Annotated in this window: 55 protein-coding genes, 1 tRNA gene, 1 other RNA gene and 2 pseudogenes (2 of these 59 cut by a window edge); 22 read left to right on the forward strand and 37 right to left on the reverse strand. The window is 54.9% G+C overall.

Going from position 1 to position 56093, the window contains the following annotated elements; translation table 11 throughout:
* A protein-coding gene (locus EDF78_RS10240) for a benzoate/H(+) symporter BenE family transporter (RefSeq protein ID WP_133823036.1) crosses the window boundary here: on the reverse strand, positions 1–121 show its 5' end (the start). Its footprint begins 1082 nt before the window's first position; only the first 121 of its 1203 coding nucleotides appear in the window; it begins with the start codon at positions 119–121; its stop codon lies off the left edge, out of view.
* Between the two features lie 137 nt (positions 122–258).
* On the opposite strand from EDF78_RS10240, the gene EDF78_RS10245 reads away from it, so the two are divergent.
* Positions 259–825 (forward strand): XRE family transcriptional regulator, encoded by a 567-nt coding sequence (locus tag EDF78_RS10245; protein ID WP_133823037.1) that lies wholly within the window; start codon positions 259–261, stop codon positions 823–825.
* A gap of 29 nt (positions 826–854) precedes the next feature.
* Positions 855–1307, forward strand: coding sequence for a GNAT family N-acetyltransferase (locus EDF78_RS10250; RefSeq protein WP_133823038.1), 453 nt, complete (start codon positions 855–857; stop codon positions 1305–1307).
* Here EDF78_RS10250 and EDF78_RS10255 read toward each other — a convergent pair.
* Positions 1304–1777: a GNAT family N-acetyltransferase gene (locus tag EDF78_RS10255; protein ID WP_243839442.1), complete on the reverse strand. Its 474-nt coding sequence runs from the start codon at positions 1775–1777 to the stop codon at positions 1304–1306. The two genes, EDF78_RS10250 and EDF78_RS10255, sit on opposite strands and share 4 nt — an antisense overlap.
* 11 nt (positions 1778–1788) lie before the next feature.
* Positions 1789–2328, reverse strand: a complete 540-nt coding sequence (locus tag EDF78_RS10260; RefSeq protein WP_095923973.1) for a hypothetical protein — start codon at positions 2326–2328, stop codon at positions 1789–1791.
* 283 nt (positions 2329–2611) lie between these two features.
* Here EDF78_RS10260 and EDF78_RS25765 point away from each other — a divergent pair.
* Positions 2612–2806: pseudogene (locus tag EDF78_RS25765) on the forward strand (methyl-accepting chemotaxis protein); the annotation flags it as partial.
* A 146-nt stretch (positions 2807–2952) separates the two neighbouring features.
* Positions 2953–3582 carry a glutathione transferase gene (gene yfcF / locus EDF78_RS10270; protein WP_095923972.1) on the forward strand — a complete coding sequence of 210 codons (630 nt, stop codon included), beginning with the start codon at positions 2953–2955 and terminating at the stop codon, positions 3580–3582.
* Here the strand turns inward: yfcF and EDF78_RS10275 are convergent.
* The 3 genes from EDF78_RS10275 to EDF78_RS10285 form a co-directional block, all read right to left on the reverse strand.
* Positions 3574–4020: a GNAT family N-acetyltransferase gene (locus tag EDF78_RS10275; RefSeq protein WP_095923971.1), complete on the reverse strand. Its 447-nt coding sequence runs from the start codon at positions 4018–4020 to the stop codon at positions 3574–3576. The genes yfcF and EDF78_RS10275 overlap by 9 nt on opposite strands.
* Before the next feature lie 19 nt (positions 4021–4039).
* Positions 4040–4675: a LysE family translocator gene (locus EDF78_RS10280; RefSeq protein ID WP_095923970.1), complete on the reverse strand. Its 636-nt coding sequence runs from the start codon at positions 4673–4675 to the stop codon at positions 4040–4042.
* A 156-nt stretch (positions 4676–4831) separates the two neighbouring features.
* The gene (locus EDF78_RS10285) at positions 4832–5089 is read right to left on the reverse strand and encodes a YdgH/BhsA/McbA-like domain containing protein (RefSeq protein ID WP_095923969.1); all 258 of its coding nucleotides are present in this window, start codon (positions 5087–5089) and stop codon (positions 4832–4834) included.
* A gap of 405 nt (positions 5090–5494) precedes the next feature.
* On the opposite strand from EDF78_RS10285, the gene EDF78_RS10290 reads away from it, so the two are divergent.
* On the forward strand, positions 5495–5743 hold the full coding sequence (locus EDF78_RS10290; RefSeq protein WP_013573417.1) for a GlsB/YeaQ/YmgE family stress response membrane protein: 249 nt from the start codon (positions 5495–5497) through the stop codon (positions 5741–5743).
* A 62-nt stretch (positions 5744–5805) separates the two neighbouring features.
* On the opposite strand, the gene EDF78_RS10295 is transcribed toward EDF78_RS10290, so the two are convergent.
* The 11 genes from EDF78_RS10295 to atzF all read right to left on the reverse strand — a co-directional run bounded on the left by EDF78_RS10295 (position 5806) and on the right by atzF (position 18880).
* Positions 5806–6189, reverse strand: coding sequence for a hypothetical protein (locus EDF78_RS10295; RefSeq protein ID WP_133823040.1), 384 nt, complete (start codon positions 6187–6189; stop codon positions 5806–5808).
* A 5-nt stretch (positions 6190–6194) separates the two neighbouring features.
* Positions 6195–6605, reverse strand: coding sequence for a DUF2442 domain-containing protein (locus EDF78_RS10300; RefSeq protein ID WP_133823041.1), 411 nt, complete (start codon positions 6603–6605; stop codon positions 6195–6197).
* Positions 6583–6741, reverse strand: coding sequence for a hypothetical protein (locus EDF78_RS25590; protein WP_166654453.1), 159 nt, complete (start codon positions 6739–6741; stop codon positions 6583–6585). Before EDF78_RS25590 ends, EDF78_RS10300 begins: the two co-directional genes overlap by 23 nt.
* Positions 6742–6922: 181 nt before the next feature.
* Complete coding sequence (gene urtE, locus EDF78_RS10305; RefSeq protein ID WP_014333364.1) at positions 6923–7621, reverse strand: urea ABC transporter ATP-binding subunit UrtE; 699 nt, start codon at positions 7619–7621, stop codon at positions 6923–6925.
* 11 nt (positions 7622–7632) lie between these two features.
* A complete protein-coding gene (urtD, locus tag EDF78_RS10310; RefSeq protein WP_095925240.1) occupies positions 7633–8430 on the reverse strand; it encodes an urea ABC transporter ATP-binding protein UrtD in 798 nt (265 codons plus the stop codon).
* A gap of 8 nt (positions 8431–8438) precedes the next feature.
* Positions 8439–9512, reverse strand: a complete 1074-nt coding sequence (urtC, locus tag EDF78_RS10315; protein WP_133823042.1) for an urea ABC transporter permease subunit UrtC — start codon at positions 9510–9512, stop codon at positions 8439–8441.
* Positions 9512–11080, reverse strand: a complete 1569-nt coding sequence (gene urtB / locus EDF78_RS10320) for an urea ABC transporter permease subunit UrtB (protein WP_133823043.1) — start codon at positions 11078–11080, stop codon at positions 9512–9514. Before urtB ends, urtC begins: the two co-directional genes overlap by 1 nt.
* Before the next feature lie 187 nt (positions 11081–11267).
* Positions 11268–12539, reverse strand: coding sequence for an urea ABC transporter substrate-binding protein (gene urtA, locus EDF78_RS10325; protein WP_119825515.1), 1272 nt, complete (start codon positions 12537–12539; stop codon positions 11268–11270).
* 85 nt (positions 12540–12624) lie between these two features.
* A complete protein-coding gene (locus EDF78_RS10330; RefSeq protein WP_095923964.1) occupies positions 12625–13347 on the reverse strand; it encodes a GntR family transcriptional regulator in 723 nt (240 codons plus the stop codon).
* Between the two features lie 40 nt (positions 13348–13387).
* The gene (uca, locus tag EDF78_RS10335) at positions 13388–17020 is read right to left on the reverse strand and encodes an urea carboxylase (protein WP_133823145.1); all 3633 of its coding nucleotides are present in this window, start codon (positions 17018–17020) and stop codon (positions 13388–13390) included.
* A 12-nt stretch (positions 17021–17032) separates the two neighbouring features.
* On the reverse strand, positions 17033–18880 hold the full coding sequence (gene atzF, locus EDF78_RS10340) for an allophanate hydrolase (protein WP_133823044.1): 1848 nt from the start codon (positions 18878–18880) through the stop codon (positions 17033–17035).
* 285 nt (positions 18881–19165) lie between these two features.
* Here atzF and EDF78_RS10345 point away from each other — a divergent pair, with 285 nt between their 5' ends.
* From EDF78_RS10345 to EDF78_RS10370, 6 genes are all read left to right on the forward strand, one after another.
* On the forward strand, positions 19166–20611 hold the full coding sequence (locus tag EDF78_RS10345) for an alpha/beta hydrolase (RefSeq protein WP_095923962.1): 1446 nt from the start codon (positions 19166–19168) through the stop codon (positions 20609–20611).
* A 72-nt stretch (positions 20612–20683) separates the two neighbouring features.
* On the forward strand, positions 20684–21142 hold the full coding sequence (locus tag EDF78_RS10350; protein WP_133823045.1) for a MarR family transcriptional regulator: 459 nt from the start codon (positions 20684–20686) through the stop codon (positions 21140–21142).
* A 133-nt stretch (positions 21143–21275) separates the two neighbouring features.
* Complete coding sequence (locus EDF78_RS10355) at positions 21276–21698, forward strand: organic hydroperoxide resistance protein (RefSeq protein WP_013573432.1); 423 nt, start codon at positions 21276–21278, stop codon at positions 21696–21698.
* A 284-nt stretch (positions 21699–21982) separates the two neighbouring features.
* Positions 21983–23662 carry a kdo(2)-lipid A phosphoethanolamine 7''-transferase gene (gene eptB, locus EDF78_RS10360; RefSeq protein ID WP_133823046.1) on the forward strand — a complete coding sequence of 560 codons (1680 nt, stop codon included), beginning with the start codon at positions 21983–21985 and terminating at the stop codon, positions 23660–23662.
* 100 nt (positions 23663–23762) lie between these two features.
* Positions 23763–23839, forward strand: a tRNA-Pro gene (locus EDF78_RS10365).
* 33 nt (positions 23840–23872) lie between these two features.
* A non-coding RNA gene (locus tag EDF78_RS10370) (RtT sRNA) lies at positions 23873–24002 on the forward strand.
* 101 nt (positions 24003–24103) lie between these two features.
* Here EDF78_RS10370 and EDF78_RS10375 read toward each other — a convergent pair.
* The 12 genes and pseudogenes from EDF78_RS10375 to EDF78_RS10425 form a co-directional block, all read right to left on the reverse strand.
* A complete protein-coding gene (locus EDF78_RS10375) occupies positions 24104–24580 on the reverse strand; it encodes a type II toxin-antitoxin system YhaV family toxin (RefSeq protein WP_133823047.1) in 477 nt (158 codons plus the stop codon).
* A gap of 6 nt (positions 24581–24586) precedes the next feature.
* Positions 24587–24931, reverse strand: a complete 345-nt coding sequence (locus EDF78_RS10380) for a type II toxin-antitoxin system PrlF family antitoxin (protein WP_014333376.1) — start codon at positions 24929–24931, stop codon at positions 24587–24589.
* 81 nt (positions 24932–25012) lie between these two features.
* Positions 25013–25135, reverse strand: a complete 123-nt coding sequence (locus tag EDF78_RS25770; RefSeq protein WP_243839443.1) for a type II toxin-antitoxin system RelE/ParE family toxin — start codon at positions 25133–25135, stop codon at positions 25013–25015.
* A gap of 29 nt (positions 25136–25164) precedes the next feature.
* Positions 25165–25242, reverse strand: a pseudogene (locus EDF78_RS26005) (hypothetical protein); the annotation flags it as partial.
* Between the two features lie 83 nt (positions 25243–25325).
* A complete protein-coding gene (locus tag EDF78_RS10390) occupies positions 25326–26705 on the reverse strand; it encodes an MmgE/PrpD family protein (RefSeq protein ID WP_133823048.1) in 1380 nt (459 codons plus the stop codon).
* 19 nt (positions 26706–26724) lie between these two features.
* A complete protein-coding gene (locus EDF78_RS10395) occupies positions 26725–27462 on the reverse strand; it encodes an ABC transporter ATP-binding protein (protein ID WP_243839448.1) in 738 nt (245 codons plus the stop codon).
* Between the two features lie 41 nt (positions 27463–27503).
* Entirely contained in the window at positions 27504–28370 is an 867-nt protein-coding gene (locus tag EDF78_RS10400; RefSeq protein ID WP_095923955.1) for an ABC transporter ATP-binding protein, read from the reverse strand.
* Positions 28363–29298, reverse strand: coding sequence for an ABC transporter permease (locus tag EDF78_RS10405; protein ID WP_133823050.1), 936 nt, complete (start codon positions 29296–29298; stop codon positions 28363–28365). Before EDF78_RS10405 ends, EDF78_RS10400 begins: the two co-directional genes overlap by 8 nt.
* Positions 29295–30380: an ABC transporter permease gene (locus EDF78_RS10410; RefSeq protein WP_095923953.1), complete on the reverse strand. Its 1086-nt coding sequence runs from the start codon at positions 30378–30380 to the stop codon at positions 29295–29297. Before EDF78_RS10410 ends, EDF78_RS10405 begins: the two co-directional genes overlap by 4 nt.
* A 28-nt stretch (positions 30381–30408) precedes the next feature.
* Positions 30409–32007 carry an ABC transporter substrate-binding protein gene (locus EDF78_RS10415; RefSeq protein ID WP_133823051.1) on the reverse strand — a complete coding sequence of 533 codons (1599 nt, stop codon included), beginning with the start codon at positions 32005–32007 and terminating at the stop codon, positions 30409–30411.
* Between the two features lie 67 nt (positions 32008–32074).
* A complete protein-coding gene (locus tag EDF78_RS10420; RefSeq protein ID WP_119825494.1) occupies positions 32075–33514 on the reverse strand; it encodes a M20 family metallopeptidase in 1440 nt (479 codons plus the stop codon).
* A gap of 258 nt (positions 33515–33772) precedes the next feature.
* The gene (locus EDF78_RS10425; RefSeq protein ID WP_119825492.1) at positions 33773–34699 is read right to left on the reverse strand and encodes a LysR family transcriptional regulator; all 927 of its coding nucleotides are present in this window, start codon (positions 34697–34699) and stop codon (positions 33773–33775) included.
* 728 nt (positions 34700–35427) lie between these two features.
* On the opposite strand from EDF78_RS10425, the gene dppA reads away from it, so the two are divergent.
* From dppA to EDF78_RS10455, 6 genes are all read left to right on the forward strand, one after another.
* Positions 35428–37035 carry a dipeptide ABC transporter periplasmic-binding protein DppA gene (gene dppA / locus EDF78_RS10430; protein WP_133823052.1) on the forward strand — a complete coding sequence of 536 codons (1608 nt, stop codon included), beginning with the start codon at positions 35428–35430 and terminating at the stop codon, positions 37033–37035.
* Positions 37036–37240: 205 nt separating this feature from the next.
* Complete coding sequence (gene dppB, locus EDF78_RS10435; protein WP_013573445.1) at positions 37241–38260, forward strand: dipeptide ABC transporter permease DppB; 1020 nt, start codon at positions 37241–37243, stop codon at positions 38258–38260.
* Positions 38261–38270: 10 nt separating this feature from the next.
* Positions 38271–39185: a dipeptide ABC transporter permease DppC gene (gene dppC, locus EDF78_RS10440; protein ID WP_095923949.1), complete on the forward strand. Its 915-nt coding sequence runs from the start codon at positions 38271–38273 to the stop codon at positions 39183–39185.
* A 10-nt stretch (positions 39186–39195) separates the two neighbouring features.
* Positions 39196–40221 carry a dipeptide ABC transporter ATP-binding protein gene (dppD, locus tag EDF78_RS10445; protein ID WP_095923948.1) on the forward strand — a complete coding sequence of 342 codons (1026 nt, stop codon included), beginning with the start codon at positions 39196–39198 and terminating at the stop codon, positions 40219–40221.
* A complete protein-coding gene (gene dppF / locus EDF78_RS10450; RefSeq protein WP_095923947.1) occupies positions 40211–41233 on the forward strand; it encodes a dipeptide ABC transporter ATP-binding subunit DppF in 1023 nt (340 codons plus the stop codon). The genes dppD and dppF overlap by 11 nt, the downstream gene beginning before the upstream one ends.
* Before the next feature lie 150 nt (positions 41234–41383).
* A complete protein-coding gene (locus tag EDF78_RS10455) occupies positions 41384–41785 on the forward strand; it encodes a hypothetical protein (protein ID WP_133823053.1) in 402 nt (133 codons plus the stop codon).
* 41 nt (positions 41786–41826) lie between these two features.
* Here EDF78_RS10455 and EDF78_RS10460 read toward each other — a convergent pair whose 3' ends face one another.
* Complete coding sequence (locus EDF78_RS10460) at positions 41827–42306, reverse strand: Hcp family type VI secretion system effector (RefSeq protein WP_119825488.1); 480 nt, start codon at positions 42304–42306, stop codon at positions 41827–41829.
* Positions 42307–42712: 406 nt separating this feature from the next.
* Here EDF78_RS10460 and EDF78_RS10465 point away from each other — a divergent pair, with 406 nt between their 5' ends.
* The 4 genes from EDF78_RS10465 to EDF78_RS10480 all read left to right on the forward strand — a co-directional run bounded on the left by EDF78_RS10465 (position 42713) and on the right by EDF78_RS10480 (position 45111).
* The gene (locus EDF78_RS10465; protein WP_133823054.1) at positions 42713–43612 is read left to right on the forward strand and encodes a DUF3289 family protein; all 900 of its coding nucleotides are present in this window, start codon (positions 42713–42715) and stop codon (positions 43610–43612) included.
* Entirely contained in the window at positions 43609–44049 is a 441-nt protein-coding gene (locus EDF78_RS10470) for a DUF943 family protein (protein WP_133823055.1), read from the forward strand. The genes EDF78_RS10465 and EDF78_RS10470 overlap by 4 nt, the downstream gene beginning before the upstream one ends.
* A 94-nt stretch (positions 44050–44143) precedes the next feature.
* A complete protein-coding gene (locus tag EDF78_RS10475) occupies positions 44144–44620 on the forward strand; it encodes a DUF943 family protein (RefSeq protein ID WP_133823056.1) in 477 nt (158 codons plus the stop codon).
* A 47-nt stretch (positions 44621–44667) separates the two neighbouring features.
* Positions 44668–45111 (forward strand): DUF943 family protein, encoded by a 444-nt coding sequence (locus EDF78_RS10480; protein WP_166654454.1) that lies wholly within the window; start codon positions 44668–44670, stop codon positions 45109–45111.
* A gap of 249 nt (positions 45112–45360) precedes the next feature.
* Here the strand turns inward: EDF78_RS10480 and EDF78_RS10485 are convergent, their stop codons facing one another.
* A complete protein-coding gene (locus tag EDF78_RS10485) occupies positions 45361–46008 on the reverse strand; it encodes an outer membrane beta-barrel protein (RefSeq protein ID WP_095923946.1) in 648 nt (215 codons plus the stop codon).
* A gap of 159 nt (positions 46009–46167) precedes the next feature.
* Positions 46168–46797, reverse strand: coding sequence for a helix-turn-helix domain-containing protein (locus EDF78_RS10490; protein ID WP_133823058.1), 630 nt, complete (start codon positions 46795–46797; stop codon positions 46168–46170).
* 468 nt (positions 46798–47265) lie between these two features.
* Here EDF78_RS10490 and EDF78_RS10495 point away from each other — a divergent pair, with 468 nt between their 5' ends.
* Positions 47266–47718 carry a DUF943 family protein gene (locus EDF78_RS10495; RefSeq protein WP_133823059.1) on the forward strand — a complete coding sequence of 151 codons (453 nt, stop codon included), beginning with the start codon at positions 47266–47268 and terminating at the stop codon, positions 47716–47718.
* Positions 47719–47752: 34 nt separating this feature from the next.
* Here EDF78_RS10495 and EDF78_RS10500 read toward each other — a convergent pair whose 3' ends face one another.
* The 5 genes from EDF78_RS10500 to bcsA form a co-directional block, all read right to left on the reverse strand.
* On the reverse strand, positions 47753–48766 hold the full coding sequence (locus EDF78_RS10500; protein WP_133823060.1) for a glycosyl hydrolase family 8: 1014 nt from the start codon (positions 48764–48766) through the stop codon (positions 47753–47755).
* Between the two features lie 9 nt (positions 48767–48775).
* Positions 48776–49255 carry a cellulose biosynthesis protein BcsD gene (gene bcsD / locus EDF78_RS10505; protein ID WP_119825470.1) on the reverse strand — a complete coding sequence of 160 codons (480 nt, stop codon included), beginning with the start codon at positions 49253–49255 and terminating at the stop codon, positions 48776–48778.
* Positions 49256–49273: 18 nt separating this feature from the next.
* Positions 49274–53236 carry a cellulose biosynthesis protein BcsC gene (locus tag EDF78_RS10510; RefSeq protein WP_095923942.1) on the reverse strand — a complete coding sequence of 1321 codons (3963 nt, stop codon included), beginning with the start codon at positions 53234–53236 and terminating at the stop codon, positions 49274–49276.
* Positions 53237–53318: 82 nt separating this feature from the next.
* Positions 53319–55802 carry a cellulose biosynthesis cyclic di-GMP-binding regulatory protein BcsB gene (bcsB, locus tag EDF78_RS10515; protein WP_133823061.1) on the reverse strand — a complete coding sequence of 828 codons (2484 nt, stop codon included), beginning with the start codon at positions 55800–55802 and terminating at the stop codon, positions 53319–53321.
* A protein-coding gene (gene bcsA, locus EDF78_RS10520; protein ID WP_095923940.1) for a UDP-forming cellulose synthase catalytic subunit crosses the window boundary here: on the reverse strand, positions 55799–56093 show its 3' end. Its footprint extends 1805 nt past the window's final position; only the last 295 of its 2100 coding nucleotides appear in the window; its start codon lies off the right edge, out of view; its stop codon occupies positions 55799–55801. Before bcsA ends, bcsB begins: the two co-directional genes overlap by 4 nt.

A 56093-nucleotide genomic window follows, 5' to 3' on the forward strand; every position in this document is an offset into this window, starting at 1 on the left:
CCGCCGCTTCCGCCGCCTGAAAGATAATCGCCGCCGAGCTGGTATATCCGACTAAAACCGCCACAAATCCGGCGATCACCGCCGAAAAGGTAAGATCCTGCACACTGAAACGCGAAGCCATGGGTGAAAATCCTTCTGGTTACCGGCCACTGGCGGTATGCTGTTGTGCGTTATAGCGCACATTCGATGCGCTCAAGATATCACTGTGCGTTATAACGCACAATCGCGATGAACGATCATCGTCGCAGAGGAGACACAATGCAGGAACTCACCCGCCATATTGGCAGCCAGCTGAAGGCCGTGCGCAGCCAGCGCGGCTGGAGCCTCAGCCAGACGGCTGAACACACCGGTGTCAGCAAGGCGATGCTCGGACAAATTGAGCGTGGCGAATCCAGCCCGACGGTGGCAACGCTGTGGAAAATCGCCAGCGGGCTGAATGTCTCGTTTTCAGAATTTCTCGAAACCCCGCCCGCGCAGTCGGCGGCGTTGCATCGGCATGGCCTGCTGACCACGTTCGACAGCGCGACCTCGGGGATGCGCGTGGTGCCGCTGTTTCCTTATGACGCCACGCTGCGGATGGACATGTTTGTGATCGATCTCGAGCCGGGCGGATGCAGCGAATCCACACCGCATGAAGCGGGCGTGATTGAGCATGTGATTGTGATCGACGGGGAACTGACGCTGACCGTTGATGGCGTGACGCGCCTTCTCCGCGCCGGTGAGGCGCTGCGTTTTGTCGCCGATTGCCCGCACGGATACCGCAACGACAGCGGGCATTCCGTGCGTTTCCACGACCTGATACATTATCCGCAGTCACGCCCGTAACCTTTTCATTTCCTGAGGAGAATGACCCGATGAGCCAGCCGCACGATGTGGTGATCCGTCCGTTAACCCCCGCTGATCGCGACAGCTGGGAAGTGTTATGGCGCGATTATCTGGATTTTTATCAGTCAACGCTCGATCCGGCGCAGTTCGATTACACCTTCCGGCGGTTATCGCAGCCTGATTATGCCGATATGTTTGGCTATGTGGCTGAACATCAGGGAAAACTGGTGGGGCTGGTGAACTGTATCAATCACGATCACGGCTGGCATATGCAGCAGGTGGTGTATTTGCAGGATTTATACGTCGATGACGCCGCGCGAAAACTGGGGATCGGGCAAAAACTGATTGAAGCGGTGTACGCTTACGCCGACGAGAATCAGAAAGCCAATGTGTACTGGACGACGAAAACCACTAACCATACGGCCCGCAAATTGTATGACCGTATTGGTACGCTGACTGACTTTATTAAGTATCAGCGCTAAAGCGGTTTGCGCATATTCATTTTGGTGGTGACGTAACCCAGGCTGGCGTACAACGCCTGCGCACCGGGGTTGCTGGCGAACACATTCAGCTCAATTGCCACACTCCCGAGATCGCGCAGGCGGTCTTCCATCAACCGAAATGCCGCAGCGGCATGGCCCTGACGGCGAAATTGCGGGAAGACCGTCAGCTCATACACAAACGCGCTGCGCACGCCGTAGCGTTCCACGTTCGCGAACCACAGATAGCCTGCCGTTTCGCTGTGTTCTTCTGCGCGGATTTCATAAAGATAATTGTCCGGCGTATCGATGCCCTGTGGCAACGCGCTTTGCGTCGAACTTCGCGCGCGTTCCAGCGCGGTATCCGCCCGCCACAGACCGGCGGTCACGTTCTCTTCGGCATAATCCTTCGCCAGTTGTTCGGCAAATTCTACATAAAATCCGGCACTCATGGGCACTAAAACGGTCATCATTTCCCTCTGATTTACTGACTGGTTTCCGCCTTTTTATACGGCGTGACATAGCATTCGCTGATGGTGGTTGAATGGCTTTCAACCTGCGTGATGATGTAGCCCTTATCGGTCAGCGCGACGGAGCTGTAAGGGGTTTCATTGTGCTTATCGGCGATCACCTCTTCGAAAGACTGAATGATTTTGGCTTTCTCATTCGCCCGCGCCGGATCATCCAGCCCGTCTACCTTGATCATCGCCTGCTTGAACTGATTACTGAACGCGGTTTTCCCCGCCCGGCTTTCGATCACCGCTTTGATGTTAACCGTGATGTCATTGCCGAGCAAAAACAACGTATTGCTCTGGTAAACCAGCACATTTTTACGCTTCGCGACCACAAAGCCGTTCTCAATGACTTTCATCTTGCTGTTGTTGGCGTACGTCACGTCATCAAGGCAGATGGTTTTATCCCCGATCTTAAACTGGCTGAAACGCGCTTTGATTTCTTTCGGTGTGGAAGCAGCCTGCGAACAGAGCGGCGCGAGCAGCAGAAGTGGTAAGAACCATGACTTCATAGGAGTTTCCTGAACAGGTGCTGAATCAGCCGACATAACAGCAGTATAGGGAGAGCGGCGCAGGATGCGAACGTTTATCTTTACGGGACGGTTTTTTACCGTTTTGGCTATAGCTTCTCCGCCTGTTGCCGATAATTCAGACGATAACGGAATTCCCGCTTCTGCCGGGCCAGCATCAGGGACAGATTATCCGCGTTATTTCATCGTGAGTTTTCACTGTACGTTTTTCTGTTCCGGGGTAGTTTTATGAGTCATATGCAGGCGCTTTCACCGGCGGCCAGAGCTGACCGCCAATGCCACCAAAATTGCCGGTAAGGGTGACAGCATCATGACGGATGTTGTCGGTATTATGGGCGATATTGACGACAGTTCGCGGCGTATCTCTGAGATCACGTCCGTGATTAATGGCATTGCATTCCAGACTAACATTCTGGCGCTGAACGCCGCGGTTGAAGCCGCGCGTGCAGGTGAGCAGGGGAGCAGATCGCGTTTTTGCTCCTCCCCCTGCGAAGGGGGAGGTGGGGAGGGGGTATTAAAGCGTTCTCTGAACGAGTTTTTAACGACACCCCCCGCTTTCTGCGCTATGTTTTTCTTCCTTTTGCTTTATTTTTTCAGGAGATTTCCATGAGCCAGCCTTCACTGATTTTGTACTCTGATGCTGATTTTTTCAGTCCATACGTGATGTCTGCTTTTGTGGCGCTGACTGAAAAGGGCATTCCGTTTGAACTGGAAACGGTCAGCCTGGCAGATGCGGAGAACCTGAAAGAAACCTATTCGGCGCTGTCCATGACCCGTCGCGTTCCGACGCTGACCAACGGCACCTTTGTGTTATCCGAATCGTCGGCGATTGATGAGTACGTTGAAGCGCTTTTCCCGGCGCCGACGTTTCCGGCTATCTATCCGGCCGATCCGGAAAATCGCGCTAAAGCGCGTGAAGTGCAGGCGTGGCTGCGCAGTGATCTGATGCCGATCCGTGAGGAGCGTTCGACAGAAGTGGTGTTTGCCGGCGCAAAACGCCCGGCACTCAGTGAAAAAGGGCAGCAGGCAGCCGAAAAACTGTATGCCGCCGCAGAGCGTTTGCTGGGGGATAAAGAACATTTATTTGGCGAATGGAGTATTGCGGATGTCGATCTGGCGCTGATGCTCAACCGTCTGCATCTGAACGGTGATGTGATGCCGGAAAAACTGGCCGCTTACGCAGAAGCGCAATGGCAGCGGCCATCGGTTAAGGAATGGCTGGCGCTTTCAGCCTAAGGTTTTGGTCAGAAAAAACCGGGTATGCGTCGAGGGCGCATCGTCCGGCGCGCGGGTATCGGCGATGTAATCTTCCAGCGCCATCTGCATGTGATAGCCCATACGTTCGTAGAAAGGCCGCGCCTGAAAACTGAATGTATCGACCAGCGAATACCGGCAGCCCCGCGCTTTGGCTTCTTCTTCCGCTTCTGTTATCAGCTGCGTGCCGACATCCTGTCCACGCAGCGATTCATCCACCCACAGCATCTGAATGTACATCCACTTGCCGACCGTTTCCGCCACAATGCCCGCCTGTTTGTTACCCTGTTCATCTTCCACAAAAATACCTAATGCGCGGAATTTCGATTGCGGGACAAAGTTTCTGTTGAAATTACGCAGTGCCGTTTTGATCTCCTCGAGATCGTTTTCGGTCGGGGCATGGCTGAGACGGGTCTTCATGACAGGATTCCTTTTATCGTTAACGTTTTGTCGTGGCGAGTCGTACTGCAAAGGCAAGAAAAACGGTGCCAGTTAAGCGATCAAGCGTTCTGACCACTGCGGGGCGGCGCAACCAGCGCGATAACGGCCGCGTGGCGGAAATCATGGTGATGGACCAGAGTGTGCCGATCACGGCGTGCATGGCGGCGAGCCCAAAAATATAAGGCCCGACCGGATAGCCGGTAGCGACAAACTGCGGCAGGAAAGAAACATAAAATACGCCGACTTTCGGGTTCAGCACATTGCCAAACAATCCCCTTATGAACGGAGAATTGCCGATGCGCAACACTTTCCCGCTGCCCTCCGGCGCGGACATGTTCATTTCGCTCCGCGGTTTGAGCAGCATCTGCAAACCGAGCCAGGCCAGATAAGCTGCGCCGGTCCACTTAAGCAGTGTAAATGCCATTTCAGACGCCGCAAGAACCGCGCCTAAGCCGAGCGCCACCATCGCGCCCCAGATAAGACAGCCGGTACTGATGCCAAATGCTGACAATAATGCTTTTTTGCTGCCCTGACTGGCCGCCGTGCGCAGAACCAATGCGGTATCCAGGCCCGGTGTCAGCGTTAAAATTCCGGCAGCAAGTGCATAAGAAAGGAGAGATTCGGTAACGGTCATGGCTTTTCCTGATGAGCGAAAAAACCAGAATAGTGAACAGGATGGGAGAGTTGCAATCGCGAATTTAAACGAAATTCGGCATAAAAATACTGGCAAATAAAAAAGCCTGTGGAAGTCGGGCTTCCACAGGCTTTTCAGAGGGTTTTTCGCAGGCGATTATTTGTAGATTTCAGCGTCAGCGTGCAGTTTGTTGTTACCGGTCACGGAGATGATGCGGTAAGAAGAGGCACCGGCTTCTTTCGCTTGTTGAGACAGTTTCGCTTCCAGGCCGCCGATTGTGGTGGAGTTGGCTGCGGAAATCACACCGATTTTTTGCATGTCGCCGGAAGGCTGAGTGATCTGCTCTGCCGCGAAGCTACCGAAAGAAATCAGAGAGAGGGTGGCAGCTACAGCAAAAATTTTGACGTTTTTCATGATGATTCATCCATTCAGGTTATGAGAGTGAAAGGTGGTTGCCTTTCGATGAATGTATAATAGGCCTGTCTGGCGGAGATGAAAAACGGATTGATTTGAGTATCTCATTCAAAATATTTGGTCTACTTTTTACGCAGTTTTACGTGCGAATGCGGGTAGCTGACGTAACCGCATTCGTGCTGACACAGCCTGAAATTGCCTTAGATTTCTCTGCGTTTTTCTTCCTTCCTGCTGATTTTGGGCGGTTTTGTAGAATCGGTGCTAGACTTTGATTGCAGTTCAAGAAGAGGGGCGTTCGTGTAAAACACACGTTCTGCTCGCAGAGCGCGAAACGTTCTGCTTTTGTTTGGCTGACTTGGCTGAACAATATTCACGGTAACGGAAATTTATTCGGAGGAGTCGAAAATGGGAATTTTATCCTGGATTATCTTTGGTCTGATTGCAGGTATTCTGGCTAAGTGGATCATGCCTGGCAAAGATGGCGGCGGATTTATTCTGACCGTAGTCCTGGGTGTTGTAGGTGCCGTCGTGGGCGGGTACATCAGTACGTTCTTCGGTTTTGGTCGCGTTGACGGATTCAACTTCGGCAGCTTCGTTGTCGCCGTGATTGGTGCGATCGTCGTACTGTTTATCTACCGTAAAGTCAGAAGCTAAGGTATCGACCTTAGGTTGAGATGTGAAAAGCCGCGCAGGTCGCGGCTTTTTTTGTCTGTGAATCACTCCACCGGCGACGTCGGCAGCCGCACGATGTCCTGATTTTCATTGCCCATCCAGTACACGCCTTCCTTCGCCCAGAACGGTCCTTCGATAAAATCGAGCAGGTCAGAATACTCCTCGTAAAACTGTTTGCCGTCGCGGTTGTAGACACGCATATAGCCGGAATAATGCCCGCCGTCGCCCGGCATGGTCATGCGCGGGATAAATTCAAACGTCTTGTACTCACGCACCACATACTCTTTATTCGGACTCCACTGCTCCGAAACCAGCTTCCCCTGTTTCCACCACTGATGGCCTGCGGCGATCACCGCCATCAGCACCGCCAGCACGACCCAGCGTTTACGCTGACGCACCAGGGCTTCCTGACTTTTGATTTTTGGCATTAACTTCACTCTGCATTTTTACGCGGACGTCCGCCTTTTTTGCCGTTTACCCTGCTGGCATTGGCTTTCGCAGCACTGCGCATCGCGCCATTAACCGATGCCACAATTTTTTGTAAATCACTGGCATCAAAAAGAATTTTTGCCAGCAACCCTGGCAGATAGATATCCACATCGCATGCCGGAACACGCAATGCTTTACTGAAACCATCCACTTCAGCGGTGTTCAGCTGCTCCTGAGTGGCGTGCTGAAGTTCTGCTATCAAATCAATATTAATCAGATAGCCCACGCCATTACCGTGCATGATCATAAAGGCATGTTGCTCCGGACGATAGTCGACAGAAACAGGGCGGGAAGGGTCGCTGGCCGTTTGCTCCCCGCGTTTTAATGCCGCTTCAAATCGTGTCATTGGTGCCATGGATCTTCTCCCATTCAGCATTGAGCGTGACGATATTTGCTTCCAGATAACGGAACAAACCTTTGATCTCCGCGAACGTGCCGACACCATAGATTTCCATGGTATCGAAGTTAAGTGAATGACGGTCAAAAGCCATTTTGATTCTTTGATCTCCGCGCCGGAGATGTACATGACGGGGCAGATGATCATGGCTGTACACCATAATCAGCCATCCTGAAAAACGCAGAATTGTGGGCATGAGTTTATCCATAAACCTAGCAGTTAGGTTTATGGTAGGCCTGACGGGGGGAATAAGCGAGCGTTACTTTATCAGCGGGCTAAATCGCCACCAGACCCCGCACGCCTTCGGCTTCCATTTCGTCGCCACGGCCGCGTTTGACGATGCTGCCGCGTGACATCACCAGATAGCTGTCGGCCAGTTCGGCGGCGAAATCGTAGAATTGTTCGACCAGCAGGATCGCCATGTCACCCCGTGCGGCGAGCTGTTTGATCACCGCGCCGATTTCCTTAATCACCGACGGCTGAATGCCTTCGGTCGGTTCGTCGAGGATCAGCAGGCTGGGTTTACAGGCCAGCGCGCGGCCAATGGCCAGTTGTTGTTGCTGGCCGCCGGACAAGTCCCCGCCCCGGCGATGTTTCATTTCCAGCAGGATCGGGAACAGGTGGTAGATTTCATCCGGCACCTGTTTTGCGTGGCTGCCGGAAAATCGCGACAGACCCATCAGCAGATTTTCTTCGACGGTCAGGCGCGGAAAAATTTCGCGACCCTGCGGGACATAGGCGATGCCCGCCTGCACGCGCTGGTGCGGTTTGCGGCTGTTGATCACCTGATCCTGCCAGCGGATGGTGCCGGATTTGGCCGGGATCAGCCCCATCAGGCATTTCAGCAGCGTGGTTTTTCCCACGCCGTTGCGCCCGAGCAGACAGGTCACTTCACCGATTTTTGCCTCAAAAGACAGGCCGCGCAGAATGTGGCTGCCGCCGTAAAACTGATTCAGTTCATTTACCTGCAACATAATACGATCCCTCAGCGCCCTAAATACACGTCGATAACCTGCTCGTTGGCCTGCACGTCACGCAGCGACCCTTCGGCCAGTACCTGACCCTGATGCAGTACCGTCACGTGGTCGGCGATGGTTTCCACAAAGCCCATATCGTGTTCGACCACCATCAGTGAATGTTTGCCCGCCAGTTGTTTGAACAGCTCGGCGGTGTATTCGGTTTCGGCGTCGGTCATGCCCGCTGCCGGTTCGTCGAGCAGTAATAAATGCGGTTCCTGCACCAGCAACATGCCGATCTCCAGAAACTGTTTCTGCCCATGCGAAAGCAGGCCCGCCGGACGATGCCGTTCCGCCGCCAGACGCAGCGTGCCGAGCATGTCATCAATGCGGTCGCGCTGCTCGCTGTTCATTTTGGCGCGCAGACAGGCCCATACGGATTTATTGGTTTTCTGCGCGATTTCCAGATTCTCGAACACGGTCAGCGCCTCAAACACCGTCGGTTTCTGGAATTTGCGCCCGATGCCGGACTGCGCGATGCGCACCGGATCCAGTTTGGTCAGATCGGTGCGCTGATCGTAAAAAACGCGCCCGCTTTGCGGTTTGGTTTTGCCGGTGATCACGTCCATCAGCGTGGTTTTCCCCGCGCCGTTCGGGCCGATGACGCAGCGTAATTCGCCGACGCCGATGTTCAGCGACAAATTGGTCAGCGCCTTAAATCCGTCAAAGCTGACGTTAATGTTTTCCAGCTGCAAAATCGGATCGGTTTGTTCACGGTGCCTGTCCGCCAGATGTGGCTGGGTAAACAGGTCTTCGGTCATGGTCATCGGACTCATCAGGATTTCCTCTTGCGCAGCAGGCCAATCACGCCTTGCGGCAGGAACAGCGTCACCAGAATAAACATGCCGCCGAGCACAAACTGCCAGTATTCGGGGATGGCGACCGTGAACCAGCTTTTCGCGCCGTTGACTATGCCTGCGCCAATAATCGGGCCGATCAGTGTGCCGCGGCCGCCGAGCGCCACCCAGATGGCGGCTTCGATGGAGTTGGTCGGCGACATTTCGCCCGGGTTGATAATCCCGACCTGCGGCACGTACAACGCGCCCGCCAGGCCGCACAACATGGCGGAAATCGTCCAGACAAACAGCTTGAAACCTTTCGGATCGTAGCCGCAGAAAATCAGCCGGTTTTCAGCGTCGCGCACGGCGGTCAGCACGCGGCCATATTTACTGCGTGCCAGCGCAAAACCGAGCGCCAGACTGGCGACCAGCACCAGAACCGTGGCTAAAAACAGTCCCACGCGGGTGCTGGTGGCGGTGACCGGAAAGCCGAGCAGGGTGGTGAAACCGGTGAAGCCGTTGTTGCCGCCGAACCCGGTTTCATTGCGGAAAAATAGCAACATACCGGCGTAGGTCAGCGCCTGCGTCATGATCGAGAAATAGACGCCTTTGATTTTTGAGCGGAAAGCAAAGTAGCCGAACACAAACGCCAGCGCACCGGGCACCAGCACGATCAGGCACAGCGCCCAGGCAAAATGCTGCGTGCCCGCCCAGAACCACGGCAGTTCAGTCCATGAGAGGAACGACATAAAATCCGGCAGCCCGCTGCCTGCCGCCTGCCGCATTAAATACATGCCCATCGCATAACCGCCGAGGGCGAAAAACAGCCCGTGGCCGAGCGACAGCAAACCGGCGTAGCCCCACACCAGATCGAGTGCGATCGCCACGATCGCATAACAGAGGATCTTACCGATCAATGTCAGCGTGTAGGTGGAGATCGCCAGCGGATTTGTGGCGGGTAATAACGCCAGAAACGGCATCACAATCAGGATGATGAGCACCAGCGTGCCCACCGAAATCGCAATCTTCGGCGCTTTTTGTACGCCGGTAATCGTCAGAGGCTGGCTCATCAGTCAATCACCCTGCCTTTGAAGGCGAAGAGTCCCTGAGGACGTTTCTGGATAAACAGGATAATCAGCGCGAGGATCAGGATTTTCCCCAGTACCGCACCGATTTCCGGCTCAAGAATTTTGTTCACAATGCCCAGACCAAAGGCCGCCACCACGGTGCCCGCCAGTTGTCCGACGCCGCCGAGTACCACCACCAGGAAGGAGTCGATGATGTAACCCTGACCGAGTTCCGGGCCGACATTGCTTAGCTGCGACAGCGCGACGCCGCCCAGACCGGCAATGCCGGAACCGAGGCCGAACGCCAGCATATCGACGCGACCGGTCGGCACGCCGCAACAGGCCGCCATCGCGCGGTTTTGCGTCACGGCACGCACGTTCATGCCAAGGCGCGTTTTATTGAGCAGCAGCCAGGTCAGGCCGAGCACCAGCAGTACGAAGATGATCACCGCGATGCGGTTGTACGGCAGCACCAGATTCGGCAACAGCTGAATGCCGCCGGAGAGCCAGCCGGGGTTCGCCACTTCAACGTTCTGCGCACCAAACAGCACGCGCACGCCCTGGATCAGGATCAGGCTGATGCCCCAGGTTGCCAGCAGGGTTTCCAGCGGACGCCCGTATAAATGGCGGATCACCGTGCGCTCCAGCGCCATGCCGATCCCGGCGGTAATGAAAAAGGCCACCGGCAGCGCGACCAGCGGATACAGCGCCAGCAACCCCGGCGCGTAGTGCTGAAACAGCGACTGCACCATGTAGGTGGAGTAAGAGCCGAGCATGAGCATTTCGCCGTGCGCCATGTTAATCACGCCCAGCAAACCGTAAGTGATCGCCAGCCCCAGCGCGGCCAGCAGCAGAATCGAGCCGAGGGATAAACCGGTAAAAGCCTGTCCGAGCAGATCGCCGATTAACAGGCGATGTTGTATCGCTTTCAGGCTGGCGAGCGCGGCATTGCGCACCGTGGCATCGGCTTCCGTTTGCGGATCAGTCAGACTTTGCAGACGGCCTTGCGTGTCCGGGTCGCCCGACGTGCCGAGCAGTTCAACAGCTTTCAGGCGTACCTGCGGGCTGGCATCGGCCAGCTGTAAATTCGCCAGCGCGATGGAAAGGGCGTCGTGCACTGTGCTGTCTTTTTCCAGTTCAAGACGATGGGTCAGCAGCGGCAACTGATCGGCCTGCGCTTCACGCTGTAAAGCTCTGGCGGCCTGCAAACGGACGGCGCTGTCGGTGCTCACCAGACGGTGCGCGGAAAGCGCATTGGCAATCAGAATGCGCAGGCGGTTGTTCAGCCAGACTTTTTTGGTGTCACCCTGCGGTTTGACGTCGCCTTCCAGCGGCGTCAGCTGATCGCCATTGCGGATGAATGCGTGTTTCGCTTCATCGATGACGACGTTTTCCTGCTTCAGCGCCTCAAGCAGCGGCAACCTTTCCGGCTGCGGATCCGCCGCCCATTGCTGTAATAACGTGGCCTGCTGGCTGCGGCTGGCGGCAGCAAAGTCATTCGCCGCCCCCGCCTCGGCCAGCAACGGAAGGCAACAAAGCAGGAAAAGCAGTGATCGGATGAGGATTCTCATAATGTTCTCGCCGCATAAAGTTGATGCTGGTTTGCTCCTCCCCCTGCGAAGGGGGAGGAGTGAAAGGCGCCGATCTGCTCCCTCCCCTGCGAAGGGGAGGGCTGGGGTGGGGTATGAATGGCGACTCAGTGTCAAAAAACCCACACCCCATCCCAGCCTTCCCCTCGTGAGAGGGGAAGGAGCTTAATCAGTTACTGGCTGTTTTCACCGGGGTATCTGGCTTTTTATCGTTACCCGCGATGTATGGGCTCCACGGCTGGGCGCGGATCGGTTTGTCGGTCTGCCAGACCACGTTGAACTGACCGTTGGATTCGATTTCGCCGATCATTACCGGTTTGTGCAGGTGATGATTGGTTTTATCCATGGTCAGCGTAAAGCCGGACGGCGCAGCGAAGGTCTGCCCGGCCATGGCGGCGCGGACTTTATCCACATCCGTCGTGCCCGCTTTTTCCACCGCCTGCGCCCACATATGGATGCCGACATAGGTCGCTTCCATCGGGTCGTTGGTGACGGCGGTATCGGCATTTGGCAGTTTGTGTGCCTTAGCGTAAGCCTTCCATTCGGCGACGAATTTCTTGTTAGTCGGGTTATCGACAGACTGGAAGTAGTTCCACGCCGCGAGGTCACCGACCAGCGGTTTGGTGTCGATACCGCGCAGTTCTTCTTCGCCGACGGAGAACGCCACCACCGGCACATCCGTCGCTTTCACGCCCTGATTCGCCAGTTCTTTGTAGAACGGCACGTTGGAATCGCCGTTGATGGTGGAGATCACGGCGGTCTTGCCGCCTGCGGAGAATTTCTTAATGTTGGAAACGATGGTCTGATAATCGCTGTAACCGAACGGCGTATAGACTTCTTCGATGTCGCTGTCTTTCACGCCTTTCGAATGCAGGAAGGCGCGCAGGATTTTGTTGGTGGTGCGCGGATAGACGTAGTCAGTGCCGAGCAGGAAGAAGCGTTTGGCCGCGCCACCGTCTTCGCTCATCAGATATTCCACCGCCGGAATGGCCTGCTGGTTAGGCGCGGCACCGGTATAGAACACGTTTGGCGACATCTCTTCGCCTTCGTACTGCACCGGATAGAACAGCAGGCCGTTCAGTTCTTCAAACACCGGCAGCACGGATTTACGCGACACCGACGTCCAGCAGCCGAACACCACCGCGACTTTATCCTGCGTCAGCAACTGACGGGCTTTCTCGGCGAACAGCGGCCAGTTTGAGGCCGGATCGACCACCACCGGCTCCAGCTTTTTACCCAGTACGCCGCCTTTGGCGTTGATGTCGTCAATGGTCATCAGCGCGATGTCTTTCAGCGGGGTTTCCGAAATGGCCATGGTGCCGGAAAGCGAATGCATGATACCGACTTTGATGGTGTCGGCCGCCTGCGCGCTCCAGGCTAAACCCATGCTGACTACGGTGGCGGAAAGAGCAAAGGCTTTAATAAAACGTCGACGTTGCATAGATGAATCCTCTGTAAAATTGCTGTGATGTAAATAGGTTAAGAGAACACTGTTATGGTGAAAGTCGAAAAAACATTTAAAAAAGTCATGACGGGTGGCCCTCGTCACTCTCCGCCCGCGCCCGGTGCAGCATATGCAAAGTAATTTTGCGCACCTCGGCTTTACTGACGGCAATGTGGTCGTGTAACTGGCGCTGCGCCTCCTCAGTGTGTTGTTGGATGATGGCGAGCAAAATGCTCGCGTGTTCTTTATAGGTGGCGTTCACACGCTCACCTTTGGTGAAATCCAGCCGCCGGATGATGCGGATTTTCTCCGTCAGCTCACGGTGGATACGCGCCATTTCGGCGTTTCCGGCTGCCGCCACCAGCGTCATGTGAAACTCTTCGTCATAACGCGACACCAGCTGACCCTCCGCCAGTTGCGGCTGATCGACCCAGAAGGCTTTCAGTTCCGCCAGTTGCAGCGGCTGAGCGGCTGGCGGCAGCGCACACAGACGCTTTACCGCTTCCAGTTCCAGCACGATACGCAGGTCATACAGTTGCTCGAAAAAATCGAAATCGAACGGGCGAACCTGCCAGCCGCTGCGGAAAAACACTTCGACGTAGCCTTCGTGCTCCAGCCAGAACAGCGCCTGACGCACCGGGGTGCGGCTGACGTCCATACGGTCGGCGATGTCGTTTTCGCTGAACCGGTCGCCCGGCAGCAGGCGGAAACTGAAAATGTCGTCTTTCAGTTGCTGATAAATCCGTTCCGCCAGCCCTTCCGGGCGGTTTTTACTGCGTGAAGATTTCGGGTCCGTCAGTTGCATAAAATATTCCCCTGGATGTTTAAAACGGCGCTGACCAGCATTAAACGGCGGTATCCAGCCACAGCAGCGCATCACCTGGCCCGACCGGACGGCCTTGCTGGCAACTGATTTTCAGTACGGTACCGGCGCACGGCGCGTTGACCGACAGCTCCATTTTCATCGCTTCCACCACGATCAGCGGCTGGCCTGCTTCGACCTGCTGACCCGGTGCCACCAGAATTTTCCAGATATTGCCGTTGAGATCGGCGCTGACTAAATGACCATCCTGATCCGCGTCGTCCTCCACTGACGGCACGGCATTGGCGGCGGCTTCCACGGCGGCGCTTTCGGCCTCATGCCAGTGCGCCACCTCGCGGGTAAAGGCTGCGGTTTGTCTGGCGCGGAAATCAGCAATATCGGCGGCGTTGTCGGCAAGAAATTGCGTGTATTGCGTAAAATCGAACTCAGTTTCTTCAATGGTGATCTGCGCGCGCCCTTCGCGGAACGCCTCGCGCTGGATCTCCAGTTCGGCTTCGGTCACTTCATAGAACCGCACCTGATCGAAGAAATGCAGCAGCCACGGCTCGCCGTTTTTAAACTGCTCATTCCTGAGAAACTTGTTCCAGATCGGCAGCGTGCGGCCGACCAGCTGATAGCCGCCCGGCGAATCCATGCCATAAATGCACATGTACATGCCGCCGATGCCGACCGTGCCTTCTGCGGTGAAGGTGCGCGCCGGGTTGTATTTGGAACTCAGCAGGCGATGGCGCGGATCGACCGGCACCGCGCACGGCGCGCCGAGGTAGACATCGCCCAGCCCGAGGATCAGGTAGCTGGCGTCGAAAATGATGTTTTTCACCTCGTCGCGGCTCGCCAGCCCGTTGGTGCGCTGGATGAAATCGACGTTATTTGGCAGCCACGGCGCATCGGCACGCACGGTTTGCTGATAGCGTTCGACCGCGCCAAGCGTGGCGGAATCTTCAAAGGCCATCGGCATATGCACGATGCGCGTCGGGATTTTCAGCTGGCTGACATCGGCCAGATTGTGTTCCAGCGTCAGCAAATGTTGCAGCAGCGCGGTCTGATGCAGCACGCGGCTGTCGTAGCGGATTTGCAGCGAGCGCACGCCCGGCGACAGTTCTTCTATCCCTTGCTGACCGGCGGCCCTGATGGCGTTCATCAGCAGGTAGATGCGCATACGCACCGCCAGATCCAGCACGTTATCGCCGTACTCAATCAGCACGTAGCCGTCACCGGCCTGACGGTATTCCACCGACGGGCGTTCTGCCGTGGCCGGAAGCGCCGCGAGAATGGTGGCGGAAGCCGTGGTGTCCGGCAGCAACGACGGCACCGGCAGCGCCATTGCGTTCACCGGCAGCAGCGAATCGATCGTGCCTTGCTGCGCCCGTTCCAGCGCCTGCGCCTGCTCAAAACTGACCGGATGGAAACGGATTTTATCGCCCGGTTTGACCTGGCCGACTTTCCACAATTCCGCGCTGGCGATGGTGACCGGACAGACGAAACCGCCGAGGCTTGGCCCGTCGCGGGTCAGAATGACCGGGAAGTCACCGGTGAAATTGATCGCGCCAATGGCGTATTCGCAGTCATGCACGTTCGACGGATGCAGACCCGCTTCGCCGCCGTCCTGTCGCGCCCATTGCGGTTTCGGGCCGACCAGCCGCACGCCGAGGCGGTTGGAGTTGTAATGCACCTGCCATTCGGCGGCGAAGAAAGTGTCGATAGATTCCTGAGTAAAGAAATCCGGTGCGCCGTGCGGCCCGTAAAGCACGCCGATATTCCAGATATCGCCATACACCGGCACGAGAGTGTCTGCCGCCGCCTGCGGCACACTGACCGGTGCGGGCGTGGTGCAGGCCGCGAGTTCCGGCTGTGAAATGCTCAGCATGTCGGCGACGCGCAGCGTCCGGCCCGCGTGACCGCCAAACTGCCCGAGCGCGAAGGTCGAACGGCTGCCGAGATACACCGGCACGTCGAAGCCATTACGTACCGCGAGACAGGTGCGGCAGCCCCGGGTGGCGCGGCCAAGCGTCAGCGTCTGACCGGCTTTTACGTTCACCGGCTGCCAGTACGCCACTGTTTCGCCGTCGAGATCGGCCGGACAGCTCGCGCCGGTCAGTGCGATCACCGCGTCGCAATGAAAGCGCAGGGTTGGCCCCTGCAACGTAAATTCCAGACCGGCGGCATCAGGATGATTACCGACAATGCGGTTGGCGAGACGGAAGGCAAAATCGTCCATCGGGCCGGAAGGCGGCACGCCGATATCCCAGTAGCCGAGGCGTCCCGGATAATCCTGCACGCTGCTGTAGGTGCCGGGGGCGATCACTTCGATGGCGTTTGGCGAATAGGCAAAACTGTCGAGCATGCGCGTCCACATTTCGCCGTCGCGGAACACCGGCGTGGCGACCACCTGACGCAGATAATCGATGTTGGTGGCGATGCCGTGCAGACGGGTGGCGGCCAGCGCAGCCGACATTTTCGCCAGTGCGTCCTGACGGTCGGTGCCGTGAACAATCAGTTTGGCGATCATCGGGTCGTAAAACGCCGACACTTCACTGCCGGTAGACACCCAGCCGTCAACGCGCACGTCGTCGGGGAAAAAGACCTCGGTCAGCACGCCCGGACTCGGCTGGAAATTTTTCAGCGGATCTTCGGCGTAAATACGCACTTCCATCGACGCACCCTGCGGGGCTTTTTCCATTGCAGTCCAGTCCAGCGGTTGGTCTGCGGCGACGTTCAGCATGCAGTCAATCAGGTCCAGACCGGTGACCATTTCGGTGACCGGATGCTCAACCTGCAAGCGGGTATTCACTTCGAGGAAATAAAATTCGTCGCGTGCGGCGTCATAGATAAATTCAACGGTACCGGCACTGCGGTAATTCACCGATTCACCGAGCTGCACGGCGGCGCGATGTAACGCCTCGCGGCTGGCCTGCGGCAGATTCGGCGCAGGGGTTTCTTCCACCACTTTCTGATTGCGGCGCTGCAACGAACAGTCGCGTTCGCCCAGCGCCACCACGCGGCCTTTGCCGTCGCCGAAAATCTGCACTTCGACGTGACGGGCGCGATCGACAAAGCGTTCGAGAAACACACCGGCGTCGCTGAAAAACTGTTCGCCGAGACGCTTTACGCTGTCCCACGCGGCGCGCAGTCCCGCTTCGTCGTCGCAGCGTGTCAGCCCGATGCCTCCGCCGCCTGCGGTACTTTTCAGCATCACCGGATAGCCGATGCCGGCCGCCGCCGTGACGGCCTCTTCAATGTTGCCGAGCAAACCGGTGCCCGGCGTCATCGGCACATTCGCGGCACCGGCCAGTTCACGGGCGCGGTGCTTGAGGCCAAACTCGCGGATTTGTCCGGCCGTCGGGCCGATAAACGCTATCCCCGCCGCCTCGCAGGCATCGGCAAACTCTGCGCTTTCGGATAAAAAGCCGTAACCCGGATAAATCGCCTGCGCGCCGGTGACTTTCGCGGCGTCCAGAATTTTGTCGATCATCAGGTAGCTTTCGCTGGCCTTGTCACCGCCCAGCGCGATGGCAATATCGGCCTGCGCGACGTGCGGCGCGTTGCGGTCGGCATCGGAATAGACCGCCACGCTGGTGACGCCCAGACGTTTCAGCGTGCGGATCGCGCGGCAGGCAATTTCGCCACGGTTAGCAATCAATACGGTGTTGAACATCATCGTGGCTCCTCAGAGTTTTACCGGTGCAGACAGGCTGTGGATGTAACTTCTCCAGCCACCAAAGGCGGTGATATCGGTGGCCTCGCTGATCGCCCACGGCTCGCAGATAAAACCTTTCACCGTGCGGCCATCGGCCAGTTCCAGCGTCCCGATCCCAAGCGGCGCCGGGATCTCCGCAACGAACTCACCAAAGCGCGCCAGCGGGATATCCCACAGTTCGACGATAATGGCGCTGCCGCCTTCCGCCCGTACCAGCCCCGGTTTTGGCGGTGTGGTATTGGCAAGGGCATAAAGCTTGTAGGCTGCGGCGGTGGTGGTCTGTTCGACGCGCACCGCATGGCGGCTGGTGAGCTGAACGTTCAGCGGCATGCCGGTCAGATGGGCGCCGACCACGGCGACGCGCACGCTGGCGGCACTGACCGGCGCGGGTGTCATGAATTCTTCGGATTTCACCGGCAGCCCGGTCGCGCCGAGCGGCAGGCTCAGACTGCGCTGCCACTGACGGCCAAAACTGGCCAGCACATCGTCGTGCCACGCGGGCGCAATCAGCGTGATCCCGGCAGGCAGACCATCGGCGCGCAGGCTGGAAGGCAGCGCCAGCGCGGACAAATCCGCCAGATTGGTGAAGTTGGTGTAAATACCGAACTGCGAGTTGTAGAGCACCGGCTCCTGTGCCATCTCCTGCTGCGTGCGGATGGTCGGCGACGTCGGCACCACCAGCGCATCGAACCCTTCCAGCGTCTGATTGATTTTGCGGGCCAGTTCCGCCCGTAAATACTCGGCGCGCCAGGCATCGCAGGCACTGTAATCCAGACCGCTGGCGACAATGCCGCGCACCACCGGATCCATCGCGTCGGGGTTGTCTTCAAAAATTTCGCCGACCGCCACGGTGCGTTCGGCGACCCAAGCGCCGGAATACAGCTGTCCGGCCAGTTCGCGGAACGGCGTGAAATCCACGGGCACAAGGGTGATGCCGCTGCTGTTCAGCCGTTCCAGCGCCTGATCGAACTCAAACTCGGCCAGTGCATCGCCAAAAAATTCCAGACTGTCCGGCACGGCAAAGCGCGGATGCGGAGACATGGCGACGGGCGCGGTAAGCGGATTTTTACGCGAATAGGCGTCGGCGGCGTCATAACCGCCCGCCGCGTGAGCGACGGTCTGAGCATCGGCGACGGTCAGGGCGAAAACCGAGACCGCGTCATTCAGGCGGCAGGCGGGCACCACGCCGGTATTCGACAGCCAGCCTTTGGTCGGTTTCAGCCCGACGACATTGTTAAAGCCTGCCGGAACGCGCCCGGAACCGGCGGTGTCTGTGCCGAGCGAGAACGCCACCAGCCCGCGGGCCAGCACCGAGGCCGATCCGGAGCTGGAGCCGCCGCTGACAAAGTCGGGGTTGAAGGTATTGTTTACCGCGCCGTACGGTGAGCGGGTGCCCACCAGGCCGGTAGCAAACTGATCCAGATTGGTTTTACCGACCAGCACCGCGCCTTTGGCTTTCAGATTGGCGACGACGGTGGCATCCGCTTCCGCGGTATAGGCAAACGCCGGACAGGCCGCCGTGGTCGGCCAGCCTGCGACATCAATATTGTCTTTAACGGCGAACGGCACGCCAAACAGCGGCAGGGCGCTGAGCGATCCCCCTGCCTCTGCGCGCAGGCTTTCCAGATGATGAATTTGTGCTTCAAGCTGTTCCGCCGTGGCGAGATAAAGCCAGGCGTTATCGGTCTCACTCAGACTGCCGCGCACCAGCGAAAGCGTGGTACGAAGGCTTTCCGGCGCGCTGCGATAATGTTGCTGCCACTCCCGCAAGGTAAAACCGCGATAGGGCGATGTGACGGTATCTGAAGTCAAAGCCATAGTGTGAATTCCATCTGGTATACAAGATTGAATTCATCTAAGCAAAGCCTGTGCCAGATTATTATCCCTTGATATTGCTGGGTTTACGGTTGGTTGCATGACCGGCCTGTATAATTGTTGCACCACGCAAGTCATGCAACTGAACAAAAATGGGGCGAAAATTTGCGCTTTGTGCAGCTACCGTTCAAGGTAATTGCATTATGATTATTTCCAATAATGCTCAGGAAGGGCATATCTTTTAAATGCTGTCTTTCTCCGAAACTGTCTTTAGGAAACCCCTATTTAATGCAACTTCGTCATCTCTCTGAACGCCTGAAAAAGCTCTTGCTGGCGCTGATTCTGGTGATTATTACGCTGCTGGCTGTGCGGACTTATGACGCGTTGCAGGGACCGCCGCTTGAGCCATGGCATAAGCTGGTACCGGACGAACTGAGTACGGAGCAGCTGGATAAGAGCGACTGGCCCGCGTATTTGCGTGCCGAGCAGCAGGCGTTTGTGGAAGTGAAGCAGCAGGTGACGGATAAGCTGGATCGCGAGGAGCGGATCCCGCTCAACCGTTATTACGATCGCAGCCCGATTTATCCTGAGCATTTTGCGCAGGACTGGAACCGCTCTTATGAGCTGATGCCCGACGGTAAGCCGGTCGGTGCGGTGGTGCTGTTGCATGGGCTGACGGATTCCCCGTACAGCCTGCGGCATATCGCAGAAGATTACCGTCGCCGTGGGTTTGTGGCGGTCGGTATCCGCCTGCCCGGTCATGGAACGGTACCCGGCGGTCTGACGCGGGTGGACTGGGAACAGTGGCTGGCGGCGACGCGGCTGGCGGTGCGTGAGGCGCGGCGTGTGGCAGGGACGGAGGTGCCGCTGCAACTGGTCGGTTTCTCCAATGGTGGCGCGCTGGCAATGAAATACACGCTGGATTCGCTCGATGATCCTGCACTGGCGCGTCCTTCCCGCGTGGTGCTGATCTCCCCGATGATTGGCGTGACAAGCTTTGCACGCTTCGCCGGATATGCCGGCTGGCCGGCTATTTTTCCGGCCTTCGCCAAAACCGCCTGGCTGAACCTGATGCCGGAATTTAACCCGTTTAAATACAATTCCTTCCCGGTGAAAGCCGCCCGGCAATCTTATCTGCTGACCCATGTTTTGCAGCAGCAGATCAGCCGGGACGCGGCATCCGGCAAGCTGGCACAGTTACCGCCGTTGCTGGCCTTCCAGTCTGTTGTCGATTCCACCGTCAGCGCCCGTGCGGTGGTGACGGCGCTGTTTAATCAGCTCCCCGCCAACGGCAGTCAGCTGGTGTTGTTTGATATTAACCGCAGTGCGTACGTCGGTCCGTTGCTGCGTCCGGCGTCAGAAACCGCCGTGGAGCGTTTGCTGCCTGCACCGCCACGCGCTTATCAGACGACGGTGATCACCAATGCCTCGCCGGATGATGCGGCGGCTGTGGCGAAAACCACGGCGGCGGGGCAGGGTGCGGTCACGGTCAGTCCGCTGGGGCTGAATTACCCGTCTGAATTCTATTCGTTATCGCACGTCGCGCTGCCTTTCCCGACGGACGATTCGCTGTACGGGCGCAATCCGCAGGGGCCTGCGCAGTTTGGTATCCGTCTGGGGACGCTGGCCGCCCGGGGTGAAAATGGCGCGCTGGTGGTGAGTATGGACCAGCTGATGCGGGTTTCGTCCAACCCGTTTTATCCCTATATGTTGCAGCGGATCACGGGCTTCTGATCAAGGCCGCTGAGAGTTTTTTTAAAAGTGCTTGCGATAATATCGCGCGCTATATATATTGGCGACATGAACATGAAAACAGACACCGGCTCCACACAAAACGGCATGCTGCATCTGGATCAACAGATGTGTTTCGCGCTGTACTCCGCGAATCTGGCGCTGCATAAGGTTTACCGTAAATTGCTCGGCCAGCTCGACCTCACGTATCCGCAATATCTGGTGATGCTGGTGCTGTGGCAACGCGATGAAGTCACGGTGTCTGACATCGGCGAAAAACTGTTTCTGGATTCGGCGACGTTAACGCCGTTGCTCAAACGTCTCGAAGCCGCCGGTTTGCTGGTACGTCAGCGCGCCAAAGCCGACGAACGTCAGGTGATCATTTCCCTGACAGAGGCGGGCAAAACGTTACGCGAAAAAGCGCAGGGCATTCCCGAAGCCATTCTGTGTGCCACGGAATGTGATGTCGGCGAAATCGTGGCACTGAAACAGCAGCTGGAAGTCTTACGGGCTAAACTTCAGGATAAAGCCTGAGTCTGAAGACGTTGAATCAGGTAAACAGACGAGTCTGAAAGCATTTTTAGCGTCGTCTGGTAGTATCAAATAAATAGTGTGCGATTAAATCGTTTAAAATTTACTAATCTCTTTCACTGATAAGGAACGAAATATGTCTATTGAAAAAGTTGTGTATCGTGCTCATGCATCCGCTACCGGTGGCCGTGATGGCCGTGCGACTTCCGATGACGGCGTTCTTGACGTCAAACTGGGCGTACCTAAAGAAATGGGCGGCATGGGTGGCGGTACCAACCCTGAGCAGCTGTTTGCTGCCGGTTATTCCGCCTGTTTCCTCGGCGCACTGAAAGCCGTGGCCGCGCAGGAAAAAATTAAAATCCCTGCTGACGCTAAAATCGAAGGCGCGGTAGGTATTGGTGCGATTCCGGGCGGTTACGGTATCGAAGTGCAGCTGGATATCACCCTGCCGGGCTTTGAACGCAGCGAAGCCGAAGCACTGGTGGCAAAAGCGCATCAGGTTTGCCCGTACTCCAACGCGACCCGTGGCAATATCGACGTCACGCTGAACGTGAAATAACGCATCTGAAATAACGTGCTGTTCCGCAACGCCTGCACCAGGGATTGTTGTGACATAAAAAATGCAAAAATGTCAGGGAGGCTTCGGCCTCCTTTTTGCTTTTTAACGCCTTTTCTCATGGAAACGGAAAAGATTCAGAAAGAAAACACGACGCCGCTGTTCATGCGGAACAATTCTGAAAGCCGCATAAAACCTCATTCTCAGCATAATCTGTGAACCAGTCCGGCATAAACATGTCACAATGATTCCAGATTTTTCAAAATACGTTAGGAAAGTGACTTTTCATGAATAGAGTGAATACTCTATCGCAGCAAAATATTTCTTTATTGTTAGCGATTTACATTGGCATCTTCCTGAATGTCTCTGTGTTCCAGCGCCGCTTTGCCGCATTGGTCAATCATTTCACGTCGGCAGAACTGGTTCAGGCTGTCACAGAAGTCTGTGCCATCGTCTTATTTACCTTTTTTGTTCTGCGTTTGCTCTCGCTGGGAGGACGGCTGTTTTTCCGCATTATCGCCAGTTTGCTGGTACTGATTTCCGTGGCGGCCAGCTACTACATGGTGATGTTCAATGTGGTGATCGGCTACGGCATTGTGGTGTCGGTCATGACCACCGACATCGATCTGAGCAAAGAGATCATTGGCTATCACCTGTTTATCTGGATGGCACTGGTCAGCGCGATACCGCTGTTCCTTATCTGGAAAAACAACCTGCGCCTGACGCTGATCGAACAGATAAAAACGCCGGGGCAGCGCCTCATACCGTTAGGCGTATTGCTGGCGGCGGTGCTGCTGGTCTGGCTGCCATTGCGGTCCCTTGATCACGCGCAGAGCGTGAATGAGAAAAAAACCAACGTGGATTTGCCGAGTTATGGCGGTGTGGTCGCGCACTCCTATCTGCCGTCTAACTGGCTGGCCGCGCTGGGTTTGTATGCGTATACGCAGGTGGATGAAAGCCGGGATGCGGGTAATTACTTTGATCCGGCGAAGAACTTCACCTACGTGGCGCCTGCTGACATTGATGACACTTATGTCGTGTTTATCATCGGTGAAACCACCCGCTGGGATCACATGGGCATTTTAGGTTACGAGCGCGATACCACGCCGCGCCTGTCTAAAGAGAAGAATCTGGTGGCGTTTCGCGGGACGTCCTGCGATACGGCCACTAAGCTCTCTCTGCGCTGTATGTTCGTGCGCGAAGGCGGTACGGCAGATAACCCGCAGCGTACCCTGAAAGAGCAGAATATCTTTGCCGTGATGAAGTCGCTGGGATTCACCTCCGAACTGTTCGCCATGCAAAGCGAGTTGTGGTTCTACAACAATGCCGACACCAATAATTTCTCCTTCCGCGAAATTATTGCCTCGGAAAAGCGCAACGACGGTAAGCCGGTCGATGACATGTTGCTGGTCAATGAGTTACAGGAATCCCTGAGAACGCATCCGAAAGGTAAGCATCTGGTGATCCTGCACACCAAAGGCTCGCACTATCTCTATTCCCAGCGTTATCCGCGCAGTTACGCCCGCTATACGCCGGAATGTAAGAGCAACACCTGCACCAAAGCGGAACTGATCAATGCATTCGATAACAGCGTGCTGTACACCGATACCTTTATCGATAACGTGATTGATCAGCTGCGCGATAAGAAAGCGCTGGTGTTTTACGCATCTGACCACGGTGAATCTATTGATGAGAACTCGCATCTGCACGGTACGCCGCGCGAGATGGCGCCGCCGGAGCAGTTCCGCGTGCCGATGATGGTGTGGGCTTCCGACAGTTTCCTCGAGCAGCCGGATCATAAACTGGCGTTTGAGCAATTGCAGGCGCAGCAGCGTATCGGCGCGAAGAAACGCCATGTTGAGTTATTCGACTCGATTCTGGGGTGTCTGGGTTACACCTCGCCAGATGGAGGTATTAATCCGGCGAATAACTGGTGTGCCAAACCTCAGGCAGAACAGAAGCTATAGGTCATTTTGGCAACGCATCGGATAATTTCTGGTCAGTCAGTCCGGATGTTTTAAAAAGCCATTGACGCTCTGAGGGGGTCGCAGTAAGATGCGCCCCATTCGGCGAGTAGCGCAGCTTGGTAGCGCAACTGGTTTGGGACCAGTGGGTCGGAGGTTCGAATCCTCTCTCGCCGACCACATTTGAAAAACCTGCTTTTTAAAGCAGGTTTTTTTTCGTCTGTAGTAAAGAGGATGAGAACCTCCGAAGGAGGTTTGAGCCGAGCGAAGCGAGACCACGTTGCGTTAGCAACGGCCCGCAGGGCAAGCATCGAAGATGCGCGTAATCCTCTCTCGCCGACCACATTTGAAAAACCTGCTTTTAAAGCAGGTTTTTTTTCGCCTGTAAAAAGCCCGCGGCCTTCTGGTTGCGGGCTTTTTGCTTTGTGGCGTGTCTGAGGGAGACTAAGGTACTTGTTCCGCCGCTACCTTCCCTGACGCCTCGCAAAGTGCCTGCCAGTCGTCTGGCGGTTCACCGCTTTTCAACATCTTGCGAAACATCCGGTATGCGTCTGTTTTGCTTTCGTATGCGCGTAATTCTTTATCATCATTCACCCAGGCGTAAATAATGATCCGGCTTTTAAGGTTGTAACGGAAAAACAAACGGTACTGCTGGAAGAATTTTGCCCTGAACCAGTGTGAGAATTCCCCGCCTAACGTATCGCCCTGACGGAATTCAACACGCGCCGGATCCTGCGGGATAACGTCAAACATCAGCTTATTGATCGCAGCCAGCCGTTTGGTGGCATTTTTACTTTTATAGCCCGCCGGATCTTTGCGGCGCAGTAAAACAACCTGATCAGTGAGTGCCTGTATTTGTTGCAGGATCAGAGGATGAGCGAGAAGGGTCCATCCGTTAATCTCCATGGCCTGATTGTGCATAATCCTTTACTCGTCATCGTCAGAAAGCGGGCTCTCAAGATCGATAGCCATCCCGGCGGTCAGTACATTGATTTTTTCATGCAGGGATAATGTTACCGGCTGCATATTTTCCGGGTTATTGAGCATATCTTTTGCCACAAAACCGAGAAAGGCACTGATAACAGGGTCTTCCGCTTCTTCGAGTTGCCTCGAAATAACCACCTGCCCGTCTGGCAAAATCTTGTACTGGATCCGATCATTTTCGGTGAGATTTAATGCCTTACGGATAGTGGCCGGAATGGTGGTCTGGAAGCGGCGGGTGACTTTGGATTCGGCTTCGAATTTTATTCCCCATACTGCCGAGGCTGACATAATGAGACTCCATAATGATGCTTATTTGAGCAATTTTGTCAGCGTAATGCATTTGCATTGCCAATGCAAATGCATTGCTTTTCACTTCATCATCTTCAAATCGCCTTTGCGGTGATTTTTATGATCCTGATAGAAATTCTCATGCGAATCCAGGCTGAGCAGATACAGTTCAATTTTTTCTTCGCGCCAGCAATAACCCAGCAATAACCCAGCAAAGCCTGCTGCTTTTCCAGCGGAAATTTATGCACCCTCAGGTCACTGAGATCGCCTTTCTTGAGTTCCCTGAGCCGCGAGAATAGGCGTTGCCTCACACGTAAGAAAGGGGCATTTTCGCCGGATTTTCATCCCTGCGAGGCATCACGTAAAAATGCCCGGCACGCCGTTTTTCTTGCACTCAACCTTGCGCGCCTTCGCGCAAAGGCTCGTCAAACAACGCGGCTAAAAACTCCAGATCTTCCTGTTCTTCCAGCCGGTTAAGCTGGCGGAAAAGGCCGCTGGCATTGCTCATCGTCGCGCAGCAGTCGGTGAATTTTCGCAGTCTGTCAGCGTCGCTGAACGGCTCGCGGTTGCTGCCTTTCGCCAGCTTGCGGCCCGCCTGTAAGGTGCGGCCATCGCGCAACGTCAGCGTGACCTCATGGGTCAGGCGTTCCTCCGGCGGCAGCCCGGCTTCCTGCTCCGGCGTATAGCAGCGCATGGAAATGCGGGCCAGACGCGCCGGTTCAGCGAGTTCTGCGACCCGCGCAGGGGTGAAATCACTGACGCCCAGCGAGCCGTGGCGCAGCCAGGTATCGACGCAGTACTGCATCGAGAAACGCGCCTGCATTTCGTTGACCGGCTGCGGATACGCCAGATTGCGCAGATTGGCGATGCCGACCAGCGTATCAACGGCCAGCACGTCGTCGTCGCTGAAATCATGCTGCGCACGCAGATCGTCCAGCGCATCGATAATCATGTGCGTCGAGCCGCAGCACGGATGACGTTTCGGCATCACGCCGGTGGTTTCAATGACATGCAGATGAGTGCCCACAATGGCCGGAATATCCCAGCCCGGCGGTGTCAGGCCGCCAAACATTTCCAGAAAGCCTTGTGGCGCTTCCAGAATATCAATGCGCCCCTGCATCTGCTGGCGGGCGAAATTCGCTGCGTCCACCGCATTGCGGGCCGCCCATCCGGCGTGCAGCGGTTTGACCGGCGTGCCGAACTGCCCTTTGGTGCCGGAAGCAAAACTGACGGCATTGCTCAACGCGCGCGCGATACCGGCCTGATCCAACCCCATCAGCCAGGCGACACCGGCTGCGCTGCCGATGCAGCCGACGGTCGAGGTGCCGTGCCAGCCCGCAGTGTAATGCGAAGGCGCGACGCCGGACCCGACAAACGCCTGCGCCTGTAGCCCGATCAGATACGCCTGTACCAGTTGTTCGCCACTGGCGCGGATGTCATCGGCCACCGCCAGCAGCGCCGGAACCAGCACCGCAGACGCGTGGCTCATGCCCGGCGCGAAGTTGTCGTCATAATCGATGGCGTGCGCGGCCGTGCCGTTGACCAGCGCCGCGATGGCCGCCGGGGCACGTCCGCCGCCGGCTAAACGTGAACTGGCGTGCGGGGTGAAATACGTTTCGCTGGCAGCACGCACCGCCCGGCTGGAAAAATCATCCTGTCCGGCGTACAGGCAGGCCAGCGTATCGGTGATCGCCTCGCGGGCTTTGCGGCGGGCTGTCGCGCTGAAATCGGGCTGGCTGCAACACCAGCGGGCAATGGCTTCAATCACATTCATGGTGTTTCCTTCAACGGCGTCAGTGGCGGCTGGCGGCAAGAAATTGTTGGGTATAAGGCTCGCGGGCGTCACCGCTGCGGATTTCACCGGCAGTCAGTTCTTCCAGCAATTTTCCCTGATGCATAATGGCGACGCGGTCGCACAGGTGCGCGACCACGGCCAGATCGTGCGTCACCATCAGGTAAGTCAGGTTGCGTTCACGGCGCAGTTTTTTCAGCAGATTGAGGATCTCCGCCTGCACTGACACGTCCAGCGCCGAAGTCGGTTCGTCGAGCAGCAACACCTGCGGTTCGATGATCAGCGCCCGTGCCAGCGCCACGCGCTGACGCTGGCCGCCGGAAAGCTGATGCGGATAGCGGTAACGGAAGGCGTCGTTCAGGCCGAGGGCATTGAGCACGTCGCTGATGCGTTCTTCACGGCGGTCCATGCCGTGGATCACCAGCGGTTCCAGCAGCGTGTGATACACCATTTTGCGCGGATGCAGCGAGGCATACGGATCCTGAAACACCATCTGCACCTGCCGGTAATAGTCTTTATCGCGCACCGGATGTTGCTCCCGGTTCTGATACAAAATTGCGCCGTTGTACTGCGTATTCTGGCCGGTCAGCGTGCGCAGAATGGTCGATTTTCCGCAGCCGGATTCGCCGATCAGTCCGTAACTTTCACCGCGGGCGATGTGCAGGGTCACGCCATCGACCACCGTTTTGCGGTGATGGCCTTTGCCGAAGGTAATGCTCAAATCGACGGTCTCGATCATCCGGTCGGCGGTGAGCGGTGGCGGGGTGATGAATGTGGTCATCAGCAGGCTTCTCCGTAGCGGTATACCGGGCCGGTCAGCCACGCGGGGTCGCGTGCCGGAATGGCGAGCATGTCTACCGGATGCTGTAAATCCGGCTGGCTGGCGAGCAGGGCGCGGGTGTAAGGATGTCTGGCGTTATGCAGCTGATCGGCTGAGATTTCTTCGAGAATGCGCCCGGCGTACATCACCAGGGCGCGGTCGCAGAAACTCGAGACCAGACTCAGGTCATGAGTGATAAACAGCAGGCCGGTTTTGCGCCGTGCCAGTAAATCATTCAGCACGCTGAGCACCTGCTGACGCACCGTGACATCCAGCGCCGACGTGGGTTCGTCGGCAATAATCAGATCAGGTTCCGGGATCAGCATCATGGCGATCATGATGCGCTGGCCCATGCCGCCGGAAATCTCGTGCGGATAGAGATCAAAGACCCGCTCCGGGTCACGGATATTCACCGCTTCCAGCATCGCCAGCGCTTTCATGCGGGCTTCTTTTTCGCTGACATTGAAGTGAATGCGATACGCCTCGTTAATCTGATGACCGACGCGCATCAGCGGATTCAGCGAGAATTTCGGATCCTGCATAATCATCGAAATGCGTTTGCCGCGGATTTTCCGCATCTGGCGCTCGCCGGTGCTGAGCAGGTCGATATCACCAAACTGCATGCGGTCGGCGCTGACGCTGGCACCCTGCGGCGTCAGTTTCAGCAGCGACCGGCCGGTGAGCGATTTGCCGGAACCGGATTCGCCAACAATCGCCACTTTTTCGCGTCCCACCGAGAAGGAGATCCCGCGCACCGCGTGGTTTTCCTGCCGGTGGCCTTTGAAGCGGATATTCAGGTTTTGTACATCAAGCAATGTCTCAGTCATGGCGTAGATCCAGTACGTCGCGCAGGCCGTCACCGAACAGGTTAAACGCCAGGCTGGTGAAAAGAATCGACAGGCCGGGAATGGCCGCAATCGTCCAGTGAGTCATCATGAACTGACGGCCGGAAGAGAGCATCGCGCCCCATTCCGGGCTGGGTGCCTGTGCGCCGAGGCCGAGAAAACCGAGGCCGGAAGCGGTCAGGATAATCCCCGCCATGTTGAGCGTCAGACGTACCACCACCGACGGCAGACACATCGGAATGATGTGGCGCAGGATGATGCGCATCTGCGACGCACCCTGTAACCGCACGGCGGCGACGTAATCCATTTTGCGGATAGACAAGGCTTCGGCGCGTGCCAGCCGGGCAATCGGCGGCCAGGCGGAAAGCGAAATCGCGATAATCGCATTTTCGATGCCGGGGCCGAGGGCGGCGACAAAACCCAGCGCCAGGATCAGGCTCGGGAACGCCAGAAAGATATCGACGATGCGCATCAGAATGGTGTCCGTCCAGCCGCCGACGGTGCCCGCCAGCGTGCCGACCAGCAAACCGAGCGGACCGACAATCAGCGCCGTCAGGCCGGTGATATAGAGTGTGATGCGTGCGCCATAGATCAGACGGCTGTAAATATCGCGTCCGAGTTCGTCGGTTCCCAGCCAGTATTCCCGGTCCGGCGGTGCCAGCCGCAGGTGCAGGTTTTGGGCATAAATATCGTGCGTCGCCAGCCACGGCGCAAAAATGGCGACCGCGACGATAAACAGGATGACGATCAGCCCGAACAGCGCCGACGTATTCCGGCGAAAGCGCCGCCACTGGCTCAGGCTTTGCTGGACACGCGCCTGCCACGGCGTGGCAGGAACCGGGGCATCGAGCCACGCCCGCAGGGAAAACGCCGGACGGGCAGTGAGATGAGGTTTAGCGGAGTCGGTCATGATTGCTCCTGACGGGTTCGCGGATCAAAGATGCGGTAAAGCAGGTCGCAGATAAGGTTCAGCGCCACAAAAATCACGCCGATCAGTAACGAGCAGCCGACCACGGCGTTCATGTCGCCCGCCAGCATGGCGTTGGTGAGATAGCGGCCAAAACCCGGCCAGGCGAACACGGTTTCGGTCAGCACCGCGCCTTCAAGTAAAAAGGCGTAAGACAGCGCGACGACCGTCACCACCTGCACCGCGACGTTGCGAAAGGCGTGGATCCACACACTGCGCGCCCACGACAGCCCTTTGACGCGCGCGGTGATCACATATTCCTGCCCGAGTTGTTCAATCATAAAACTGCGGGTCATGCGGCTGATGTACGACAGGCCGCTGAGGCCAAGAATTGACGCCGGTAAAATCAGGTGGCTGAAGACGTTGCGAAAGGCTTCCCAGTTGCCGGTCAGCGCGGTGTCGATCAGATAAAACCCGGTGACTTTTTGCACGTCAAATTCATACATAAAGTCGATACGCCCCGGCCCGCCGATCCAGCCGAGTCCGGCGTAAAACAGTACCAGCCCCATCAGCCCCAGCCAGAAATTCGGCGCGGAATGCCCCAGCAGGCCGATAAAGCGGATGCAGTGATCAAACCAGGTATTGCGGTACATCGCCGACAACACGCCCGCCGGAATGCCCAGACAGGTGGCGATCAGCGCCGCCAGCGTCGCCAGCTCCAGCGTGGCCGGAAACACGCGGGCGATATCGGTGGTGACCGGATTGCCGGTGGTCAGCGCGTTTCCGAAATCCAGCATCGCGACGTTTTTCAGGTAGAGAGCAAATTGTTCCCACAGCGGTTTGTCCAGCCCGAGCAGGTGATACATCTTCTGATAGGCTTCCTGACTGGCGTTATCGCCGAGCACTGACACCACCGGATCAATCGGCAGCAGGCGGCCAATAAAAAAGGTCAGCGCCGCCAGCCCCAGTAATGTGCAGAACACGGAAACCAGCAATTTACCCAGCCGGGCGGCGCTTTCGCGCAGCCGCAGCCAGAGAGGTTCAGCGGGTGACATTCCCGCCGCGGTCGGGTCGAGTTGCGACATCGGGCGCTCCCTGGTGAGTGTGTAATGCTTATTTAGACGCCAGCGCGTAATACACGCGGAAGCCGTTCCACGTCCAGTCCTTGACCTTTTTGGTCAGACCGGCGGTGTTGTACATCTGGAACATGATCGCCATCGGGCCTTGCTGCATCTGCTCTTCCTGTAAGGCGTGGTAGAGCGCGATACGTTTTTGCTCGTCCGGTTCGAGCAGGGCTTCGGTGACTTTTTTGTTCATCGCCGGATCGAAATACGAGGCGCGCCAGCTCGGGTACTGGGTTTTCTTGGCTTCCTTGCTGTTGTCCGGGTTGTAGACCAGACGCGAGGCGTTGCCGTGCGCATCCGGCACCGAGGTCTGCCACGCCATCATGGCGCTCTGGAATTCACGTCCGCGCACGCGGCTGAATAACTGGGCATTGGCCATGCTTTCGATGGAGAGTTTTACGCCGATTTTCGAGGCATTTTCCTGCGTACTTTGTGCGATAGGCGCGGAGTGCGGCAGGGTGCCGATGATCAGTTTGGCGGAGAATCCGTCGGGATAACCGGCTTCGGTCAGCAACTGTTTGGCTTTCGCCAGATCCAGTTTGAACGGCTGTCCGGCGTCTTTATCCAGCGCACCAAAAGCGCCGAGCTGGGCGAAACTGGCGCGCGGCACACCGAGATACGGCATCACGGTGGAAGCCAGCCCCTGATAATCAATCAGATAACGCATCGCGAGGCGCACTTTCGGGTTTTTGAAAATCGGGTCTTCACTGTTAAAGGTCCAGAAAAACAGCTGCGGCTTGAGGACTTTCTCCACGTTGACCTGACCGCCTTTATCCAGATCACGTAAATCGTCCGGTGCCAGATCACGGGCGATATCCACATCCCCCTGCGTCAGCAGCAGGCGCTGCGTACCGGTTTCCGCGACGTGGCGGATCAGGATGCGCTGCAGTTTCGGCTTCGCGCCCCAGTAATCTTTATTCGCCTGCAGCACCACGCCTTCACCGGCGTTCCAGCGCATCAGCTGATAGGCTCCGACGCAGGCGGTGTGCGTGGTCAGGTATTTGTTGCCCATGTCGTCACCGACGGCATTTTTCTCCACCAGCGCCTTATCCAGCGTGGTCGAGACGTTGTTAGCGGCGATGGCCTGCAACACCAGATTGGTCGGGTACGGCTGGTCGAAAGTCATCACCAGCGTGTTGTCATCCGGCGCGGTAATGCGCTGTCTGACGTTATCTTTGGTAAAGCCGTATTCGGTCAGGGTGGCGGAGTTACCGAAACCGAGCAGCACCACGCGCTGCAACGACCAGGCGACGTCATTCGCCGTGGCCTTATTGCCGGACGGGAAGGTCATGCCGGTATTGAGGTGGAAGGTGATTTGTTTGCGATCCGGTGAGATATCCCAGCTTTTCGCCAGACGGGGGATCACTTTGGATTCGTCTTGCGGATCAAAATCCACCAGCGTATCGCAGGTGTTTTTGATGATTTCATTGGTCACCACTTCGCCGATCTGCGCCGGGTCAAAGGTGCTGATCGCGTCAATATTCCATGCCATCACCAGCGAATCAGCCGGTGTCGCCGCCTGCGCTGCCGTGCTTCCCAATGTGAGACCAATCAGTGTGGCGAGCATTTTTGTTCTGGTGTTGAGCATAAATCGGGTTCCTTTGATTAAAAAACGAGCCAATTTTTCTCCCCCTTCGCAGGGGGAGGCGCACACATTATTCAGGACGTGGCTGAACCGGAGGTTTGACTTCCGGCGGGATCGGGCACACGTAAGGGGTTTCGGCGGTCAGTTCCTGGTGCGCCTGTTTCGCGGCGGCCATCAGCGTGCTGTCGGTCAGGGTGTCGATGGCGGTGGCGGCCATGATTTTGGCGACGTAAGCCAGCCCTTTGTGCGCGGCGGGCATTTTCCCCTGCGCGGTGAGTTGCCACGAATGGCCCGGTGTCCCGATGGCGTAAGTCGGGACGTGCGCCTGCACGGTGGGCATTTTCCAGCTGATGTCCCCGACGTCGGTCGACCCCAGCATCAGTTCGCCGGAGGTTTCCAGCGGGACAATGAATTCACATAACGGCGAGGCGTCCTGCGGTTTTTTGAGGCCGATGCGGCGGTAGGCGCTTTGCAAATCCTGCGGGCTGAGCGTGGCCTGAATTTCAGCGGCAAAGGCTTTGTCAGCCGCGTCGAATCCCAGCGGGCCGAGCAGTTCAAAGTTACGCTGCATGGCTTCTTCCAGCGGACGGTTGCCCAGCAGATTCGCCACGGCGCTCATGATGCTGATATCGACGGTGGTTTCGGTCATCATCGCCGCACCCTGAGCGACTTTCTTCACGCGCTCGTTGAGTTCAAACATGGCGTGAACGTCGCGTGAACGGATGGCGTAACGCACGGCGGCACGCGCCTGCACCACATTCGGCGCGATGCCGCCGGAATCGAGCATCGCGTAGTGAATACGGGAATCCTGCGGAACGTGTTCGCGCAGATAGTTGACGCCGACGTTCATCAGTTCAACGGCATCCAGCGCACTGCGGCCAAGATGCGGCGACGCGGCGGCGTGTGAGGAGCGGCCATGGAAGACGAAATCCATGCGGGTGTTGGCCAGCGATTCGGCGCGGGCGACTTCAGAAAAGGCATTCGGGTGCCAGGTGATGGCAATATCCACGCCGTCAAACGCCCCGGCGCGGGCCATAAAGGATTTCGCGGCACCGCCTTCTTCCGCCGGACAGCCGTAATAGCGCACGCGCCCCGGTGTACCGGTTTGTGCCAGCCAGTCTTTCAGCGCGGTGGCCGCCAGCATCGCGGCGGAACCCAGCAGGTTATGGCCGCAGCCGTGGCCCTGACCGTTGCCGGGCAGCGGTTCAGGACGGGCAATGCCTGCCACCTGACTCAGCCCCGGCAGCGCATCGTATTCGCCGAGAATCGCAATGATCGGGCCGCCTTCACCGGCTTCGCCCATCACTGCAGTCGGAATGTCAGCGACGTTTTCCGTGACGCGAAAACCCTGCTCTTTCAGCATCGCCGTGTGCTCGGCGACGGAACGGTATTCGGTATAGCAAATTTCCGGCATACCCCAGACGCGATCGCTCAGGGCGGTGAACAGGGCTTTTTTGGCGTCGACCAGGCTCCAGACGGTTTCTTTATTCTGCGCAGATGCGTTATTCAACGGAGACTCCTTGTGCCAGTGGCTACAGTTTCGTGAAGTGAATGTGTCGGAGGAACCTGTTCAGAATGTGTGCAGGGGCGGCAAAGATCCAATGAGTCTTTCATCTGACCCATTCTGAAATTGCATAGATTTTTTCAGGTATGCGAAAACGGCATAGTCAGTGTGACTCTCTGAACAGAAAGGATAATTTACAGGTCGCGGGGAGCTTCCCGCAGGCTGGCAGGCGTGGAGAAGAACATGTTTTGCCGCCTGAAAACGTCAGGCGACGGCGCGGGTCTGATGCAGCAGGCTGGCTTTATTCCACAGCCGTTCGGCCTGCGGGGTACGGAATTTTTCCAGCCGGTAAAGACGGATGCTGGCCTGAATATCCCAGCTGCGTTCCCCGGCACGGAGCAGCGATCCGCTCGCCAGTTCTTCACTAATCAGGCTGGTGGGCAGCCACGATACGCCGCAGCCGGACACGGTCATCGCTTTCAGTCCGCTGCACATCGGATTTTCGTAAATCGGTTTCAGCGGCAGCGGGCGCGAGGCAAACAGGGCGGTCAGCGCGTGGGCGAAGAAGGAACGGTTGCCGTAACTGAGATAAGGCAACGGGGTACGTGTGCCGCTAAAGGTGTGTAAAGGAAACAGCGGTTTGCCTTTATCGTCCGGCGCACACACCGCCAGCGCATTTTCTTTTCCCAGTTCGATATACGGAAAGCGTTCGAGCTGTTTCATCAGCGGAACCGAATCGTGAGCGTACGTCAGCAGAAAATCGGTTTCGCCATCCAGCAGCAGCGAAATATTGCCGCTGAAAGAGGGCTGCTGATCGCACAAGCGGATATAGCCGTACTGATGCGACGGGTCGATCTGGTTAATCCAGTCGGGGAAAAAGGTCAGGGAGAGGGTATTAAGCGCCGCGAAATGCACGATGGCGTGCTTCTGTGCATGACGCTCACGCAGATCGCTGCGCAACTGCGTCATGGAAAACACCAGTTCTGCGGCGGTATGCAGGAAATCCTGGCCTTCCGGAGTCAGTCGTATCGGGTAGGTTTTGCGGTCAAACAGCGGCACGCCTAACCATTCTTCCAGTTGTTTAATCCGGCGGCTCAGCGCGGACTGGGTGATGTTCCTTTCGCTGGCGGCTCGCGTAAAGCTATAGCACTGAGACACACTGAGAAAATCTTCAAACCACTTCAGTTCCATCACAAAACCTCTGGCGGGTGATAAGCCCTTAAGAACTAGCAAGAAGTGCGCCAGAGTTTAAAAACTGATTAACATATTGGTTTCAATCCATTTCGACCCACCCCCTGCCTTATGCTGGAAAAACAGGCAGGATCCGTTCGGATAATCAGCTGCACCACCAGCGTGCAATTGCGCTATTTTGGGGTGTTTTGCGGTGGCGTGCGCAAACGCTTTCGCTGACGACTCCGCGCCGTTTGCTGCACTTCTCAGCATTTTCCGCTGGTTTCCACCCCTATCTCAAAAATAACCGTTCATATATTCATCATTTAGCCAGAAATTTTTAGGGATTTAAAATGGGCGAAACCCCCAGGAATATTCTTTTACAAAGGGGAATGTGTGGTTATTCCCTGCGCAGACTGAACATTCGTCCTGAATTGGTTAACAAAATGTTTTTTTATGTTTGTTTGTTGTAACTCACAGTCTGTGTAAATGCCTGATGGTTATATTGACGTCAAGGAAAGGAGTTGCCAAATTGATAGCCCCAAGGAAGACCAGTGATTATTTCCGGTAAGATTTTGTAAAGCCAGCTTTACACTTCGAAGGAAAAAAATGGCAGTTCACCATGCTCTGGTTGGACTTATTGCAGCGCACGAGCAAACACAGTCACCCGCAAATAAAAATAAAGGGTGACGTGAGCTGTATACACAACACACACATCCACATCACCATTAATCGATGGAGCAGAAGCGATGACAATCTCTTTAGGTAAGTCGGGGCTACTGAAATTCAGTATGGGCCTGATTGCGCTGACCGTTGCGGCCAGTGTCCAGGCAAAAACGTTAGTGTATTGCTCTGAAGGTTCACCTGAAGGCTTTAACCCTCAGCTGTTCACCTCAGGCACCACGTATGACGCAAGCTCCGTGCCTATCTACAACCGTCTGGTTGAGTTCAAGATCGGGACCACTGAAATTCAGCCGGGTCTGGCTGAGAAGTGGGACGTGTCTGCTGATGGCAAAACCTACACCTTCCATCTGCGCAAGGGCGTGAAATGGCAGGACAACAAGGAATTCAAACCGACCCGTGATTTCAACGCGGACGACGTCGTGTATTCCTTCGAACGTCAGCTGGACAAAAATAACCCATACCACGGCGTTTCTGGCGGCAGCTACGAATACTTCGAAGGCATGGGCATGGGCGATCTGATCAACAAGATCGTGAAAGTGGACGACAACACCGTGCAGTTCGTGCTGAACCGTCCGGAGTCTCCATTCCTGGCTGACCTGGCGATGGACTTCGCTTCCATCCTGTCTGCGGAATACGCTGACAACATGCTGAAAGCGAAAACCCCTGAGAAAGTCGACCTGGATCCGATCGGTACCGGTCCGTTCCAGCTTCTGCAATACCAGAAAGATTCACGCATCCTCTACAAAGCCTTCCCGGGCTACTGGGGCACCAAGCCGCAGATCGACCGTTTAGTTTTCTCCATCACGCCTGACGCATCCGTGCGTTACGCGAAACTGCAGAAAAACGAATGCCAGGTCATGCCGTACCCGAACCCGGCAGATATCGCGGCAATGAAGAAAGATAAATCCATCAACCTGATGCAACAGCCAGGTCTGAACGTGGGTTATCTGTCCTTCAACGTTGAGAAGAAACCACTGGATGAAGTGAAAGTGCGTCAGGCACTGACCATGGCTGTGAACAAAAAAGCCATCATCGATGCGGTTTATCAGGGTGCTGGCCAGCCGGCTAAAAACCTGATCCCACCAACAATGTGGGGCTACAACAAAGACGTCGTGGATTACGAATACAATCCTGAGAAAGCCAAAGAGCTGCTGAAAGAAGCAGGTCACGCAGACGGTTTCACTATCGATCTGTGGGCGATGCCGGTACAGCGTCCGTACAACCCGAACGCACGCCGTATGGCTGAAATGATCCAGGCTGACTGGGCGAAAATTGGCGTGAAAGCCAACATCGTGACTTACGAGTGGGGCGAATACCTCAAGCGTGCGAAAAACGGCGAGCACCAGTCTGTGATGATGGGCTGGACCGGCGACAATGGGGATCCGGATAACTTCTTCGCCACCCTGTTCAGCTGTGCGGCAGCGAAAGACGGTTCCAACTACTCCCGCTGGTGTTACAAGCCGTTTGAAGATTTGATCCAGCCAGCCCGTGCTGAATCCGATCACGCCAAACGTGCTGCGCTGTACCAGCAGGCTCAGGTTGTGATGCATGACCAGGCACCTGCGCTGATCATCGCTCACTCCACCGTGTACGAACCTGTTCGTAAAGAAGTTAAAGGGTATGTCGTAGATCCGCTCGGCAAACACCACTTCGAAAACGTCTCAATGGAGTAATTGACTACTGAGCGCACAGGGAGCTGCGTTGTGCGGTGCTCGCAATTTTCGCCTACCTAATGGTATGTCTCAATTGCTCTGCTCCTCCGCCTTGCTCGCTGAGCGCTCACTACGTCTTTTAGTTCAGCGATATAAAGTTTTGTGAGCTATCAATAAGCCCGGCGAGCTACGGTTCTCCGGGCATTTTATACAGAGAGTACGGGATATGTTGCAGTTCATACTCCGACGTCTGGGGTTAGTTATCCCAACGTTTATCGGCATTACTTTGCTGACTTTTGCCTTCGTACACATGATACCAGGCGACCCGGTCACCATCATGGCAGGCGAGCGCGGTGTTTCCCCCGAACGTCACGCCCAGCTGATGGCAGATATGGGGCTCGACAAGCCTCTCTACCAACAATATTTCCACTACGTGAACGGCGTGCTGCATGGCGACCTGGGCACGTCCTTAAAAAGCCGCACCCCTGTCTGGCAGGAATTCGTACCGCGCTTTAAAGCAACACTGGAACTGGGCATCTGCGCGATGATTTTCGCGATCATTGTCGGTATCCCGGTGGGCGTGCTGGCGGCGGTAAAACGGGGATCGATATTCGACCACACGGCGGTGGGGATCTCGCTGACCGGCTATTCGATGCCGATATTCTGGTGGGGGATCATGCTGGTGATGCTGGTCTCGGTGCAGCTTAATCTGACGCCCGTGTCGGGGCGAATAAGCGACACCGTCTTCCTCGATGACAGCCTGCCGCTGACCGGCTTTATGCTGATCGACACGCTGTTCTGGGGCGAACCGGGTGATTTCGTCGATGCCGTGATGCACATGATTTTACCGGCCATCGTGCTGGGCACCATTCCGCTGGCGGTGATTGTGCGTATGACCCGTTCTTCCATGCTGGAAGTCCTGGGCGAAGACTACATCCGTACCGCGCGCGCCAAAGGCGTCAGCCGTATGCGGGTGATCGTCATTCACGCACTGCGCAATGCGCTGCTGCCGGTGGTGACCATCATTGGTTTGCAGGTCGGTACGCTGCTCGGCGGCGCCATCCTGACGGAAACCATCTTCTCCTGGCCGGGACTCGGCCGGTGGCTGATCGATGCACTCCAGCGCCGCGACTATCCGGTCGTGCAGGGCGGGGTGTTGCTGGTCGCTACTCTGATCATCGTGGTTAACCTGCTGGTAGATGTGCTCTACGGCGTGGTCAACCCGCGTATTCGCCACAAGAAATAAGGGGCGCACAATGTCTCAAACCACTGAGCCGGTCGCTAACGAGTTAGTGACGGCTGCGCCAGTGCCGATGCCGCCGATGCGCGAATTCTGGCATTACTTCAAGCGTAACAAAGGGGCCGTTGTCGGCCTGGCTTACATCATTATCATGCTGGTCATTGCGATTGGCGCGAACGTGATCGCTCCTCATCTGCCTGCTGAACAGTTCCGTGACGCACTGCTGCGCCCGCCGGTCTGGATGGAAGGCGGTAGCTGGAAATTTCTGCTGGGTACCGATGACGTGGGCCGCGATATTCTTTCGCGTCTGATGTACGGCGCGCGTTTATCGCTGCTGGTCGGCTGTCTGGTCGTTGTACTTTCGCTGATCCTCGGCGTGGTGTTCGGTCTGTTTGCCGGGTACTACGGCGGTGTGGTGGACGCCATCATCATGCGCGTGGTCGATATCATGCTGGCCCTGCCAAGTCTGTTGCTGGCACTGGTGCTGGTGGCGATTTTCGGTCCGTCGATTGTCAATGCCTCGCTGGCGCTGACCTTCGTGGCCTTACCGCACTATGTCCGCTTAACCCGCGCGGCGGTGCTGGTGGAAGTGAACCGCGACTATGTGACCGCGTCGCGCGTCGCCGGTGCCGGTTCTGCCCGTCAGATGTTCGTCAACATTTTACCTAACTGCTTAGCGCCGCTGATTGTTCAGGCATCGCTCGGCTTCTCCAACGCCATCCTCGATATGGCAGCGTTGGGCTTCCTCGGCATGGGCGCACAGCCGCCAACGCCGGAGTGGGGCACCATGCTGTCGGACGTCTTACAGTTTGCTCAAAGTGCCTGGTGGGTCGTGACCTTCCCGGGTGTGATCATCCTGCTGACGGTACTGGCATTTAACCTGATGGGTGATGGCCTGCGTGATGCCCTCGACCCTAAACTTAAGCAGTAAGGGGTTGGAGATGGAAACAACATTAACGAATGACGTTCAGGTCGGCAAAACGTTGCTGACCGTGGATAAGCTCTCCGTTCACTTTGGTGACGAAGGGACACCGTTCCGCGCGGTAGACCGTATCAGTTACAGCGTGAAACAGGGCGAAGTGGTCGGGATTGTCGGCGAGTCCGGCTCCGGTAAATCCGTCAGTTCACTGGCGCTGATGGGGCTGATCGACTTCCCCGGCAAAGTGATGGCAGAAAAACTGGAGTTCGGTGGCCGTAACCTGCAGGGCATCAGCGAAAAAGAGCGCCGCCAGATTGTCGGTGCCGAAGTCGCGATGATTTTCCAGGATCCGATGACCAGCCTGAACCCGTGTTACACCGTGGGTTTCCAGATTATGGAAGCCATCAAGGTGCATCAGGGCGGCAACAAAAAGACCCGTCGTCAGCGCACCATCGATCTGCTGAATCTGGTCGGTATTCCTGATCCGGCTTCGCGTCTCGATGTCTATCCGCATCAGCTTTCCGGCGGGATGAGCCAGCGCGTGATGATCGCCATGGCGATCGCCTGTCGCCCGAAACTGCTGATTGCCGATGAGCCGACGACCGCGCTCGACGTGACCATTCAGGCGCAGATCATCGAGCTGCTGCTTGAGCTGCAACAGAAAGAGAACATGGCGCTGATGCTGATCACCCATGACCTGGCGCTGGTGGCGGAAGCCGCGCATCACATCATCGTGATGTACGCCGGTCAGGTGGTGGAATCGGCCAAAGCCACGGAAATCTTCCGTGCGCCGCGCCATCCGTACACGCAGGCGTTGCTGCGATCCTTACCGGAATTCGCCGCGGATAAAGCCCGCTTACAGTCGTTGCCGGGCGTGGTGCCGGGTAAGTATGACCGCCCGAACGGCTGTCTGCTGAATCCGCGTTGTCCGTATGCGACCGACCGTTGCCGTAAAGAAGAACCTGCGCTGCGTGACCTCGCGAACGGGCGTCAGTCGAAGTGCCATTATCCGCTGGATGATGCCGGGAGACCTACTTATGAGTCCTGATAACACCAAAGCGCAGCCGCTGTTGCATGCGATTGACCTGAAAAAACATTACCCGGTGAAGAAGGGCATCTTCGGCCAGGAACGCACGGTGAAGGCGCTCGATGGCGTGTCGTTTACCCTCGAACGCGGCAAAACGCTGGCGGTGGTGGGCGAATCCGGCTGCGGGAAATCCACCCTTGGCCGTCTGCTGACCATGATTGAAGTGCCGACTGGCGGTGAACTGTATTATCGCGGGCAGGATTTGCTGAAACCTGACGCCACCGCTGAAAAGCTGCGTCGTCAGAAGATCCAAATCGTGTTCCAGAATCCTTACGGATCGCTCAACCCGCGTAAGAAAGTCGGGCAGATCCTCGAAGAACCGTTGCTGATCAACACCAAACTGACCCGCGAAGAACGTCGCGAGAAAGCGCTGGCGATGATGGCGAAGGTGGGCCTGAAAACCGAGCATTACGACCGCTATCCGCACATGTTCTCCGGCGGCCAGCGTCAGCGTATTGCTATCGCCCGCGGTCTGATGCTGGATCCGGACGTGGTGATCGCCGATGAACCGGTGTCCGCACTCGACGTTTCCGTGCGTGCGCAGGTACTGAACCTGATGATGGATTTGCAGCAGGATCTGGGGCTGTCCTACGTCTTCATCTCGCATGATTTGTCCGTGGTGGAACATATCGCCGACGAAGTGATGGTGATGTATCTCGGTCGCTGCGTGGAGAAGGGGTCGAAAGAAGCCGTCTTCAGCAATCCGCGCCATCCTTACACGCAGGCATTGCTGTCCGCAACGCCGCGTCTGAACCCGGACGAGCGCCGTGAACGCATCAAACTGACCGGCGAGCTGCCAAGCCCGCTGAATCCGCCAGCCGGTTGCGCGTTCAACGCCCGCTGCCGCCGCGCGTTCGGCACCTGCAAACAGTTCCAGCCGCAGCTGAAACAGTACGGTGACCAGCTTGTCGCCTGTTTCGCCGTCGACCAGGATGAAACCGGCACCACGCAGACGGTCGCCGTAAATCAGTAATCCCACGCCGATATAACGAAGCCCGCGAAAGCGGGCTTTTTTGTGTCTGTATTAAACGCCTTTACTCAGTGGATGCGTGGGCAGATACTTTTGAGCCAATAACCGACGAAAAGCAGAACTTAGAATATTCCAACAAGGGGAGTACGTCAGATGGTGAAAGGGATTGTTGTTATATTCTTTCTGGCAGTAATAGGTAATGCTTATGCCAGCGGGAAAACTGAAAATATATTGGTATTTAAAGGGAGTAAATTTTTAATAAATATTAAGAACAATTGCCCTGAGGGGTATGTAGATTGTCAGGACGTAGATTATTATTCGATAAATTTGAAAACAAAATCTGAATTGAGGTTAAAAGGAGAAACCTGGAATAAAAAAGGTAGTGATGATAACATTGGTTTTATTTTTAAAAACAAAGACTATATTTATACTATAAGTGATAGTGATACACCTATTACTTCATCGACTCCCGATAAATGCTATGGTCTGCTCCAGCTTAATGTTTATCATAACAATACATTGATTGCACATGATGATGAAGTATGCGAAAAATGAAGCGCCACAGAATAATTTATTGTGGCGCAGCGCACCTTGCGTTAATACACCCTTTCATCCCAAATGCTATACCCCGTCGTACCCGCAGTATGATGAGTTGCGATGATAGACTGGTAATTAAATGAGATCACTTCAAAAGATTGCGTGTCATGACCCGGAATATTCTCCGGGTCATAAGATGAAATATGGCATAGGGTCGCTTGGGTTAATCTGACAGTATAATATTTTTCTTGTTTCCCGGTATTGGAGGTTCTGTATTTATCCAGAATCACTTCCATTTCTTCATTAGTAGAAACACCAATCATCAGTAATGGTGATGATTTATCTATTGGTTTCTTAATAATCAATGGGTGATGATTAACGTTTTGCTCCCGACTAATATCATGATCAGCGGAGTAGACAAGTATCTGATCCTCATGACCTGCCTGATATCGGTTGCCAATAGAATCATAGGTTGAACAACCCGCTGAAATGAGCCCCTGATTCTTTCCTTTTATCGTTAAGTATAAGTTGTTAGCCATATTAAACGTCCCATGTTTTCCTTTGATGTTCTATTCAAAACCTTTCTGTTGATCTTCGCAACAAAACATACGGCTCCGGACCTTCCCTGAAAATACCCCTTTCGTTTACTTTAACCGATAATAATACCCGCCATGGTGCCGCGTAATGCCTTAATTAACAGGGTGTTTTCTATTATTATCTGTGCCACGTAACCTGAGATTTTCTTTTGTGGTTTTTTCATAATGTTTAGAATTTTACAATTCAGATCAATATATTGTTATAAATTCGTATTAGTGTAAGGGTCAGACATGATGACATGAGTGAATCATTACCGAAGATTAATTTATTTTTTATATGGATAGCTCTTATGCATTCTCATTATGAATTGTTCATTGAGCTGCATGCTTTCATGAAAAAGGAATTTACATGTCGCAGATCAGATTACCCGCTGTTATTTACGCTACGCAACCAGGTCATAAGACTCGGGATGATTTAAATTGTGGTGATATGACCGAGCACGAACTTAAGACTGTTTACGGTCTTGATGATGTATCAGCTAAAGTGAATCCCTATAATTTTACCCGGAAGAGCGAAATATCGCTTACTCCTTTCATGGATTACAGCGCGTTTAATTTCCCGACTTCCTCTGTTACTGACCCCTTCGACCATGATCCAGCTTTGTTCCGTCGTTTACACGATGAAATGATGAATACCCTTAACCGGCAGCAATGTTCCGATATTCTGTTTGATGAAATGAGGGCGTTGTCTAAGCCCTTTGCTTTATATGGTGCTTATAGCGAACTTATTGTGAAAATGATAAATCATTTACAAGGTAACAGTGGCACCGTTTTCAGGGATTATCTTTTGAATAAGGCTCTGAAGGATCAGATTGACCATGATTTTTCTGCGAGTAGCAGTCTGAATACCATAAAAGCGACTCTACTCAAGAGAATACACTGGGAACGTAATATTTATCCTCAGGATGATGAGCATTTTTTTGGCAGAGATTTAAACTTGAGCGTCCTTCCAAAATTTAGAAGATTCAAAGATAATTTCAATGGCATGGGAATAACTGTTCACGATACTTATGCCACTCAAATAACACTAAAAGAACTCACTATTACGGATGGTAAATATAAGGCTCTTGTAAATTATAAGGTGCAGGATCATTTTGGATTAGATAAGACAGATATTTCAAATATTAAATTCAGAAACTTGCGTTTTTTCAGAATATGGTTTGTTCTACAACGTTGGGAAAAATTTGGATTTAAACCATTTATAACTGAGATGAATTCAGATATTTATTTTTATGGAGGTATTAGATGAAACAAAAATACGCCTTCATTATTATATTAATGACGATTTTATTCATTTACTTCTTTTTTATGAGAAAAGCGAGAGTTATCTATGTTCATGAAGATGAATATAATACCGTTATCGTTGTTAGAAATTTCCCGATTACCCAATGGGGCAAAATATTCTGGTGGGAAAATAACAAGGACTTTATTAAAGAAAAATATGGAGTCCCAAAAAATTATAATAAGGGTGATTATTCCATAGCTATATTGGATGAAAGTGATGGGTTTAAAAAGGACACTGAAGCTAATTTCTATTGGTTTAGTTTTGAACATACCGATCTCTATTGTTTTGATGAAATTAAGTCAGAAAAAAGATGTGTGGAAAAAAATATTTTAATGAATATTCAAAATGGAATGGATAAGAAAATATTCTATTATATAGACGGGAAGTTAATAGTAAAATGATAAGGTTATGTTCGATGAAAGATATGTTAATTAACAAGGTGTTTTGGCACTCCTGCCCATCATACTTTAATTCTTTGTTTGAGTGATTTCTTCAATGGAAATAGATACATCTGCCATTTGCAATTCAATGAAAAAGAAGATAATTATCGTCTCTGTTCTGTGTGTTGTAATATCAGCATGCTTTCTTCTCTTTAGAAAAACAGAGGTTATTTTCTTACAACATGTGGAAGGGGTAACCGATATTGTCGTCAGAAACTTCCCACTGACTCAGGTAGGTAAAATAATTTGGTGGGAAAATAATAAAGATAACCCTCTAATAAAAAATGAGATATCTGATGTTGATGAATACGGTAATTATTTTGTAGGGATAGAAGATATTGGTGTGGGGTTTATAACAGTGTCAGAGGCAAGATTTACATCATGGTATTCGTTTTCAAGGAATGATCTGATTTGTTTTGAAGAAATAAAATCAGAAAGGAGATGTATAGAGAAAAATAATTTAATGATGATCCACAATAGTAGGGATAATAAAACAGTCTACTATATTGACGGGGATTCAATAAAAAAATGATAAGGATATTTTTACGCTATTGTATTAAAGGGGTTAGAAAATTAGTGATGAGCAAAAAAAACATGACAGTGTGCGTTCTACTTGCTGTACTTTATCTGTTCCAATTTTCCACCAGAAATCCTGAAATTATTCATGTGGTTCAAGATGTTGCCACAATGGATATTGTGGTTAAACAACCTCCTCTGAGCCAGAAAGGTAAAATCATATGGTGGGAAGCTCACGAAGCGGCTATTGAGAAAAAATATGGATCCCCCTGGCGTGGTGAAAATGGTTTTTATTACGTCAGTATTTTAGATGGCGGAAATGGCTTCAGAAAATCATCAGAAAATAATTCAAATTGGTTTTCTTTTTCTCACAAAAATCTTTATTGTTTTCATGACATAAAATCAGAAGAAAGATGTTTTGAGAATGAAATCCTAATGACGGTGATTTACGATGGAAGTAACAAAGTCTCATATTTAATAGATAATGATGAAATATTGAAAAAGTAAAGAAATGAATAATAAAAATTTATTTGGTGGCAATGATTTAAGAAGCATAAGACGTTAACGCAAATAGTGAAGCTAAATATCGAACAATACTTATTCTGAAAAAAGCAAAAAAAATGCCCGACAGTGCATATCGGGCAAACGGACTTAATGGAACTTATTATTGTGACTACGTTCGCGATCAAGGTGTGAAGGTGATCGGTTTTTGAGGTTACTGCTACCATCATCCGTGGTTCGGTGACGTGCTGTTGATCAGCGGTCGGCAGGCGTTGCCATTGGCATGTCGTTATGCTGACCAAAGCGGTAGACCACACCGGCAGAGACGGAACTGACATCGCTGCTGATGCCGATCTGATTCGAGTTGCCCACGTTGCTGACCCACTGGTATTCCAGACGGCCTGCCCAGTTTTTGGTGAAGGCATATTCCGTACCGACTGCCGCCAGAGGGCGAACACCGGTTTCGAAATTGTCATGACCGTTGTTTTTGGTTTCAGCGCGGTACGCCATGGCACCGGCACGGCCATAAATATCCCAGTCATCGGTCAGACCGTAGCTGGCTTTCAGGGACATTTGCAGGCCCTGGCTTTCCAGTTTGGAGCCGGAAGCACCGTGGTTACCGTGAATATCCATGTTGCCCATATAATCGTAGCCGCCTTCAACCGCCAGCCATGGGGTGATCTGATACCCGCCGAATACGCCGCCGCTGACATTGTCTTTGTCGTAATCAAAGTCGGTGGCTTTGCTGAGGTTATCGTTGAAGTTGCCTTTACCGCTGGCATCAAAATAGTGTGACCAGCCCAGTTTTGCCCCGCCGTACCAGGTATTGGTATCCGCAGCGGCATAGACGCTGGAGACAGCGCAGACGTTTAATAAAAGTATCGCGACAAGTGTCTTTTTCATATATTCCCCGGATTCTGTTTCTGTCCGCCGTGGAACAGAATGTCTTGAAGTGTGAAGTTGTCGGGGGAAATACTAATTAAAAATCCTGATGGGATAAAACGGTAATCTGTTTAAAATTAAATTTTGGAAGTATCGGGAATAATTATTATTCCCGGATGGCTAAAATTCTTCAGGTAATTGAGTCAGTTCCAGTAAATATCCTCCGCGACTGGTCTCGATATAGTCACCGGCTTTAAGGGCGTGAATGACATTTAATACACTGCTGCGCGATAAATGCGTGCGCTCCTGAATATATTCGAGAATAGAGATGCGTAAGCGGGTGTCAGCAGGTAACAGGATCATCTCCTGTAAATGGTTTCTGATGACTGAATAAGTGCGTTGCTGGACGACCAGCGCGTCGCGGTAGAAAAGATAGCTGCTGAAGTACGACAGGGTAGCGGCGACATCCTGCCAGAGGGTGTTTTCACTGAAAATCGCCATGGCCTGAGCGGCATCCACACGACGCAGCGCAGCCTGCGTATCCACGCGTAATGTCTGGCTGTGAACCTTCTGCATCGCTTCGGCAATCCCGAAGACCAGCGGTTCATAAGCCGTTGCCATCACCAGCCCGTCAGAGGCGCGCAGCACCGACACTTCGCCTTCCAGAAACAGATAAAACTGCGGATTACCCTGATAAGCCCACGCCAGTCTTTTACGCGGAACGACAGTGATGGGAGTACTGACCGGCATAAGCGCGGATATCAGCCGACTGACAGATTCTTCAGGACGTTGCGGGGGCGTTATTTTCACGGTTCCTCACTCGATACGTTGTTCGTTTCATCTATTATAGCCAGGTATATTAACTATTCTTTTTACCTTAATAGATAATAATACCTTTTTCCAGCGTGGATCTAAGAATGAAGAGTCTCCTCTTTTTACTGCTCAGCAGTACCCAATCACCCTGACGTGATTTTTTGTCGGCATCCTTTGATAAGGAAATTCGATTTTGACAATGTAGATCAATAATTAATTTAATAGTCGTATTAATGTGGTGAGCAATCATCGCATGCGTTGATTTACCTCTGTAATTAACAATGTTTTTATATGGTCAGGGCTTTTATATATGCGATATGAATAACTATACCACTGCGTCCTTTTAGAGGAGATGACTATGTCTCAGATATCATTACCGTCCCTTATTTATTCGACTCCGCCCGGAAAGAAATCCCTGGATGATTTAAATTATGGTGACCTGACAGAACAAGAACTCAAAGTATAATGAGCAAACATAAATTGGATTTAATAATTTTTTTAACAGTGCTGATCGTTTTTTTGGGTGTTATAAGAAAACCTGAGATTATGCTTGTTCAGCAAGATGATAACTATACGGATATAGTCGTAAAAAACTTCCCGCTTACACAGTTTAGAAAAATGATGTGGTGGAAAAATAACAGGGCTATCATAAAGGAAAACTACAACTCACCACGCCCTGATAAATACGGGAATTATCATATAGTCATTTGGGATGGTAATGATGGTTTTAGGAAGATGCCTGTCGGTTCGACCTTCCTCAGTTCGGATACTCATGATCTCTATTGTTTTTCGGTGCCAGACTCCGGGGAAAGCTGCATTGAGAAAAATATAGTGATGGAAATACAAAACTGGAGAAATGGTAAAACAATGATCCGTATCGGTAATGATGAAATAATACAGTCACCACAGAACGAATGAAGTATTCCATTCTGTGGTGATCAATATTGCTCCCTTACCCTTTATGACTTGCCCACCAGCTCAGCAGTTGCAGGGTGGAAGAGTAGTAATCGTCTTTCGGGGCCAGATTCGGGCTGATGGCCGCGGCATTCGCCATGGTGAAATCACGAACGGCTAATAAGCCCGGCGACATGTTGTAGCCCGCTCTGGTGCCGGTCATCACGTCGATCCAGGCTGGCGTCGCGTTACGCGGCGATTTCTGCCACCACAAGATGAACGGTGCCATCTGCGGGCTGCCCGGATGCGCCCAGCCGAGATACAGCGGGATACGCACGGCATCGTAACTGAACCGCGTCGGCCAGCGGCTGGCCGGTTTCAGGGTGCCATCGGCCTGCATATCGACCCAGTCGGTCGGCAGACGGAATTCACCAAACGCCATTTTACTGAGCATCGCGGTGCCGCTTTCATCCAGATCTTTCCATACTTTCAGATGGCTGTGGGCATAAAACGCCTGCCACGCCGGGAAGATGAAGTAAGACGGATTGACGGTCACGTTGCTGGTCTGGTTGAAACCTTTCACGCCCGGCAGCATCACTTTGTAACCGGCATAATCAATCACATTGTATTTGATCAGCGCCGCCTGCAATTTCTCCGAGGCTTTGGTGTAACGGCTGTCGTTCCACTTATCGCCCGCCAGCAGGAGCGCCCAGGCCATCAGCGTATCGCCGTCGGAGGCGTTGTTAGTGTCCGCCACATGCGGGGTGCTGTTCGGATCGTAACGCCATGAATACAGACCGATATCCTGGCGGTACAGCGTGGTGTTTGCCCACTGCCACAGTTTGTCGAATGTCGTCTGATCGTCGTTAAAGACCGCCAGCAGCATGCTGAAACCCTGCCCTTCGGTGTGGCTGACGTTTTTATTTGCAGTATCGATGATTCGCCCGTCAGGCATCAGAAAGCGACTTTTATACGCAGACCAGCCAGAATCCTGAGCCATTACAGCGGAACTGAAAAACGCAAAGATAAGGCTGAACCACAGCACCCGTCTGTAGCGTCGAAATGCCAACATAGAAATTCCTTACAAACCATTTTGATAACGGAAAACGAATGCGCCTTCCGGCGTGCTTTCCTGCCAGCGCAGCGGAACATACGGCTGCCCGCCCTGCGATAACAGCCATCCGGCATACAGGCCTTCAAACAACGCGATCAGCGCGATACGCCACAGCTCGTCGTCCTGTCCCTGCGGAGAAACCGGCCAGGCGATGTGTACCAGCGCCAGTTGTTGCTGGGTGGCTTCCAGTTTCACCACACCCCAGTCAAAACGACTGAGGATGTGATTGATATTGTCTTCCAGTTCGCCGAGCGTCGCCGAGACGGGCAACGGATGCTGGCTTGCCAGATTGTTGCCCATCAGCGTGAGAAAACGGCGACCGTCTTCATCGTCAGCGGAGGCCAGAATACCTGAAAATAGCACCTGCACCAGGCTTTGCCAGCCCGGTGTGGTGTGACGCTGGCGGTAATATTCCTGCGCGACCTGCGTGTAATTGTTTTCTTGCATGGTTTTAGTCCACCGGAATTAATTTTGACCCATCAGGTAACGGAAGTAGACCTGCGCTTTGCTTTCGTTGTAATCACCGAAAGTATCGTAGCCAACCTGTCCGCCAATCTGCATGCTCTTGTTCAGGTGATAATTGCCACCCACGCCCGCATTCCAGCCGATACCATTCTCTGTTTTACCGCTGTAATAGGCATCAGTGCCGTAGCCTGCTGCCACCAGATCTTCCAGCTGTTTCTGCAGGTCCGGGTTGTTCGGGAAGTAGGCGCTCTTATCCTGTGAATAAGACTGGTAACCCACAGAACCGGACAGTTTCAGATCCCAGTCGTCATATTTCTGGGTGTATTCCACCGGGAAGGAGACGCTGACATAGTTTTGCGGGCTGAAGTAGCCGCCCTGACCAAAGCTGTAATAGCTGAGGTTTTTGTCGAAGTCCATGTAACCGACGTTGATACCGGTTTTCAGCTCGCGATCGTCATAACGGTACGGACGGACATACAGACCGGCATTGGCGTTCACCGATTTGTTGCTCTTCACGTTGTTACCGAGATAGCTGTAATACCCCGCTTCGGCGTAGAAACCGGCGTCGCCGTCATCGTACGACAGATTGACGCTGCCGCCGTTTTTGGTGACCTGGCCCCATTCTTTGCCGCTGTAATTATCTTTGGTGCCGACGTAGGACAGAATACTGTCGGTGACCGCACGACGTTCCGCCGTGACCCGCAGGGTGGTGAAGTCGGTCAGTTTGGGTGCCCATTGCACGCCACCGACCAGCGAGTTCAGATCCTGCCCGAGCGGTGTGCTGCCGATGTCGGCTTTATAGCTGTCACCGGTCAGCGCGGCGTTGACTTCTACGCCGGTCGCGCTTTGATTACCTGCCGCCGGCGCGGAGTACGTCGTGGGATCCGTGCCGGTAATGGTGTTGTACGCTACGCACTGATCGGACGTTGCATTGGCGGAAGTGCAGTTGGCGCTGGAGTTAGCCGCTGCGGCCGCCTGCAATTTGGCAAAGGTGCTGTAGTTGGCGATATCCAGACCGGCGGCAGCGGCTGCTGCGGCCACATCTTTCTGTGCCGACTGCGCTGCTGCCAGTGCGCCCTGACCGAAACGTGCATTGCCTGTGCCGGACGGACTGCCTGCGCTGAGGGAAACCGGCGTGACGCCGATACTCAGGCGTGAGGTATCAAACGGCACGAAGGCAAAGGTCATTGGCGCTTTGGCTTCGGTCAGCTGGCTGAGACCGCTTTCGCCGTCACGGCCGCGAATCGACATATCGCCCTGCGCCCAGGTCGCGGTTTTGCCCTGCAAATCGTCGAGCATGTCGTCGATCTGTTTCTCGGTGGCATTACGCTGCGTCACTGCTGCCGGTGTGGCGGTGGCGGCCGGAATGTTCCCCGGCGTGGTCACCTGATCGGACACCTGCCACGGCAGCACGGTGCCGTAAGAAGATTGCGTCGCCGGACGTGAAGCCGACGTTCGCGTGGTGCGGTTGATGAACGGGTTGTCGCTGATCTGCAAGCCGGCGACCTGCGCCGTGCTGTCCGCGCCTTCCAGCCCAATCATCTTGCCTTTCGCCGAACGCAGTAACGCCAGCGCCTGCTGGTGATCGCCCTGGGCTTCGGCGACGCGCGCTTCGAGCAGCAGACGGTCAGGCGTACGCGGTCCGCGCAGTCCTTCCATCAGCGTTTTCGCCCGATCGTTATCCCCTTCACCCAGCGCCACGTTAATCGCCCCAATGCGCGCATCCTGCGTCGGGGTATCGTTGCTCATCAGGTAGTTATAGACCTGACCGGCTTGTTTATTGAGTTTGCCGGACTGATACAGACGGGCCATCGCCAGCATCAGATCGCGGTTTTGCGGATCGGCCTGTAAGGCGACGACCAGCTTGTCGTAGGCTGCCGCATACTGACCTTGCTCGCGCAGCTGATCAGCCTGATTGATCACAAAACCGTTACGCAGGCTGGCCAGCGCCGTCGGTGACGTGCCGGACTGAATCTGCGGATTTTGCAGGAAGGCCTGCGCTTCGTTGGTCAGGCCGGCCTGATTCAGCACGGAAACCTGATCGGCGTAATCCCCGGCATTGCCGTTGACGCCCTGACGCATATTCTGACGGACCAGTTGCACCGCCAGCGGAAGCTGACCGGCTGCAGCCAGATTTTTCGCCAGCGCACCGACATCTGCCGGTGCGGTTGGCGGATTCTGTGCCAGCGCGCGTAAGGTGTTAGACGCGGCGGCGGTATTGCCCTGTTGCAGATAGCTTTCCGCATCGGCCATTTGCGCATTGAAATTGGCGCGCTGCGCCAGTTCACGCATGCCCTGATTCTGACTGCTGCGCGGAATGCGTGAGAGCAGGGCGTTGGCGGTTGACCAGTTTTTGGTTTCCGACGCGAACAGGGCGGCGGCGTACAGATCGGCGGAAGACGCGCCCGGACGCGAAGACGGTGCCATGATCGACTGCGCCTGTGCGGTCTGTCCCTGCGATTGCAGGATGCGCGCCATATCCAGTTTTACCCAGACGTTCGACGGCTGACGTTCCTGCGCCTGCTGAAGAATATTCAGGGCGCGCTGCGGATCGTTGTTCGCCACGGCCTGTGCGGCCTGACGGCGCATTGGCTCGATGACATCCGCCACGGTCGGCGGATTCATTTTGGCCTGCAAACCGGCTGGCAGGGTTTTCAGTACCTGATTCGCTTCGGCGGTTTTATTCTGCTGACGCAGCACGTAATACAGCCCGGCGCGGGCATCGGCGTTGTCACCCAGCGCGCTGTATTGCTGTTCCGCACCGGCCAGATCGCCTTTGCGGCGCAGGATATCGGCACGCAGCAGACTGGCGGACTGGCCTTTTTCGCCACCGACCTGGGTCAGCGGGGTGACCGCCGCCAGTGCGGCGTCGTAACTGCCGGAACCGGCGGCGTCTTTGGCTTTCGCCAGTTGGGCGTAGAACGCGGAATCCTGTGCCTGATTGCTCAGCTGGGCGCTGTTCGGGCCGCCCTGTGCAGCGGCTTTGCTCAGATACTGTGACGCCTGTTCGAAATTGCCGCTGCGTTGGGCGATATACCCCAGACCGGCCAGCGCATCGGCGTCGTTCGGGTTATCGGCCAGCACGCTTTCAAACTTCGCTTTCGCGCTGTTAACGTCGCCGCTGTTCAGGGCGGTGAAACCCTGACCTTTCGCCGCGCCGCCAATGTTTTTCTGGAAATAGGCCATCACCGCGGTGTCATTCGGGTGTCGCGCCTGATAACCCTGATACAAATCACGGTCGTCTTCCTGCGGAGCCATCCACAACAACGCCTGACGCAAGGAGCGGTCGGCTTCTGTGCTTGAACCGGCCAGGGTGCTCAGCAGTTTGATACCGTCGCGGCGGGTGGATTCCTGATAGGTCAGCACTTTACCCAGACCGAGTCGCGCCTGCGTGTCGTCCGGACGTGAGGCGACGCGCTGTTGTAAACCGGCAATCGCCTGCGGCTGGAGCGATTTGTCGCCCGCCATGGTCAGGTAATATTCGGTCGCCAGACTGTCGATCGGCTGGTTACCGTTAAACAGGGTGCGGTACGCCGCCAGCGCGCCGCTGACGTTGCCCTGTGCGGCCATCTGGCGGGCAGAGGCCAGTTGCGCCGGGGGAATAGACTGCATGGCTTTCGCGCTGTTGAGCGACGCCAGACGCGGGTCATCCGGCGAGACCGCCGACAGTTTTTCGCGCCACTGGTTAGCGGCGGTTTTATCTCCGCCCTGCATGGCATACAGCGACATCAGGTACAGCGCCTGCGTGTTGTTTGGCTCAACCAGCAACACTTTCTGCAACGCATCTTTTGCCAGATCGTCATGAGCGCGTTCATGCCAGTAAGCGGCCTGATCAAACAGGGCTTTCATGGCCGGGTTGGTGGTGTCCGCCGCCAGGGTGGCGTGACTGAAACTTGCTACTCCGGCGATCCCTACCAGATAAATAGCCCTGATCACCGCCAGGGACAGTTTATGTTTATTCATTTTCCAGCTCCGGTAATCGCCAGAGAGTCGCCGCCCGAAACCGGGAGGAACGTCATTGTTTTTGTTATAAAGCCGATGCTTTTCATTTCTGACCCAGACGTTTAGCGGCGTGACGACGCAGGACGACGAACAGGCTCAGGCCGATAACCAGCGAAATCAGGGTGGCAATAAAGGACAAGATCACAATGTGTGTGCTGGCGTACCAGAGCACCATCATGTACCACGGCATTTGTCCGGTCGGGAATTGCTGGCCGACGGAGAAGCTGCGGATACCGTTTTCATCGGTAATGATCGCCAGATCGCCACGCACGTTGGCGTTGATTTTCGGTGATTTCAAATCGTTATGGATTTTCAGCAACTGCTGATCGTCCGTGCCGGTAGCCACCACGACCACGTGATCGGCGGACCAGCGCGAGCGGTAGCTGACGAAGCCACGCCATGCGCCGGTAGACGACAGATAGCGGTCCGCATCCACCGGCTGGCGATACCAGTCGCCGGTCAGCCAGGCCACCACGCGCTGCACCTGGGTCGGCGTTCTCACGCCCATCGAACCCGCATTGGCACTGAACGGCGAATCCGTCAGTAACTGCTGATTGAACGGCGTGTCGCCGAGGGTGGTGACGGCCAGAATATCGCGATCAAACAGCGGGTTATTCTGCTCATCCCCTTTCAGACCAAAGGCGACCTGCACATGATTAACCGGCATACCGGTGGCTTTACCGGCGCGGGAGGCCAGATTCAGCAGGGTGTGGATTTCATCCGAGCCCGGTGCTGGCGGCAGCAGCATCAGGGTGTCGGAGAAGTCCGCCAGTTTGGAGTACGGATAAGACGCACCGACGAAATACGACAGGTTCGGCAACTGGGTAAAGTGGTAGCTTCCGCTCAGGTCGATGAAGGATTTCGGATCGATACGGCTCTTGATGTTATCGCTGGTCAGAATGCTGCACGGCGCATCTTTTTTCGGCTTGATGTCGAAATAGAATTGCAGCTGGTTGTCGCCGTAAATCAGGTAAGGCGCGAGTTGCAGCGTGTAGCGTTCCTGACGACTGTCACCGCCGAGGCGACGCCAGATGTTTTCCAGCAGACCGACTTTGTTGACGGTCAGGCTGCGCAGGAAGTTGCTGTTGATGGAGACGTTCAGTCTTGAACTGTCTTCATCAATCCAGTTTTCGGTCGGGAAACGGTAATCAATGCGCACCGGAATGTTATGGCCATCCCACATGAACAGGTCAGGCGCGGCGCGGAACGCCACCTGAATGCCATCATGATAAATGCCGTTGGAAATCAGTGAATCCGGATCTTTACCCGCCAGCTCGCCCAGCGTGACCGGACGGGAAGTGTCGATCCAGCGCGGCGCGTCATAAGGTTTGCTCGACGGGATCGTCTGCTGCGTCACATCCAGATGATCGGTGTTATTCGGCAGACCGGCGCTGATCAGGCGATACGCGGCCTGACGCAGTTCGTTATCGTCGTTGCCCAGCACCAGCAGCAGTTTGTAGACCGGATTGATCGGATTATCGATGATCTGAATCGACGCACCACTGCTTGCCGGCAGGGTCAGGGAGCCGATTTTATCCCCCGGTTTGCCGAACAGAATACCGTTCTGATCCGGCAAATCGTTCAGGGTGACCGGAAAATCAACGCTGCGATAATCGGACAACATGCCGAGATAAGACGAGACCATCGCCGCTGCGCTGACATCGCCCGGTTTCATGGACGCGGAGAAGCCCATGGTGATTTTGGACTCCTGCATTTGCAGGCCATCAAAGAACGGGCGCGGGAAGTTACCCAGATTGCGGCCAATGTTCAGCTGCTGACCTTCCAGCCCGATGCTGGTGGTCGGCAAAATCGTGACCCAATACTTGTCCGACTGGTCTTTCTCGCAGGTCATGGTGTTGCTGTCATGCACGCGGAAGCTCAGGTTGTTGTTCGACACCACCATGGCCGACGGAATGTCCAGATCGTAGACATCGCCGCCGTTGCTGCTCTGGTTCAGCGGCAGGTTACCCAGCGGCTGGCCGTTGAGCATCAGTTCAAGCGTGGTATCGCGGGCAATCAGCGCCGGAGAAATTTTCAGTGCCAGCGACAGGTGCGCATTGGTCACCACTTCATCCGCAGGCAGCGTGAAAATAATACCGGACTGCAACTGGCCGCCGCTGAGCGTCAGCCCGTTCGGTTGGCCCATTTCGGCGACCGTCACATTGCTGGTCACCGGCTGCACCAGCGGCATGACGGGCGCAGGGGCAGCGGAAGGATCGGCAGACACATCAGGCACCGGCGCACTGTTATTCGCCGGTGTGGTGTCAGTCTGCGGCGCATCGGCGGCAGGCGTGGTGTCACTGGCTGGCGCACTTTCTCCCGGCATGGGGGTGACCGGCGGCAGCCATGACGGCGCGGCAGGCAGGCTGGTTGCCGGATCGAGTGCAGGGGCGGGCGTTTCTTCCGCCTGTGACAACGGCAGGCTGCTGAAAGTCAGTAACAGACCGGTGGTGATTTTCCTGAACAGGGACATGCCCCGCACAGCAGATAAACGGCGCTTCATCATCAGGTTACGAGTTCGATTCATGCTGCTTCACTCTTGCTGGTGGCGTCAGCGGGTTTATTTTTGGCGCGGCGTTCTTTCCAGGTGTTATAGAACAACTCAAACACGCAACGGATGATGCTTGCCAGTGATTTGAACGGGTTATCCGGCGGATATTCTTCGCCAATCCAGGCATCAGCGCGGCATAACACCACGCGCACCAGTTCGCGGCGTTTCGACAGCGGCAGGTTTTCAAATTGCAGACGCAGACGATTTTTGTCTCCGCTGACTTGCGTCACCGGGAAGCTCTCCGCACCGGAAGAAAGCTGGATCTCC

This window comes from Rahnella sp. BIGb0236 (assembly GCF_004364755.1).
Lineage (GTDB): Bacteria > Pseudomonadota > Gammaproteobacteria > Enterobacterales > Enterobacteriaceae > Rahnella > Rahnella victoriana.

What these genes read in the sequence shown, in the direction of transcription:
- EDF78_RS10245 (WP_133823037.1), top strand. Translation starts at nt 259, where the DNA reads ATGCAGGAACTCACCCGCCATATTGGCAGCCAGCTGAAGGCCGTGCGC.
- EDF78_RS10250 (WP_133823038.1), top strand. Translation starts at nt 855, where the DNA reads ATGAGCCAGCCGCACGATGTGGTGATCCGTCCGTTAACCCCCGCTGAT.
- EDF78_RS10255 (WP_243839442.1), bottom strand. Translation starts at nt 1,777, where the DNA reads ATGATGACCGTTTTAGTGCCCATGAGTGCCGGATTTTATGTAGAATTT.
- EDF78_RS10260 (WP_095923973.1), bottom strand. Translation starts at nt 2,328, where the DNA reads ATGAAGTCATGGTTCTTACCACTTCTGCTGCTCGCGCCGCTCTGTTCG.
- yfcF (WP_095923972.1), top strand. Translation starts at nt 2,953, where the DNA reads ATGAGCCAGCCTTCACTGATTTTGTACTCTGATGCTGATTTTTTCAGT.
- EDF78_RS10275 (WP_095923971.1), bottom strand. Translation starts at nt 4,020, where the DNA reads ATGAAGACCCGTCTCAGCCATGCCCCGACCGAAAACGATCTCGAGGAG.
- EDF78_RS10280 (WP_095923970.1), bottom strand. Translation starts at nt 4,675, where the DNA reads ATGACCGTTACCGAATCTCTCCTTTCTTATGCACTTGCTGCCGGAATT.
- EDF78_RS10285 (WP_095923969.1), bottom strand. Translation starts at nt 5,089, where the DNA reads ATGAAAAACGTCAAAATTTTTGCTGTAGCTGCCACCCTCTCTCTGATT.
- EDF78_RS10290 (WP_013573417.1), top strand. Translation starts at nt 5,495, where the DNA reads ATGGGAATTTTATCCTGGATTATCTTTGGTCTGATTGCAGGTATTCTG.
- EDF78_RS10295 (WP_133823040.1), bottom strand. Translation starts at nt 6,189, where the DNA reads ATGCCAAAAATCAAAAGTCAGGAAGCCCTGGTGCGTCAGCGTAAACGC.
- EDF78_RS10300 (WP_133823041.1), bottom strand. Translation starts at nt 6,605, where the DNA reads ATGGCACCAATGACACGATTTGAAGCGGCATTAAAACGCGGGGAGCAA.
- EDF78_RS25590 (WP_166654453.1), bottom strand. Translation starts at nt 6,741, where the DNA reads ATGGCTTTTGACCGTCATTCACTTAACTTCGATACCATGGAAATCTAT.
- urtE (WP_014333364.1), bottom strand. Translation starts at nt 7,621, where the DNA reads ATGTTGCAGGTAAATGAACTGAATCAGTTTTACGGCGGCAGCCACATT.
- urtD (WP_095925240.1), bottom strand. Translation starts at nt 8,430, where the DNA reads ATGACCATGACCGAAGACCTGTTTACCCAGCCACATCTGGCGGACAGG.
- urtC (WP_133823042.1), bottom strand. Translation starts at nt 9,512, where the DNA reads ATGAGCCAGCCTCTGACGATTACCGGCGTACAAAAAGCGCCGAAGATT.
- urtB (WP_133823043.1), bottom strand. Translation starts at nt 11,080, where the DNA reads ATGAGAATCCTCATCCGATCACTGCTTTTCCTGCTTTGTTGCCTTCCG.
- urtA (WP_119825515.1), bottom strand. Translation starts at nt 12,539, where the DNA reads ATGCAACGTCGACGTTTTATTAAAGCCTTTGCTCTTTCCGCCACCGTA.
- EDF78_RS10330 (WP_095923964.1), bottom strand. Translation starts at nt 13,347, where the DNA reads ATGCAACTGACGGACCCGAAATCTTCACGCAGTAAAAACCGCCCGGAA.
- uca (WP_133823145.1), bottom strand. Translation starts at nt 17,020, where the DNA reads ATGTTCAACACCGTATTGATTGCTAACCGTGGCGAAATTGCCTGCCGC.
- atzF (WP_133823044.1), bottom strand. Translation starts at nt 18,880, where the DNA reads ATGGCTTTGACTTCAGATACCGTCACATCGCCCTATCGCGGTTTTACC.
- EDF78_RS10345 (WP_095923962.1), top strand. Translation starts at nt 19,166, where the DNA reads ATGCAACTTCGTCATCTCTCTGAACGCCTGAAAAAGCTCTTGCTGGCG.
- EDF78_RS10350 (WP_133823045.1), top strand. Translation starts at nt 20,684, where the DNA reads ATGAAAACAGACACCGGCTCCACACAAAACGGCATGCTGCATCTGGAT.
- EDF78_RS10355 (WP_013573432.1), top strand. Translation starts at nt 21,276, where the DNA reads ATGTCTATTGAAAAAGTTGTGTATCGTGCTCATGCATCCGCTACCGGT.
- eptB (WP_133823046.1), top strand. Translation starts at nt 21,983, where the DNA reads ATGAATAGAGTGAATACTCTATCGCAGCAAAATATTTCTTTATTGTTA.
- EDF78_RS10375 (WP_133823047.1), bottom strand. Translation starts at nt 24,580, where the DNA reads ATGCACAATCAGGCCATGGAGATTAACGGATGGACCCTTCTCGCTCAT.
- EDF78_RS10380 (WP_014333376.1), bottom strand. Translation starts at nt 24,931, where the DNA reads ATGTCAGCCTCGGCAGTATGGGGAATAAAATTCGAAGCCGAATCCAAA.
- EDF78_RS10390 (WP_133823048.1), bottom strand. Translation starts at nt 26,705, where the DNA reads ATGAATGTGATTGAAGCCATTGCCCGCTGGTGTTGCAGCCAGCCCGAT.
- EDF78_RS10395 (WP_243839448.1), bottom strand. Translation starts at nt 27,462, where the DNA reads ATGATCGAGACCGTCGATTTGAGCATTACCTTCGGCAAAGGCCATCAC.
- EDF78_RS10400 (WP_095923955.1), bottom strand. Translation starts at nt 28,370, where the DNA reads ATGACTGAGACATTGCTTGATGTACAAAACCTGAATATCCGCTTCAAA.
- EDF78_RS10405 (WP_133823050.1), bottom strand. Translation starts at nt 29,298, where the DNA reads ATGACCGACTCCGCTAAACCTCATCTCACTGCCCGTCCGGCGTTTTCC.
- EDF78_RS10410 (WP_095923953.1), bottom strand. Translation starts at nt 30,380, where the DNA reads ATGTCGCAACTCGACCCGACCGCGGCGGGAATGTCACCCGCTGAACCT.
- EDF78_RS10415 (WP_133823051.1), bottom strand. Translation starts at nt 32,007, where the DNA reads ATGCTCAACACCAGAACAAAAATGCTCGCCACACTGATTGGTCTCACA.
- EDF78_RS10425 (WP_119825492.1), bottom strand. Translation starts at nt 34,699, where the DNA reads ATGGAACTGAAGTGGTTTGAAGATTTTCTCAGTGTGTCTCAGTGCTAT.
- dppA (WP_133823052.1), top strand. Translation starts at nt 35,428, where the DNA reads ATGACAATCTCTTTAGGTAAGTCGGGGCTACTGAAATTCAGTATGGGC.
- dppB (WP_013573445.1), top strand. Translation starts at nt 37,241, where the DNA reads ATGTTGCAGTTCATACTCCGACGTCTGGGGTTAGTTATCCCAACGTTT.
- dppC (WP_095923949.1), top strand. Translation starts at nt 38,271, where the DNA reads ATGTCTCAAACCACTGAGCCGGTCGCTAACGAGTTAGTGACGGCTGCG.
- dppD (WP_095923948.1), top strand. Translation starts at nt 39,196, where the DNA reads ATGGAAACAACATTAACGAATGACGTTCAGGTCGGCAAAACGTTGCTG.
- dppF (WP_095923947.1), top strand. Translation starts at nt 40,211, where the DNA reads ATGAGTCCTGATAACACCAAAGCGCAGCCGCTGTTGCATGCGATTGAC.
- EDF78_RS10455 (WP_133823053.1), top strand. Translation starts at nt 41,384, where the DNA reads ATGGTGAAAGGGATTGTTGTTATATTCTTTCTGGCAGTAATAGGTAAT.
- EDF78_RS10460 (WP_119825488.1), bottom strand. Translation starts at nt 42,306, where the DNA reads ATGGCTAACAACTTATACTTAACGATAAAAGGAAAGAATCAGGGGCTC.
- EDF78_RS10465 (WP_133823054.1), top strand. Translation starts at nt 42,713, where the DNA reads ATGTCGCAGATCAGATTACCCGCTGTTATTTACGCTACGCAACCAGGT.
- EDF78_RS10470 (WP_133823055.1), top strand. Translation starts at nt 43,609, where the DNA reads ATGAAACAAAAATACGCCTTCATTATTATATTAATGACGATTTTATTC.
- EDF78_RS10475 (WP_133823056.1), top strand. Translation starts at nt 44,144, where the DNA reads ATGGAAATAGATACATCTGCCATTTGCAATTCAATGAAAAAGAAGATA.
- EDF78_RS10480 (WP_166654454.1), top strand. Translation starts at nt 44,668, where the DNA reads ATGAGCAAAAAAAACATGACAGTGTGCGTTCTACTTGCTGTACTTTAT.
- EDF78_RS10485 (WP_095923946.1), bottom strand. Translation starts at nt 46,008, where the DNA reads ATGAAAAAGACACTTGTCGCGATACTTTTATTAAACGTCTGCGCTGTC.
- EDF78_RS10495 (WP_133823059.1), top strand. Translation starts at nt 47,266, where the DNA reads ATGAGCAAACATAAATTGGATTTAATAATTTTTTTAACAGTGCTGATC.
- EDF78_RS10500 (WP_133823060.1), bottom strand. Translation starts at nt 48,766, where the DNA reads ATGTTGGCATTTCGACGCTACAGACGGGTGCTGTGGTTCAGCCTTATC.
- bcsD (WP_119825470.1), bottom strand. Translation starts at nt 49,255, where the DNA reads ATGCAAGAAAACAATTACACGCAGGTCGCGCAGGAATATTACCGCCAG.
- EDF78_RS10510 (WP_095923942.1), bottom strand. Translation starts at nt 53,236, where the DNA reads ATGAATAAACATAAACTGTCCCTGGCGGTGATCAGGGCTATTTATCTG.
- bcsB (WP_133823061.1), bottom strand. Translation starts at nt 55,802, where the DNA reads ATGAATCGAACTCGTAACCTGATGATGAAGCGCCGTTTATCTGCTGTG.